General features: G+C 59.2%; 46 protein-coding genes (1 of these 46 cut by a window edge). 16 read left to right on the top strand and 30 right to left on the bottom strand.

Going from position 1 to position 57671, the window contains the following annotated elements:
* From HMPREF1022_RS01045 to HMPREF1022_RS16880, 7 genes are all read left to right on the top strand, one after another.
* Nucleotides 1–923, top strand: partial view of a glycosyltransferase family 2 protein gene (locus HMPREF1022_RS01045; RefSeq protein WP_009301515.1) — the 3' portion only. Its footprint begins 169 nt before the window's first position; the window shows 923 of its 1092 coding nt (coding positions 170–1092); the start codon falls outside the window, past its left edge; it ends in the stop codon at nt 921–923.
* Between the two features lie 334 nt (nt 924–1257).
* A complete protein-coding gene (locus tag HMPREF1022_RS01040; RefSeq protein WP_009301514.1) occupies nt 1258–3690 on the top strand; it encodes a glycosyltransferase in 2433 nt (810 codons plus the stop codon).
* Between the two features lie 25 nt (nt 3691–3715).
* On the top strand, nt 3716–7153 hold the full coding sequence (locus HMPREF1022_RS01035) for a methyltransferase domain-containing protein (RefSeq protein WP_035060186.1): 3438 nt from the start codon (nt 3716–3718) through the stop codon (nt 7151–7153).
* 12 nt (nt 7154–7165) lie between these two features.
* The gene (gene wecB / locus HMPREF1022_RS01030) at nt 7166–8284 is read left to right on the top strand and encodes a non-hydrolyzing UDP-N-acetylglucosamine 2-epimerase (RefSeq protein ID WP_009301512.1); all 1119 of its coding nucleotides are present in this window, start codon (nt 7166–7168) and stop codon (nt 8282–8284) included.
* Nucleotides 8285–8343: 59 nt separating this feature from the next.
* The gene (locus tag HMPREF1022_RS01025; protein WP_009301511.1) at nt 8344–9291 is read left to right on the top strand and encodes a LicD family protein; all 948 of its coding nucleotides are present in this window, start codon (nt 8344–8346) and stop codon (nt 9289–9291) included.
* 47 nt (nt 9292–9338) lie between these two features.
* The gene (locus tag HMPREF1022_RS01020) at nt 9339–9953 is read left to right on the top strand and encodes an HAD-IB family phosphatase (RefSeq protein ID WP_009301510.1); all 615 of its coding nucleotides are present in this window, start codon (nt 9339–9341) and stop codon (nt 9951–9953) included.
* Nucleotides 9911–10549 (top strand): phosphocholine cytidylyltransferase family protein, encoded by a 639-nt coding sequence (locus HMPREF1022_RS16880; protein WP_009301509.1) that lies wholly within the window; start codon nt 9911–9913, stop codon nt 10547–10549. The genes HMPREF1022_RS01020 and HMPREF1022_RS16880 overlap by 43 nt, the downstream gene beginning before the upstream one ends.
* A 2-nt stretch (nt 10550–10551) precedes the next feature.
* Here HMPREF1022_RS16880 and HMPREF1022_RS16875 read toward each other — a convergent pair whose 3' ends face one another.
* From HMPREF1022_RS16875 to HMPREF1022_RS16435, 4 genes are all read right to left on the bottom strand, one after another.
* A complete protein-coding gene (locus tag HMPREF1022_RS16875; RefSeq protein ID WP_009301508.1) occupies nt 10552–11187 on the bottom strand; it encodes a methyltransferase domain-containing protein in 636 nt (211 codons plus the stop codon).
* Nucleotides 11188–11286: 99 nt separating this feature from the next.
* A complete protein-coding gene (locus HMPREF1022_RS01010; RefSeq protein WP_232221518.1) occupies nt 11287–12282 on the bottom strand; it encodes a hypothetical protein in 996 nt (331 codons plus the stop codon).
* Nucleotides 12283–12315: 33 nt separating this feature from the next.
* Nucleotides 12316–14463, bottom strand: coding sequence for an HD domain-containing phosphohydrolase (locus HMPREF1022_RS01005; RefSeq protein ID WP_009301506.1), 2148 nt, complete (start codon nt 14461–14463; stop codon nt 12316–12318).
* 131 nt (nt 14464–14594) lie between these two features.
* Nucleotides 14595–15449, bottom strand: a complete 855-nt coding sequence (locus HMPREF1022_RS16435; RefSeq protein ID WP_232221517.1) for a transglutaminase-like cysteine peptidase — start codon at nt 15447–15449, stop codon at nt 14595–14597.
* Between the two features lie 354 nt (nt 15450–15803).
* Here HMPREF1022_RS16435 and HMPREF1022_RS00995 point away from each other — a divergent pair, with 354 nt between their 5' ends.
* The 3 genes from HMPREF1022_RS00995 to HMPREF1022_RS00985 all read left to right on the top strand — a co-directional run bounded on the left by HMPREF1022_RS00995 (nt 15804) and on the right by HMPREF1022_RS00985 (nt 16925).
* Nucleotides 15804–16160 (top strand): pyrimidine dimer DNA glycosylase/endonuclease V, encoded by a 357-nt coding sequence (locus HMPREF1022_RS00995; RefSeq protein WP_008683764.1) that lies wholly within the window; start codon nt 15804–15806, stop codon nt 16158–16160.
* A gap of 202 nt (nt 16161–16362) precedes the next feature.
* On the top strand, nt 16363–16725 hold the full coding sequence (locus tag HMPREF1022_RS00990) for a hypothetical protein (protein ID WP_009301504.1): 363 nt from the start codon (nt 16363–16365) through the stop codon (nt 16723–16725).
* Nucleotides 16719–16925: a hypothetical protein gene (locus tag HMPREF1022_RS00985; RefSeq protein ID WP_009301503.1), complete on the top strand. Its 207-nt coding sequence runs from the start codon at nt 16719–16721 to the stop codon at nt 16923–16925. Before HMPREF1022_RS00990 ends, HMPREF1022_RS00985 begins: the two co-directional genes overlap by 7 nt.
* Nucleotides 16926–17228: 303 nt before the next feature.
* Here the strand turns inward: HMPREF1022_RS00985 and bioA are convergent, their stop codons facing one another.
* The 6 genes from bioA to HMPREF1022_RS00955 form a co-directional block, all read right to left on the bottom strand.
* Nucleotides 17229–19337 (bottom strand): adenosylmethionine--8-amino-7-oxononanoate transaminase, encoded by a 2109-nt coding sequence (bioA, locus tag HMPREF1022_RS00980; protein ID WP_009301502.1) that lies wholly within the window; start codon nt 19335–19337, stop codon nt 17229–17231.
* On the bottom strand, nt 19330–20271 hold the full coding sequence (bioB, locus tag HMPREF1022_RS00975; RefSeq protein WP_008683755.1) for a biotin synthase BioB: 942 nt from the start codon (nt 20269–20271) through the stop codon (nt 19330–19332). Before bioB ends, bioA begins: the two co-directional genes overlap by 8 nt.
* Before the next feature lie 335 nt (nt 20272–20606).
* Nucleotides 20607–21005: a MucR family transcriptional regulator gene (locus HMPREF1022_RS00970; RefSeq protein WP_008683753.1), complete on the bottom strand. Its 399-nt coding sequence runs from the start codon at nt 21003–21005 to the stop codon at nt 20607–20609.
* Between the two features lie 197 nt (nt 21006–21202).
* Nucleotides 21203–21949, bottom strand: coding sequence for a DUF4851 domain-containing protein (locus HMPREF1022_RS00965; protein WP_009301501.1), 747 nt, complete (start codon nt 21947–21949; stop codon nt 21203–21205).
* A 387-nt stretch (nt 21950–22336) separates the two neighbouring features.
* Complete coding sequence (locus tag HMPREF1022_RS00960; RefSeq protein ID WP_009301500.1) at nt 22337–25732, bottom strand: tetratricopeptide repeat protein; 3396 nt, start codon at nt 25730–25732, stop codon at nt 22337–22339.
* 125 nt (nt 25733–25857) lie between these two features.
* Nucleotides 25858–26964 carry a sigma-54 interaction domain-containing protein gene (locus HMPREF1022_RS00955; protein WP_008683750.1) on the bottom strand — a complete coding sequence of 369 codons (1107 nt, stop codon included), beginning with the start codon at nt 26962–26964 and terminating at the stop codon, nt 25858–25860.
* 218 nt (nt 26965–27182) lie between these two features.
* On the opposite strand from HMPREF1022_RS00955, the gene hrpB reads away from it, so the two are divergent.
* A complete protein-coding gene (gene hrpB / locus HMPREF1022_RS00950; RefSeq protein ID WP_009301499.1) occupies nt 27183–29804 on the top strand; it encodes an ATP-dependent helicase HrpB in 2622 nt (873 codons plus the stop codon).
* Here hrpB and HMPREF1022_RS00945 read toward each other — a convergent pair.
* Together HMPREF1022_RS00945 and HMPREF1022_RS00940 are read right to left on the bottom strand one after the other, a co-directional pair.
* A complete protein-coding gene (locus tag HMPREF1022_RS00945; RefSeq protein WP_008683748.1) occupies nt 29801–30154 on the bottom strand; it encodes a cupin domain-containing protein in 354 nt (117 codons plus the stop codon). The genes hrpB and HMPREF1022_RS00945 overlap by 4 nt on opposite strands.
* 169 nt (nt 30155–30323) lie before the next feature.
* Nucleotides 30324–31289: a YheT family hydrolase gene (locus tag HMPREF1022_RS00940; RefSeq protein ID WP_009301498.1), complete on the bottom strand. Its 966-nt coding sequence runs from the start codon at nt 31287–31289 to the stop codon at nt 30324–30326.
* Nucleotides 31290–31428: 139 nt separating this feature from the next.
* On the opposite strand from HMPREF1022_RS00940, the gene HMPREF1022_RS00935 reads away from it, so the two are divergent.
* Nucleotides 31429–32661, top strand: a complete 1233-nt coding sequence (locus HMPREF1022_RS00935; protein WP_035060388.1) for an NAD(P)/FAD-dependent oxidoreductase — start codon at nt 31429–31431, stop codon at nt 32659–32661.
* A 73-nt stretch (nt 32662–32734) separates the two neighbouring features.
* Here HMPREF1022_RS00935 and HMPREF1022_RS00930 read toward each other — a convergent pair whose 3' ends face one another.
* The 16 genes from HMPREF1022_RS00930 to HMPREF1022_RS00855 form a co-directional block, all read right to left on the bottom strand.
* Nucleotides 32735–32938: a dual CXXC motif small (seleno)protein gene (locus HMPREF1022_RS00930; RefSeq protein ID WP_009301496.1), complete on the bottom strand. Its 204-nt coding sequence runs from the start codon at nt 32936–32938 to the stop codon at nt 32735–32737.
* A gap of 615 nt (nt 32939–33553) precedes the next feature.
* Entirely contained in the window at nt 33554–34873 is a 1320-nt protein-coding gene (gene ftsZ, locus HMPREF1022_RS00925) for a cell division protein FtsZ (protein ID WP_009301493.1), read from the bottom strand.
* Nucleotides 34874–34917: 44 nt separating this feature from the next.
* A complete protein-coding gene (gene ftsA, locus HMPREF1022_RS00920; protein ID WP_008684826.1) occupies nt 34918–36153 on the bottom strand; it encodes a cell division protein FtsA in 1236 nt (411 codons plus the stop codon).
* Between the two features lie 35 nt (nt 36154–36188).
* On the bottom strand, nt 36189–37079 hold the full coding sequence (locus HMPREF1022_RS00915) for a cell division protein FtsQ/DivIB (protein WP_008684827.1): 891 nt from the start codon (nt 37077–37079) through the stop codon (nt 36189–36191).
* Nucleotides 37064–37954, bottom strand: coding sequence for a UDP-N-acetylmuramate dehydrogenase (gene murB, locus HMPREF1022_RS00910; protein ID WP_008684829.1), 891 nt, complete (start codon nt 37952–37954; stop codon nt 37064–37066). Before murB ends, HMPREF1022_RS00915 begins: the two co-directional genes overlap by 16 nt.
* Nucleotides 37947–39320 carry a UDP-N-acetylmuramate--L-alanine ligase gene (murC, locus tag HMPREF1022_RS00905; RefSeq protein ID WP_009301492.1) on the bottom strand — a complete coding sequence of 458 codons (1374 nt, stop codon included), beginning with the start codon at nt 39318–39320 and terminating at the stop codon, nt 37947–37949. Before murC ends, murB begins: the two co-directional genes overlap by 8 nt.
* A 383-nt stretch (nt 39321–39703) precedes the next feature.
* Nucleotides 39704–40780 (bottom strand): undecaprenyldiphospho-muramoylpentapeptide beta-N-acetylglucosaminyltransferase, encoded by a 1077-nt coding sequence (murG, locus tag HMPREF1022_RS00900; protein WP_009301490.1) that lies wholly within the window; start codon nt 40778–40780, stop codon nt 39704–39706.
* On the bottom strand, nt 40762–41937 hold the full coding sequence (gene ftsW / locus HMPREF1022_RS00895) for a putative lipid II flippase FtsW (protein ID WP_008684835.1): 1176 nt from the start codon (nt 41935–41937) through the stop codon (nt 40762–40764). Before ftsW ends, murG begins: the two co-directional genes overlap by 19 nt.
* A complete protein-coding gene (murD, locus tag HMPREF1022_RS00890; RefSeq protein WP_009301488.1) occupies nt 41934–43244 on the bottom strand; it encodes a UDP-N-acetylmuramoyl-L-alanine--D-glutamate ligase in 1311 nt (436 codons plus the stop codon). The genes ftsW and murD overlap by 4 nt, the downstream gene beginning before the upstream one ends.
* An 18-nt stretch (nt 43245–43262) precedes the next feature.
* The gene (gene mraY / locus HMPREF1022_RS00885) at nt 43263–44339 is read right to left on the bottom strand and encodes a phospho-N-acetylmuramoyl-pentapeptide-transferase (protein WP_008684840.1); all 1077 of its coding nucleotides are present in this window, start codon (nt 44337–44339) and stop codon (nt 43263–43265) included.
* The gene (locus HMPREF1022_RS00880) at nt 44329–45726 is read right to left on the bottom strand and encodes a UDP-N-acetylmuramoyl-tripeptide--D-alanyl-D-alanine ligase (protein WP_009301485.1); all 1398 of its coding nucleotides are present in this window, start codon (nt 45724–45726) and stop codon (nt 44329–44331) included. Before HMPREF1022_RS00880 ends, mraY begins: the two co-directional genes overlap by 11 nt.
* 65 nt (nt 45727–45791) lie before the next feature.
* Nucleotides 45792–47258, bottom strand: coding sequence for a UDP-N-acetylmuramoyl-L-alanyl-D-glutamate--2,6-diaminopimelate ligase (locus tag HMPREF1022_RS00875; RefSeq protein WP_008684844.1), 1467 nt, complete (start codon nt 47256–47258; stop codon nt 45792–45794).
* Between the two features lie 34 nt (nt 47259–47292).
* On the bottom strand, nt 47293–49416 hold the full coding sequence (locus HMPREF1022_RS00870) for a penicillin-binding protein (RefSeq protein WP_008684846.1): 2124 nt from the start codon (nt 49414–49416) through the stop codon (nt 47293–47295).
* Between the two features lie 70 nt (nt 49417–49486).
* Nucleotides 49487–49795, bottom strand: a complete 309-nt coding sequence (locus tag HMPREF1022_RS00865; protein WP_009301482.1) for a hypothetical protein — start codon at nt 49793–49795, stop codon at nt 49487–49489.
* Nucleotides 49795–50781: a 16S rRNA (cytosine(1402)-N(4))-methyltransferase RsmH gene (gene rsmH, locus HMPREF1022_RS00860; RefSeq protein ID WP_008684849.1), complete on the bottom strand. Its 987-nt coding sequence runs from the start codon at nt 50779–50781 to the stop codon at nt 49795–49797. Before rsmH ends, HMPREF1022_RS00865 begins: the two co-directional genes overlap by 1 nt.
* Before the next feature lie 17 nt (nt 50782–50798).
* The gene (locus HMPREF1022_RS00855) at nt 50799–51197 is read right to left on the bottom strand and encodes a division/cell wall cluster transcriptional repressor MraZ (protein WP_332248507.1); all 399 of its coding nucleotides are present in this window, start codon (nt 51195–51197) and stop codon (nt 50799–50801) included.
* Between the two features lie 327 nt (nt 51198–51524).
* On the opposite strand from HMPREF1022_RS00855, the gene pyk reads away from it, so the two are divergent.
* From pyk to HMPREF1022_RS00835, 4 genes are all read left to right on the top strand, one after another.
* A complete protein-coding gene (pyk, locus tag HMPREF1022_RS00850; RefSeq protein ID WP_035060383.1) occupies nt 51525–52943 on the top strand; it encodes a pyruvate kinase in 1419 nt (472 codons plus the stop codon).
* Between the two features lie 2 nt (nt 52944–52945).
* Nucleotides 52946–53992, top strand: a complete 1047-nt coding sequence (locus tag HMPREF1022_RS00845; RefSeq protein WP_009301475.1) for an HD-GYP domain-containing protein — start codon at nt 52946–52948, stop codon at nt 53990–53992.
* A gap of 667 nt (nt 53993–54659) precedes the next feature.
* Entirely contained in the window at nt 54660–55535 is an 876-nt protein-coding gene (locus HMPREF1022_RS00840; RefSeq protein ID WP_009301473.1) for a class I SAM-dependent methyltransferase, read from the top strand.
* A 9-nt stretch (nt 55536–55544) separates the two neighbouring features.
* Nucleotides 55545–56222 carry a nucleotidyltransferase domain-containing protein gene (locus HMPREF1022_RS00835; protein WP_009301471.1) on the top strand — a complete coding sequence of 226 codons (678 nt, stop codon included), beginning with the start codon at nt 55545–55547 and terminating at the stop codon, nt 56220–56222.
* A 163-nt stretch (nt 56223–56385) separates the two neighbouring features.
* On the opposite strand, the gene HMPREF1022_RS00830 is transcribed toward HMPREF1022_RS00835, so the two are convergent.
* Nucleotides 56386–57165 (bottom strand): 4Fe-4S dicluster domain-containing protein, encoded by a 780-nt coding sequence (locus HMPREF1022_RS00830; RefSeq protein WP_009301470.1) that lies wholly within the window; start codon nt 57163–57165, stop codon nt 56386–56388.
* 190 nt (nt 57166–57355) lie between these two features.
* Nucleotides 57356–57671, bottom strand: a 316-nt coding sequence (gene tnpA / locus HMPREF1022_RS00825) for an IS200/IS605 family transposase (RefSeq protein WP_035060381.1), incomplete at its 5' end; no start/stop codon positions are given.

Here is a 57671-nt window from a genome sequence, read left to right as displayed (position 1 = left end):
GTCTGGGTTCGTCCATCCAGTATATCTATCAGGAAAATCAGGGGCTTTCAGCAGCGCGCAATGCAGGCATCCGGGCTGCCCATGGTGACTACCTTGTTTTTTTGGATGCCGACGATTTGCTGACCTCTGGAACACTGGCAAGCCATCTGGACAATTTTGCAGTCCATCCAGAATTGGACGTCAGTGTCTGCCTGAGCCTTCAGACCTTTTCATCTGACAGCGAAAGACGCAATTATCTGTGGCCGCTCAAATGCGCCCATCTGGATATGCACCTTTGCCACAGTAATATTTCTCCAGTGCATACCTTTATGCTACGCGCCGAAGCCGCACAGGAAATCGGCTTTTTTGACCCCGATCTCAAGGCCTGCGAGGATCAGGACTATTGGCTGCGTTGCGCCGCTCTGGGCAAGCGTTTTGGGGCCAATCCCGAGGGCTTGGTCATTTACCGGCAGCACGGCCAAAGCATGACCAGCCAGATGTCACGACAGTTGGCCCATGACGGTGCTATTCGTTTTAAAATCAGCAGATTGCTGGAAACCAGACCGGACTTTCCCCGGGCCGGAAAATTTTACGGCTGGCTGGCGCACGCTGCCGGAACCATAGGTAGTGCTTGCGGTTTGTACCAACGCGCTTCGGATTTTGCCCTGAGGCTGATGGACGAGTCGGCCCAAGGCATACTGAGAGCCGCAGCACTGGCAGATCAAGCGAAGCCGGAGGATATGTATCTGCCTCTGGCGGAACGCTACTTCGCCGGGGAATACCTCTTGCGGGCCAAAAATTTTGCCGCCTTCTCCAGCCGCAGCCAGGAAAAGGCAGTCAGCTTTCTTACAAAACACTATTCTCAGCTTGCCCTGGACAACGATGCATTGGATGCAAAACAAAAAAAATTTTCCCTCGGCTATGTTGTGGCAAAGAGAGAATGATGACGACAATCAAAGCACATTACACTCGCTGATCTAGATTAACTTGCTAGTTATTGCTATCTCAAAGTCAGCCTGTTCTAAATAATTTAAATTGGCCTATTCTAACGCTGTATCGCTACTGTCAATCCTTATTGGCGACAACATAGCTATGCGAAGATTGACAGCAGCTATAGCTGATTCCTTCGGATAAATGATCTTCTGAAACAGCAAAGCGTTTCAAAGATAATTTTTTATAGTATATATATTTATTTTGAATTACTGTTTTATTGAAATGTCTCTAAGGCTATCATAACGCATTATCAAAAATACACAAAGATCTTGTTGGAGACATGGCATGACAGTTTCGGAATTTATCAAGGGCGCCCCCATGCGTCCTCCCTCACATTTTATCGGCCCTATCGCTTGGTGGAGCGATTCATTAACCTGCGGAGGAATTGAGCGCCAAGTAGTAGCTAGCGCTAAGTATTTTCAAGAACGAGGTCGACAAATTACTTTACTCTGCTATAATATTACCTATGAGGGAAATAATTTTTTCCTCGAAGATGCCAGATCTTGCTCTAAAGTTCTAGAATTCTCACTTAAGATGATAGATCACGACTTATTTAAAATAGCGCGCCACATCATTACAACTTTTATTGATGACCTTTCTCCAGTTCTACGTGACAGCATTTCTGCCTATACCGCATGGTTGATATGTATACGGCCACGCATATTGCATATTTGGAATGCCGATAATCTCGCAACATTGTTGGCCGCTGTCATAGCTGGTGTACCTAGAATTATTATCGCCGGGCAAAGTCTTTCCCCTGCACAACGAGCGCCATATGGCTTTGAAAGTGTTAATGATCAGGCTGCGTTCTGTATTCTTGCCAATATCATGCAATTGCCCAACGTGTTTATGACCAATAACAGCCGGGCTGGATGCAGGACATATGAAGAATGGCTGGGCCTGCCTCTAGGAACAGTTTCCCTTACTCCAAATATCTTTGATTTGAAAAAATGGCCGCATCCTGATGTTGCACAAATGGGGAGGCTACGTCAGAACCTAAGTATTCCTAATCACGCACGTATACTCGGAGGTCTGTTCCGGTCTGTTTCAATCAAAGATCCAGAACTTTGGGTCAGCACTGCTATTCGGGCCTGTTCGACCATACCAGACCTTTACGCTGTTGTCGGCGGCCCCGGCAATCAGGACTTCATGCACTTCATCGCCCATACGCCCTTTGCCGGACGCATTCTTTTTCCCGGCCTCATCAAGGATGTACCTGCATTTTTATCCCAATGTTCAGTATTTCTGCATACGGCCCATGTGGAAGGCCTGCCTAATGCCATTCTTGAAGCTCAGAGCTATGGAATTCCTGTGGTCACTACCCGTTGCGGCGCAGTAGATGACGTGGTGGAGCACGGGAAAAGCGGTTTTGTAGTGGATGAAAGAAATGAGGTTGTTCTTGCAAAACATGTTGAATATTTACTTGCTGATGAAGAATTTTCCCGCCGCGCGGGTCAAGCGGGACGGGAGCGGGTGGCCAGGGAATTTTCCCCTGAGCGAGCCGGAGATATGCTATGGCGAATGTACGATATGGTTTTGGCAACGACATCAGACCCGGCGCCTGCCATAAACACGGAAGATACAGCTTGCGAAGCTGTGGAATTAGGCGATGCTGTATGTCCCTTGGTCAGTATTGTCCTGCCGACCTATAATCATCTTGCCTTTCTGCCCCAGGCAGTTGATTCTGTTCTTAAACAGGACTATCCAAACTTCGAACTGATTATCGTGGATGACGGTTCCACCGACGGAACGCATGACTATCTGGCAGGCCTTTCTTCACCCAAAATACGGACGCTGAGTGGTCCCAACACCCGCTTGCCCACAGCATTGAACCGGGGCTTCGCGTTGGCACGTGGCGAATATCTGACATGGACTTCAGCGGATAATATCTGCCTGCCGCATTTTTGCGGCAGGCTGGCCAGAGCATTGCAGACCTTCCCACAGGCAGGCTTTGCCACAGCACCTTTTGCCATTGTCGACAGGCAAGGTTTCATCACGGGGAAATTGGAAAGCAAAATTTCATTGGACCGGATGTTGGCGAATAATGCGGGAGTCGCGGCCTTTATGTATCGTCGGGATGTGGCTCAAAAAGTCGGGCAGTATGATCCCGCCCTGGAAGGTGCCGAAGACTGGGATATGTGGCTGCGTCTTTTAGAGGTCACCAAGGTAATCCATGTACCATACGTCTTGTATCACTACCGGAATCATGACAATTCCCTTACCGCCACGATATCGGACAAAGTTCGATTATCTTCAACCCGTACAGCCGCTCGGGCTTTGCGGCGCGTGGAAAAAAGCGGAGGCGTGAGAGCGCTTTTTCCCCAGATCGCGCATTGCAAGGATAAAGAGCTCGCTTTTTTTCACGCCCATTTGATACTGGGCAGCAGGTTTCTGGAACCATCTTCTTTTCTTAAGGGCTTTGCCGCCAAATACTTGGGGACGGCATATGCGCAACATCCCGACGATCTTGCGGCTATGGGCAATTACGCTGTGGCATTGGCATGGCATGGACGTTGGAAGGATGCCGAAGATCTGTTCCACAAAGGGGAAATCAGCGCCCCGGAACAATTTGTTCAACTCAGAGAGCACTGTGCAAAACAACGCCGTTATATCGGTACAGATTCTTTCTGCTGCCCGACGTTCGCGCTTCCCGAGCTGAAAGAAAGCGAATTACTGCAGCAAGTGGCAGCTTCACAGCTCAACTATACTGATTTCTAATCGCGCCATAAAGGCAGGATTTTGTATGCTTCAAAAAAAAGATGTAAAATCTGAGGTCGAATTTTACCTCGTTGATGCCTTTGAGATATATCATTATTTACCGATATATTATGAGCTTATAAAGCGTGGCGTTAACACAAAAATAATTTCTGAACCATGTTCTATAAATATTGGCGGCGGCTATTTTGATTACAATACAGCTATTAAAATTTTAGAAGAAAACAATATTGACTATTCCACAGAGTGCAATCCAGATGCATGTGTTTCTATTACAACACAAAGATCTAATATTTTAAAAAAATATAAAAATACTAAAATTCATTTATCTTATGGCGTTAGTCTGATAAAATCTATTTTTAGCCTCAGCAACGAATCCTGCTTCGGCTTTGATGCCAGAATTTTACATGGTCTTTTTTCCCAAAAAAATCTTATCCCCTATATGGATAGGGACGTACTCTATCCTATCGGCTACCCAAAGCATGACAGCTATTTTAAAAACAAACCAGAAAAAAATGTTCTCCTGCATCAACTTGACATAGCTACCAATAAACCTATTCTTGTCTATCTTCCAACATATGATGAAGATACGTCCATACAATTATTTGGAAATGAAATAGGAGTATTGCGGGATAAATTTTATATACTTACCAAGCCGCATCATTGTACAGCAAGACTACCAGAAAAATCATATGATCTTGAAAGACTTTATGCCATCTCTGACAAAGTTCTTGATGGAAATGCTTCTTTCACGGACATTTGTAGTTGTGCTGATTTTTATATTACCGATGCAAAAAGCGGAGCCAGCCTGGAATCCCTCTATATCAATTCCAAACCAGCAGTTTTTCTTACCCCGCGAAATGGGCCAGCCCTTAAACAATTTTACCCGGAACTTTTTAAAATTGCGCCTGTCATCAATGCCAAAAACCATCTTTCCACATATATAGAAAAATTTTTTGAAAATACATTTCCTATAACTACAGTAGATATCGAATATTTTTTAGGAAAAAGAGATGGCCATTCCAGTGAGCGCGCAGCAAATGTTATCATGAAATACTGTCAGGCTTCCCCAAAAAATAAAATATCAATTGCGAAAAAATGCAATACAGCTGATACTATGACTCCAATCCAGCACAGCGCCTGTAATGCCATAAGCTGGCTACATACGCACTCATCCAATGGAGGAGCCAATGTCAGCCATAAAAATACCGTCCCTTATCCTGAGGTTACCGGCTACCTGATCCCCACCCTGCTGAAATGGAATCAACCGCAACTGGCTATGTGTTATGCCCGCTGGCTGTTAACGATACAAAATGCCGATGGCTCTTTTTCCGGCCCAGGCATGACAACACCTTTTGCTTTTGATACAGGGCAGATTATCCGCGGGCTCGCAGCTATCGTTCCTTCTTTACCCGAAGCGGAAGTGGCTCTGGAAAAAGCCTGCGACTGGATTATGCGCACAGCCACACCCGAAGGCCGGCTGGCCCTGCCTGAAAATATGAACGGGTGGCGTCTGCCGGACGGCCGTGGATTCGTTAATGAAGCCATCCACCTCTATGTGTTGCCGGGGCTGGTCACGGCAGGAGATGTTCTCAACAAGCCCGAGTATGCCCACTTTGCCCGGTGCTCACTGGACTACTATATTACACACTGCAATTTGACCAATTTTCTCGCGCCCAACATGCTGCTGCATTTTTACTGCTATATTCAGGAAGCGCTTTTTGATCTTGGCGCTGACGATATTTGCCGCCTGGGTATGCGCGTATTGGAGGATATTCAGGGGGATAACGGCCTGATACCCGCGTATGCAAATGTCTCGTGGATCTGCACACCGGGCCTGATTCAGTCGGCTCTGGTCTGGCTCAAACTGAAAGATATGGAACACGCCCTGCCTGCCTTGCGTCTGGCAGGTTCGCTCCAGACGGCGTCGGGCGGATTTCCCGGCAGTGTCGGAAACGGCGCGATGTACTTTCCCGACGAAGAACTCTCCTGGGCAGCCAAATTCTGGCTGGATGCGCTGCAGCACTATGAACAGTACGATGTCCCCCTTGATCAATCCGATTCTGTAGCCGTATATGGAGAGGAAGTCCGTATCTTTTCGGAAAAGGAAATACCCATCATCAGTCTGGAACAGGCGGCCATAAAACATCTCGAGTCCGAAAAGCGCATGGCGGCGCAGTACGACTCTCCCGCTACGGCGGAAAGCGAGCTCGATTCTGTGCCCACCCTTCTGGATTGGGGGCGCAGGGCCGAGGCACTGGCGCTGGTAAAACATGCCCTATCAGCAATGGACGCAACTACGTGGGATGCGCCTGAAAAACTGTTCCTGCAGGGTGATCTGATCCGTGTCTTCCGGCAGCCTGAAGTGCGGATGATGCAAGGCGATGCCCCGTTGAAGGAACTTTGTCTGAACGTATTTCGCCGTCAACGGCAAACCGTGCATGAAGCTCCCGGTCTTTTTTACTGCTTCAACGAGCTGTTGCATGCCGGTATGACGTTAGGGGAAAAGAGCTGGGCGGATTGCGCCCGAAGTTGGGCCACGCGCCAGGGAGGCTTGCCGGACCAGCCGCCTTCGATACATCTGATTTTGGAATCTGTCGGCGTGGGGCAGTTGCTCACCCCCGCCAATGGCGTGGCCTTGCTGCGCAAAGTGGCGGCAGGCATCGGCCTTCCGCCCCAGGCCGGGCATATGCAAAAAACATATGCATCCCTTTCTCTGGCGCTTGCGTGGGGCGCATGGACGCTGGGTGATGACGAGCTGGGACAGTCCGCTTTCTGCCGGGCCGTCGCCGCCCTTGCGGACGGCAACAGCAAAGCGCTGCAATCCGATATTTTCGACGCACTGACGGCAAAGGCCTTTCTGGATGCCCTTTCCGCCATGCAGCGCTGCCGTTTTGCCTTGGAGTTTCCGCTGTTCCAGGATGACATCGCCTCTGACGACGGCCGTTTGCTTTTCGTACGCGATACTCTGCCGTGCTCTCCCGAGGCTCGCATTCTTGATATCGGCACTGCCAAAGGACGTTATTTGCGCAGATTACGCGCAATGGGCATCACCGCGCACATGACGGCGCAGGATGTGCATCCCAGCTTTTTCCGCTTCATGCCCAAAGGAGTAGCGACAGGCATCGGCACGGTGCTGCGCACCGGTTGGGATGACGCCGCCTTTGATGCCGTGACGCTTTGTGAAGTGCTTGAACATTGCATTGATCTGCCTGCGGCCGTCAGAGAGTTGAGCCGCATTCTGAGCGACGGCGGCAAACTGATTATCATTGACAAAAATATTGATCGGCTTGCCGCCTGGCCCGGCGGCATTCCGCCCTGGGAGCAGTGGTTTGACAGGGAAGCACTGGCGGACCTGCTCAACAATAATGGATTCACCGTTGAAAATATTGCGGCCGACTTGCCCTATGAAAACCGCCGGGACGGCCTTTTCTTCGGTCTGGCCGCTACCCGAAAAAAGGTATAACGGTCGCGCCCTATGAAAAAGGTACTTGTTATCGCCGGTACGCGGCCCGAAGCCGTCAAGCTGGCCCCAGTAGTACACGAACTGCGTCGCAGGCCGGATGATTTTGAGGTGCACCTCTGCTCCAGCGGCCAGCACCAGAGCATGCTTGAACAAACCCTGGCCGATTTTGGTCTCAAGCCGGATTCTTCTCTCGGTGTCATGACCGGCAATCAAAGCCTTGCCGGACTCAGCAGCCGCCTGTTTGCCGAAGTGGACAACATACTTGATACGCTTGCCCCTGATGTGGTTCTTGTGCAGGGCGATACGACGACTGTCCAGGTTTCAGCCCTGAGCGCCTTTTACAGGCGCATTCCTGTTGGCCATGTGGAGGCGGGCTTGCGCACCTGGAATCTGGACTCCCCCTTTCCTGAAGAGCTGAATCGACGCGTGGTTGGACTTACGGCGCGCTGGCATTACGCCCCCACCGAACGTGCCAGGCAAAACCTGCTGGCAGAGCGCATCAGGCCGGAAGCCGTTATCGTTACGGGCAATACCGTCATTGATGCGCTGTATATGACGCTTGACACCATCCGCCGCCATCCGCCGGTTCTGACGCCCCGCGTTGAGGCGGCTCTGGCGCAAAACCACCCTGTTATTCTGGTTACCGGACACCGCCGGGAAAGTTTCGGCGACGGCTTTCAACGCATTTGCGCGGCCTTGAAAAAAATAGCCCTGGCCCTGCCCCATGTCCGGATTATTTATCCCGTACACCTTAACCCGCATGTACAGGGCCCGGTTTTCGAAATGCTGGGGGAAGTGCCCAATATCTTACTGGAAGCTCCCCTGCCCTATACGGCATTTGTGCGCCTGATGGATGCCTGTACGCTTATTCTTACAGATTCCGGCGGAATCCAGGAGGAAGGCCCCTCACTGAACAAGCCCGTTCTCATCATGAGGGATGCCACGGAACGCCCCGAAGGGATAGAGGCGGGAGTCAATAAATTGGTGGGCACCGATACGCAACATATTTTTGATGAAGTCGTCGGGCTTGTAAGCAACCCTTCGGGCATCGCAAAAATGCTGGAATCCGCCAACCCCTATGGCGACGGCAAGGCGGCACAACGTATTGCCGATCATCTGAAAATACAATAGTATTTTCAGCGGTTTTATTGCCGCATTTAGTGCACATCACATCAGAACAGAGGTGTTCTATGGCCGCTTCTCCCACCGACATGATTCTGAAAAAACTCCAACAAAAAATGTATGAAGCGGAGCATTATAAACGCCTCTGGCAGAACTCTCAGGCGCAACTCGACTACCTGAAAGAGCATGCCGACATTACAACATTAAAACCCGCTACAGGAAAATTGCGGCAGGAACAACTGGAACTGGTTGATTTTGCCAAGAATTTTTTTGAAGAAATTAAGGAACTGGATATCAAGCCTTTTCTTATTGGCGGGAATTTGCTGGGTGCGGTACGCCATAAGGGATTTGTCCCCTGGGATGATGATCTAGATTTTGGCCTGATGCGGGAAGACTATGACAAGCTGGTCAGTTTTGCAAAAAAGCACTATATTGTAACAGACTATACAAAAAATTATAACAAGAGTGAATGGAATTATGTTACTGGATACAATGAATTACGCCCATACCTAAAAACGTATCCCAATCAATATATCTTGGATATCTGGCTTGATCAGATCCAAATTTTTTATGGAACATCCATAGCAGACAGAAAATTTATTGATTTTTTTGCATTTGATTTTTATGACGAAAAATATGAATTTTCAGAGCACAAAAAATATCTGCACTATATTACACAAAAAAAAGTCTCTATTGATAATATCAGGGGAATTATTGATTTTTTAGACCATGAGATAAAACACAATAAAAATATAGTTCAAGAAAGCAATAAAATTTACTTTGGCATAGATAATGTTATGTCTTTTACAAAATCATTCAATACACAATTCATGCCAGTTGATGTAATATTTCCACTAAAAAAAATGCCATTTGAAAATATTGAATGTTATGCCCCAAACAACGAAAAAGAATATTTACTTTTTGATTACCCAAACTTTATGCAGTTTCCCAATGATTTGGGCGTTAGCCACCATCATTTATATCGGGATAAAGTTATACAGGAATATGGTGCATAATTTCTATTCAGTTACAGAGTAAACCTTTTACCGCAGTACGTTATCATATGATAAAATTTATTTTTGATATGGATGGCACAGTAACCGCCCAGGAAACTCTTCCACTGATTGCTGACTTTTTTGGTGTGCAGGATGAAATAAAAGAATTAACCAGAGAAACTATTGCGGGTAATGTCCCCTTTGTCGAAAGTTTTATCAGGCGTGTTCATATTCTGGGGAAATTGCCTGTGCAAGAAATCGCCGAACTGCTGGGGAAAGTTAAACTGTACCAGAAGGTTGTGGACTTCATCCACGCCCACGCGGAAGACTGCATCATTGCCACAGGCAATCTGGATTGCTGGGTTGCCCGGCTGGCGGAACGGATTTCTTCCCGTTTTTACTGCTCCGGCGGCTTGATTGAAAATGACCGAATAGCCAAATTGACAAGTATATTGAAGAAAGAAAAAGTTGTCACGTACTATAAAAATTTAGGCGCAACTACCGTCTTTATCGGCGATGGCAACAACGATATCGAAGCAATGCGGCTGGCGGACATTTCCATTGCTACAGGGCTGACCCATTGGCCGGCTCCCGGTGTCCTGTCAATCGCGGATTATCTGGTCTTCAGCGAGGAAGCATTATGCAGACAGCTCAATCAATTGTTATCAGTTGCGCAGGCATAGGCTCTCGTCTTGGGCTGGGCACGACAAAAGCCCTGTTGGAAATTGAAGGCCGTTCTTTAATAGCCTGGCAGTTGGAACTCTTCAAGGAAGTGGAAGATGTGCGGGTTGTAGTAGGCTACCAAGCCAATGAAGTAGTTAAAGAAGTACTGAAATACCGCAGTGACGTAATCTTTATCTATAATCACAACTATTTTGATACCAAAACAGGCGCCAGCTTTTACCTCGGCTCGCGCCACGCCAACAAATACGTTATCGAGTACGACGGAGATTTGCTGGTCCACCCTGATGATGTACGGCTTTGCCTCGAAACCGAAGGCGAATACATAGCCTACAGCGAAAAGATGTCCGATGACGCCGTGTTTGTTGTTGTGGACAAGGATGGTCAAGTTATGAACTTTTCCACACAACAAGGCGATTTCGAATGGACAGGACCAGCCTGTATCGATCGCAATAAAGTCCGCTATACCTCAGGAAATGTCTATAACCAGCTTGAGAACTTTTTGCCCATGCCAGGACTCAAAATACGGGCTTGTGATATTGATACCTTCGAGGACTATCAACGCGCAATTCAGTTTGTGCGCGGCTGGAAATCATAAGCTCATTTCTCCGCGACAAGAGCGTAAAAGTGCGTATTGTCCCAACGGTTGCACTCTTTTGGATAGATATCAACTACTTCAATATTATTAAACCCAACTTCGCGTAGTAACCGTATTTCCTTATCTATATACCGATATTGAGAAAAATAATTTTCTTGTAATTCTTCAGAAAATCCGTCTACAGTAACATCTTCGTGCAGTCCAAATTGATTTTTAACAATCATTTTACCTTGTTCTGAAACATAATTAAAATATTTAGAATATATTGACTTCGCCTCAATTTCATTGACATAATGCATTACTCCAAAAAATGAAACTATATCAAATAGTTTATTTGTTGAGAATTTATCAATATCGGAATTTACTATAGTAATTTTTCTATCTTTTATAATATATCTTGTAAACTGTGAAAATGGTTCTACAGCAACAATACTTCCAACATATGGAAAAAGTTTATTGACTATCAAACCAGTTCCTGCTCCTAGATCAAGAACTGTAGAATTTGGCTTTGCATACTTTCGGATAAAAGCGGTATCCATATCTGAAAAGTCGTTACTTTTTACTAATCTTACGGAGTTGGGAGTAAGTTTGTCTGAATGCGCCATTTTTTCAAAAAAAGTAAAAGCCTTCTCATTCATAAGTATTTTCTCCTATATAATACCACGATGTTAAAAAAAACATGGCGTGAGTATATTAATAAATTATTGCCATATCAATATAAAGCCCGCTCTGTTTCGTCAGCCGCCCAAAAAATCCCGCCCGCACTGCCTGGCCAACCAATGCAGGTATTCAGTATACTGCCGTTGCAGCAATGCCAAGGCATTTGATTCGGCCAGCGCATAGCGGCGTGGGGTTTTATTGCCCGTGCCCACCCAGTGTTTCAGATATCGCGTAAGCTCGAAATGCCGGGCGCGCAGCCCGAGAGCGTGCATGTCCCTGAACCAGGCCACGCCCGTATCAAGGTTTTCCGTACCGCAACGACGAAATGCTCCCGGCGTGAGGGCCGGACCCCATGGCGTGCAGAACGGACGGATCTTTTCCAGATCCAGCAGGCAGGCCCATTCGCTGACCCGGCATTCCGGCAGGGGCCAGGGCTGGCTGTCAAACATGCCCGCGAATCCCTCATCATAAGGCCGCACAAAAATACCGCGCTGCCGCGCCAGGGCATAGAGACGGCACAAGGCCTCATACTCCGGCCTGAATTCCGTATACCGCAACGGGCCGCATGCGCTGCGGCCCATAACCTCGCGCGTGAGTTCCTCACACCGTGCCGGACAGTTCCAACATTGCCCCACGGCTCCCACAGCGAAAGCGTCGCCCATTTCCCGCAGCATGTCTCCAAGAATATCGCGCAGCACCAGCACGTCGTTGTGCATCAGAAAAAGCTTGCGGCTCCGGCTCTGCTCAATGGCATATTGATAACGGATGCCCAGCCGGTAGTCCGGATCGTCAAGCCGGGCGGGATCGACAGCTTCGCGTGCCAGCCAGAAATTCGGCTGGAATACCTGACAGCGCTCGTCCAACTCCTCTCGCAGATACCGGGCAATATAATACGGGCTGATGGCATCGTATCGCGAACCATACGGCTCAAACTGCAGCCAGATCACCCCCACATGCTCCCCACTGTGCTTGAGCAGCGACAGCAGCGAGAGTGCGGTCTGAAACGGTTTGGCGAAAATATTGACCGCCACGTCCACCGTTTCAGCGCCCTCGGAAAGGGGTACGGGAGGCATTTGCCTGTCATCCATAACGGCTTATGCTCCCCTCTAATGCCGTGCGGGATCGATTTGCGACTCGCTCCTTTCATCCACCGGCCCGCCGCTTTCCTGCCCATCATCCGCCACAGGCGTTTCAATGGCCCGTTGCACGGCATCCGTCGGCAATTGTGCCAGCGCCGCCACCACAGCGGGATCAAAGCCGGGATCCTGGGAAAGCAGGCGCACCGCCTCATCCGGGCTCATGCCCGCCCGGTAGGAACGCGCGCTGACCATGGCGCAGAAAGCGTTGACCACCGCCAGAATACGGGCATTGGCCACGATTTCCTCACCCTTGAGGTGCCGGGGCTGGCCCGTGCCGTCCACGCGTTCACCCATCTGATAAACGGCTTCGGGCACCGGCAGGCCGAATTGCAGATCGTGCAGTGCTTTGTAGGCATATTCCGGCGCGCGCAGGACTTCCTGCTGTTCCTCGGGTGTGAGCTTGCCTTTCTTGGTCAGAAGATGATGCGGCACAAAGATCTTGCCCACCTGAGAGAGCCGCGCGGCCAAGCGCAGGGTTTCCCTGTCCTTGTCCGGCAACCCCATGCTGGCGGACAATAATCCCGAAACCCGCTCCATTTTTTGCGAATGGCCGATCAGATTCACGTCCACGCTTTCAATGGCCCGTACCAGGGCGGCAATGCTGTTGGCCTGACGTTCGCGCGCGGCCTCGGCCCGACGGCGGAATTCCGTGATATCCTGGAAAATTCCCACGCAGCCGCCCTTGACCTTTGCCCCGTCTTCCTGATTGTCCTCAAAGGGAAAAAGCGTCACGCGGTAGAGGCGCGCGCCGTCAGGCCGGTCCAGAGAAATTTCAATGCTGTCCATCCGGCCGCTGCCGCTCACGCGCTCCATACCTTGGAGTAAATCAGATGCGGCCTTTTGCGGCAGCACGTCTGCCAGGGCCGCGTTAGCCATGTCCTCTTCGTTTCGGGCCGCGATCTGGCAAAATGCCGGATTGCAGACCTGCACACGGCCCTGGCCGTCCACCAGCAAGAGCCCGGCCTGCAGCGAGGCATTGATGCTGTCCAGCATCAGCTTCTGCTGGCGAATCACCGTATACAGATGCTGGAAATGGCGGGCCGTGGCCCGGTGCGACCGGCTGATCATGCTGGCCCAGACAAAAGCCAGCAACAGGGCGACACCCAGACTGCCCAGCACGCCCAGGCCGTAAATCTGGGTGGCCTGTCCTTCCAGTTGGGAATCCACCAGAGAGGCGGGCACCTCCACGACCAAGCACCAGTCCAGGTCCGTGAGTTTGGCGCCCAGGGAGTAGACTTCTCCACCGCCTGCCAGGGCGTTGCGACGCATAAAAGGCAGATTCAGGTCATTTCCCGGCTGAAAGGCGGCCGGTACAAGGACGGCTTTGCCGTCACGCAACAGCACTACCTCCAGGCCTTCGGGGCCCCGATCCCAAATGCGCGGCTGGAAATCCTCATGCTGCTCCGGGCTCTGGGTCAGAAAACCGATCATGGCTTTTTCCACGGGCACGGTGAGCAGCAGAAAGGCCACAGGTTTGGGGTCACCCTCGCCCAGCACCTCATACAGCGGATCAACCATGTCCATGACCAGACCGTCGCCCAGATTGCGCACAGGGCCGAAAGTCAGAGCCCTGGCCGTATCAGCGCGGCGCACCAGCGCGATCTGCGCCGGGCTGAGAGATGCGGCCTGTGCCGGGGCCACCAGTGAAGTCCCGTCCGGAGCCACCACGCGGGCGGCCGTCCAGCCCCTGCGGCGCACGAAATCCTGCAGGATATCCTGCATATAGGAGAGCTGCTCGGCCATGGAGCGCAGGGCCTCATTCTCGCTCCGGGCCGCGTCGGAAGCGGAGAGCCGGGCCAGCCCCTCGGGCCCCAGACCGCGCACATCCGCAGCGAACAGGCGGAACATTTCCGCCGAACTGATGAAACGCGCCTGCTCCACAAGTTTGTTGCGCCAGGCGCGGACGGATTCCAGCGACTTGTCCACCCAGGCCTGCTGGATGTCACGCTGCTTGCTCAGAATCTCCTGGGTGGTATACTTGAGCTGGAAATTGCAGAGCACAAAGGCCACGGCGGCCACCAGCACAAAGAGCAACAGGCCCACGCTCACCACGACGGTCTTTTTCATGCGGTACTGCCTGGCTACGGCCTGCGCGTTCATTTCCTGCATTTCCATATCAGTTCACCTTATTTCAGCTTGCGGCCTTTGAGATGCGCCCAGCGCCCGAATTCATTGACCGAATATTGCGGGCTGTAGTGGCTGAAGCGCGTATGGGACAAAACGGCGTTGCTCAGGCTGTCGAGCACCTAGGCGTCGTTGTTCATATACACCACCAACACGGCATGGGCCATATTGCGGATCGTATCGCGCACCACCACTATACGCATTGTTTCGGGCGGAATGCCCAATTCCTTAAGCGTAAAATATTTGATGATCGAATAATCTTCGCAGTCGCCGGATTTCTTCAGAAATTCCGCAGGGATCTCCCAATAATCTTCCTGGCCCCAATTGTCTGTGTCCTCACGGTACGGCCAGGTGTTCCAGAAAGAATTGACGTAGCGCAGAAGATCCATGGCATTTTTACCCTTGGCTTTCTCCTTGAACTGCGCCCAAGTCATCTTCTTGTTGAAATGTTTTTCCGGCAGAAAAATGGGATCAACCTGATTGCGCTTGAGCAGGTCCAGCCAGGCGGGCAGCGATGAAAGCGGCCGCTTGAATTCTACCGTGCCGAACAGTTTGATTTTCGACGCGGCAGATGCGGAAGACGCGACCGGAGGTTCCGCAGCTGCCGCAGAAGGCAGATCGTCCTTTTCGGGCAGAACAGCGGGCGGCGCCCCCACTGTATCAGCGGAAACGGGGCGTCGGGCTTGTGCGGGAGAATATCCGTCACTATCGGGGGAGGTGGAATCTGGAGGGCTCTGAACGACCTGGGCAGCGGCGTCGGGAGACGGCGTCTCTGACGGCGCGACGTCCGGCATTCCGTCGGGCAAGGAGGCAGATTCATCTTTGGGGAGCGACGGCGGCACGACGCTGAAGGCGGACTCGTCCACCTGATCCAGAACCTTGGGACGCTCTGAAACAGCGCTGTCGCCGCCCGGAACAACTCCAGGCGCGATATCCGCGGCAAAGCCGTAAACGCCCGCTGCCAGCAGAAAGCACACAACGGCCACGGCCTGGGCAAAAGCCCCGCCGCGCCGTTTCAACGGCTTGTCAGACTGGAAAAATATGGGCATGCGCGCCGCCTGCTCCTGCTGGAACACGTGAGCCTGAAACAGACGGCCGCCAAGCCGCCTCGGCCCTGGGAACTACAAGGAAAAACCGCAATATTTTTCCCATATGAAACCGAAGATTATCGTTCTTTTATATATACGTTGCCCGCTGCGCCTTGTCCAGACGGGGAAAACCTCAGGCCTTTCAGCCGGTCAATACGAATGACTTGGCAAGCGGCCTTAAATGCTTACAAACAATAATAACAGCCCCGTAACGGCTCAATAACGTGAACAAGGAGACCGACGATGCGGATGTGGCTGGTGCCGCCGTCACATATGTGCCGGAAGCACCTTTTGGGAGAACATGTGGAACTGCACATGCTTCTCGGCACCCTGAAGAAAGGGAAATCCATCACCGGCTTTCTGTCTGGCGGCCTGATCGACCCGTGCCGGATGTACAAACGGCATGGCGAACTGGTCCGGGAAATGGAGCGACGAGGCTATGCGCACAACTCGCCGCTGACGGAAGAAGAATGTACCGAGGCGCTCCGGGATTATGACTGCTCCACGGCGCACATCGACATAAATGCCAATGCGCTGGAGTTGCGGCGGCGCTGCCGGGAGTGTGCCCGCCTGATCCCGCCTGAGGCGGTTCAATCGTGAGAGGCCCCGTGAAAAACAGTAGAGGAATCGGGCCGTTCCTCCAATGCCCTGCCGCTCGCCCTGTGGGTCCTCTTTTGGGGAACATTTCATCTGTGTCAGATCACCGGGCAATAATTTCGGCGCATTATCGGACAAGTTTCTCCGGCTTGCCATAACAACCATTCTGCCCCATCCTGCCAGAAGATCGCCTGAAGGAGCGGATATGCGTTTTTGTCTGCGGCGGGGACGGCTGAAACTGGAATTGCGCGTCCGGCATCTGGGACGCGATCTCCAGATAATTCTGAGCGGCGGCGCGGCGCACTTGGGAGCAGTTGCTCTGGCCGCGCCGGACAAGGCCTCTGAAACAGCTTTATTTGTTCTGCCCGGCCATAGGGAGGACCAACTGGCCCGACGCATGGCCCGGCGTATGGCCGACGCTTTAAAGTGCGTTGTCTGCGTGAGCGCGGGCATCCATTACGACGACATCAGCAGGGAAGAAATCGCCGCGGTGGAAGACATGGCCGACGCTCTGACCGAGCGCTGCCTGGCCGACTTGGCGGCGAAACAAAAGGATGCAACATGTTGACAGTCAACGATCTGGAAGAATTGGAAACCTACATGCGTTCCGGCGAACTGGAAGCGGATTTCAAAGACGGTTGCGAGAACAACCGTTTTTATCTGCTGGAACTGCTGGAAAAACTCATGGACGTGGCTGAACTGGCCGACGCCACAGCCACGCGGCTCATCTTCCGGGGCCTGCCGGTGCCGCCGCCTCCCGCCGAATAACAGTCGTCTGGAACAGTTAACACTTGAAATGCTCGTTTACGGCGAGAAAAGGCCGCCTACTCGCATTTCGCGACAAGGATTTGTCTGCGCCCTGCGCCGCAACGGTCGGCGCGGGAGCTTTAGCCGCAGGCGAATTTGTGAGCTGTACGGATAAAGACAGCAACGCAGCTACGGACGGCGACAGCAATTAGTTACGTGGACAGACAGCCAGGAAACTACTGTCTCTGTCCGTTAGCAGGCTCTGCCTGCTAACGGCTACCGCGCGGAGCAGTCGGCGCGTTTCATGCGTGAACGGCCCTAACTTCATGCGCAATGCACGCCCCGGCGCAGAGCCGTCTCCACAGCCTCGCAGAGCCGGGCGACATCCTCAATCGGGCTCACATAGGGCGGCATGAGGTAAATAAGGCGGTTGAACGGTCTGATCCAGACGCCCTGCTCCACAAAGCAATTCTGGAGGGCCGCCGTATTCACGGGCTGCTTCGTTTCCACCACGCCGATGCCGCCCAGCACCCGCACATCCTCCACGCCGGACACGCGGCGGCAGGGCTCCAATCCACGGCGCATGGCCGTTTCCAGCCCGGCCACCTGCGCCTGCCAACGGTTTTCATCCAAAATGTCCAAGGCGGCCCCGGCCACGGCGCAGGCCAGGGCATTGGCCATAAAGGTGGGCCCGTGCATAAAGACCCGGCCTTCCCGGCAGATGCCTTGCGCGACTTCCCCGGTGCAGGCCGTGGCCGCCAGGGTGAGCATGCCGCCGGTCAGGGCCTTGCCGCAGCAAAGAATATCCGGCGTGATTCCGGCCCATTCAGCGGCGAAAAATCTGCCGGTGCGGCCGAAGCCCGTGGCGATCTCGTCAAAAATCAGCAGCGTGCCGGCCTTACGGCAGAGGTCCGCCAAAGCTCGCAGATAGTCCGGGTGGTAAAACCACATGCCGCCCGCGCCCTGCACCACGGGCTCCAGAATCACGGCCGCAATTTCTTCGCCGTGCCGTTCCAGCTGACAGCGGGCGTCGTCCAGACAGGCCGGATCAAAAGGCGTGTCAAAACGGCAGGACGGCCGTTCCATGAAGATCTGTTGCGGCAACAGGCCCGCAAACAGGCTGTGCATGCCCGTAACCGGGTCACAGACCGACATGGCCCCCAGAGTGTCGCCGTGATAACCGCCGCGCGGTGTCAGGAAACGCGTACGCCGAGTCTCTCCCCTGCTCTGCTGATATTGAAGGGCCATCTTCAGGGCCACTTCCACTGCCACGGAACCGGAATCGGCAAAAAAAACACGCTCCAGACCTTGGGGCATGCGGCGCAGCAGGCGTTCGGCCAGATCCACCGCCGGAACATGCGTCAACCCGCCGAACATCACGTGCGGCATGCGTCCGGCCTGGGCCCGCAGCGCCGCCAGCAGCCGGGGATGATTGTAGCCATGCGCCGCCGCCCACCAGGAGGACATGCCGTCGATCAATTCCCGTCCGTCGGCCAGGACAATACGATTGCCGTGGCTGCGCCGAACCGCGCAAAGGGGCGGCAAATGCACGGCCGAGGCATAGGGATGCCAGACAGCGCTATGGTCGCGTACCACCAAATCCGGAACCTGAGGACCGCGCCCTTGCTCCGCCAGGCGGCGCAGTTCTTCAACCAGCGGAGCCAGGCCAGAGGCCAGGATTTGCCAACCCGCACCGTCCAATCGTTCCAGGCGGGGCAGTTCCAGCACGGGCGCGCCGCAACCGGCCTGAGCCAGCCTCGTGCGCAGAATTTGGGGATTGTCAGCCAGAATACAGGCTTCGTCGTCATCCGGCGCATCCGCGGCAGTGGGACGCGTGGGAATCAGGGCCAGGGCACACAGCGACAGCCCCTTGTCGCGCAGAGAGGCCAGGGAAAGCAAGCTATGATTCAGCGCTCCCAGTCCGTTGCCGCCCACCAGCAGCACAGGCAGATCCAGATCGGACATCAGATCCAGCATGTCCTCGCTCTCATTGAGCGGCACGCACAGGCCGCCCGCGCCTTCCAGCAGCAGGATATCCGCCGCTCCGTCCAGGCTTTCCCAATGATTCAGGATGGTCCGGGCCAGACCCGCCACATCCAGGCGCGCGCCCTCACGCGCGGCAGCCAGATGGGGCGAGGCAGGCAGGGAAAAACAACGCAGCACCGCCGCCGGAGCCAGCCCCGGCAGGGGCGGCAGATCGGCCACAGCCGCCGCGTACACCGGCGCGTCGGCTTGAGACGCGGCGTATTCCTCCCCGGCGCGCACGCCGGTCTGCACAGGCTTTACAGCCTGAGCCGCCACGCCCGCCAGGCGCAGAGCCCGCAACAGGGCCGCCGTGACAACGGTTTTGCCCACATCCGTCCCGGTGCCGCTGACAAAAACGGCGCACAAAGGGCGACGGACCGCATCCCGTCCGGATTCCGCATCACGCATCACCGCCCGCCTCCAGGCCCTGAGCCGCGATCATGGCCAAATCCTCTTCAATGCCCTGCCCGTGGGTGGTGAGATAATCGCCGGTCATCAGGGCATTGGCTCCGGCGGCGAAAATTTCATGCTGCCGTGCCCCCAGCGTCGTGGGCCGCCCTCCGCAGATCCGCAGCGTGGCTTCAGGCAGAATATGGCGGAACAAGGCAATGATCCGCAGGGCCTCGTCAGCGGAGAGCGGCTGCTGACCGGCCAAAGGCGTTTCCGGATGGGGATGCAGAAAATTCATGGGCACATTGCGTACGCCCAGGGCCTTGAGACTGAAAGCAAAGGCAATGCGCTCTTCCCAGCTCTCACCCAGGCCGAACAGGCCGCCGGTACAGGCTGTCAGACCGGCGCGCATGGCGTGGGCCACAGTGTCTCGACGCTGTTCCCAGGTCTGAGTGGTGCAGACGCGCGGGTAATGGCCTTGTGCCGTTTCCAGATTGTGGTGATAGCGCGTGAGTCCGGCCTGGGCCAATTGTTCGAGCTGGGCCGAGTTCAGCCGTCCCAGCGAGGCGCAGACGCGGGGCCGCACATTGTCAGGCAAGGCGGCCAGCACGGCGCGCAGTCGCGCCAGCTCCGCTTCGCTGAGCGCGGCACCGCTGGTGACGATGCCGATATGGTTTACGGGCAGAGCGGCCAATTCCAGAATGCGTTCCCGAAGCGTTTCGTCCGGTAAAAGATCGAAAACAGCTATGGGCGTGTGATTGTGCCGACTCTGGGAACAGAAGCGGCAGTCCATGGCGCAGTTGCCGCTGCGGGCGTTGATGATGGCGCAAAGATCCACCTTGCGCCCGAAGACCGCCTCGCGCAAACGCCCGGCCTGTTCGAAAAGCCGGGCAGCGGGCAAAGACAAAAGAGCCTGAGCCTGGGCGGGCGTTGCCGCCGGAAACATATTCATCGTACCAACCTTCGGAATTCATGAAAGTGCTCTCTCCGGCATGCGCCGGAGAGAGCATAAGGACCTTGAAATTCTTGCCGCGAAATGCGCGGCGGCGGGCTTTGCTCGCCAGAAACGAGCATTTTACGTAGTAAATACGCTAAAAAGAAAGCCGCGCCGCTGTTTGTTCACACGCGGCACAGACATCAACGGCCGACGCCGTACAGAACAAATTACGCTTTAACCGCGATCAGCCACGGGTCAGACAACAATAAAAGGCACTTCGGCATACGCGACCGCATCCGGCGCAACAGCGGATATGGAAAAGCCCGCCATACAGCGGGCTTTTTTCCGTTTTATTTAACTTTACGCCGCTTTTCCCACAGCTTCATATCTTTCATCTTTTTGCGACGCTCGCGTTGCAGGGCTTTGCAAACAAGAGGCGCATCTTTCTTGAAGCCCCACTTTTCCCTGTACTCGGCGGTATCCATGCCGTGGCTGGCCAGATGCCGCTTGGTCAGGATTTTAAAGCTCTTTCCACATTCAAGGCAGGTAACGGATTTTTCTTTTACCGACTTGCGGGCTTCCTGAGCCATTTCCGCGCTGTCCAGCTCCACAGGAGCTTCGCCTTCGGCCACGGCACGGATGCCCATCGCCACCTTCTGAATAAAGGCCGCGATTTCCTCTTCGGTCATGATCCGTACACCGGCCTGCGCACGGGTTATTTCCAGCGCTTCTTTTAAATAATCGTCCATTACCTAACCCCTTCTTGGTATGTCTTCTGTTTTCAGCGCGACGCACGGTGCCTTAACATGCAGAGCCGTGCCCCAGGACAGCTTTAGCCCCCACATACTATATGGTTTTTTACCCATACACGCAGTTTTTCAACACGTCAATTGTATTGTGCTCTGTTGGGGTTGCTACAGCCATTTTTCATCCATTCAGAAGCGGATCAATTGGCGTTAAAAAAATCATACTTTGACACGGTGCCCAGGAAATTTTCATCCATGTACTGCCATTGCACGCCTTGGGCATAGCCCTGGCGCAGCTGGGAAAGGTCGGAGGGCACGGGCCCCACGCTGAACGTTTCCCGAGCCCGTTGCTCAAAGGCTCTGAGCGTATCGGCGGCACCCAGAGGCAAGGCCGAAAGAGATTCAATACCGGCGGGAAGCGGTTCGCGATATTCCATAATGATTTTGTCGTCATTGAAATTATAGCGGGCCGCAAAGCCCCGCGCCAGCCAGCGCACGGGCTGTCCTGTCGTCGTCTTGTCGGCCACCAGAGCCCCGAAGGGGTCATGGCCGTTATCCACAATATAGGTGCAGGCCTGATATCCCACGCCGTCGAAAACCTCCACGCCTTCATCCACGCTGAACGGGCGGCGCATGATGCCGTCCCAGTACCAGCCCTGCGGCACTTCGGCCTGGGCCACCACAGCCATGGGGCTGATGTCGCCGGTTCCGTAAACGGCAAGCCATACTCGAATGGGCAGACCGCCCATCATGCCGCTCCAGGTCAGATTGACCGAGCCCTGCCCTGCCGTGAGCAGCGGCATATTTTTAGCCTCCAAGGAAATAGCCGGGCGGGTTGTGGAAACATACGCTGAACCCAGCATGCCGCGTTGTTGCGCGGCATTACAGCCGGTCATCAGCAACACCAGAGCCGCCACACAGAAAAGACGCATGTGTTTTATCGCCATTGCGCAATGCTCCTCAAGATCGGCGTTCCACCGTTAATCCGGCCAGACGCCGGGTAACTGTTTCTTATCCACTACAAACATATGCCAAGGCCCGGCGACTGGCAATCACTATTATGAGAACAGTGGAACGAATGGCCGGATACGGCCGAAAGAACGCCATTACGGCGGCAGAAAAGAAAGGAAGCGCGGGAATCGGAGAATTTCAGAGTAAATTGCCCCGGGGGCCGCGAAGACAGCCGCCCGACGCGAGCGCCAGCCGTTGGCGGCTATGCCGCCTTATGGATGGCGACAGCAGAGATAGGTGCAAGCGTAATGTACATGCGCCGGCCTGCCGGAGGGCTCAGTTTCAACCTTTTGAGATTGTACAATCTCAAAAGGTAACCTGCTCTATTGTTGTGCCGGCTGTTGCGCTTGGGAGGGCTGTTGTTGCGGCGCGGGGGCGCCCCCCGGCATGTAGTTCTGCAGGTCGCGCGAAACCTCAAAGGTACGCAGTTCGGCGGCCGCAGCCTTGGCGAAGGGCGAGTCGGGGAAACGTCGGGCAAGGTCCTCCAGCAGGGCCTGAGCGCGGCTGGAATTGCCCAGTTTGCGGTAAAGGCGCGCCTCCCGGAAGCGCAGACCCGGATATTCCGGCGAATTTTCCGGCACAAAATCATTGTAACGGTTCACCCATTGCAGGGCCTCGGGGATGCGGTTGCCCACCTCGCAAATATCCATCAGCGCGGCCACCGCGTCCTTAATACGCTGCGGATCGGCCTTGTCGGAGCGCTCATCCTGCAGCTGGGTGAACAGGTCAATAACCTTGCGGTTGAGCTCGTAGGAGCTTTTGATATCCTTGCGGTTTTCCGCGTCACGGGCCAGAAAATAGGTGGCATAGGCCCGCTGGTAGAGCGGAATATCGGGACGTGCCGCCAATTGTTGCCACATGGCCAACGCCGGTCCGGTCAGATTCAGATTCTGAGCGGAGAGAGCCAGTGCGTAATCCAGTTGCTTGCGCAACTGGGGCTTCATATCCCAGGTGGAAACCAGCTTGCCCAAGTCCAGAACCTTGTCCCAGGCCCCGGCCTTGAGATAACGGTTGAAAAATTCCGTAAAGGCCGCTTCGCCGTACTGCAGGTCCATGGGAGACTTCAAAAACTCTCCCAGCAGCTCAAAGGCCTTCTGCTCATTGCCGCGCTCCAGCCAGCCCTGGGCCAGGGCGTAGCGCAAACGCGGGTCCGGCGCGCCGTAGCGCTCACGCACCAGGGGAAAGCCGTTCCACAGGATCAGAATACGGCCGTAATTCTGTTCAGCCAGGGAATTGGCCAGTTCCTTCTGAAAAGCCCGCCAGATGATTTCACGGGCCTGGGGCACGTCGGGGTGTTCGGGGTAGCCGTCGATGAAATCCGCCGCTTTGCCCATGGCCTCGGTATACTGTTTGTCCCAGTACAGCCACATGGCCTGCTTGAGCCGGGCCAGCACGGCGTCCGGGGCCGTTTTGGAGGATTCGGCCAGCGCCGCGTAGGTCTGCCACAGCGGCGGCTCCCCACCCTTGGCGAAGACCTTGCTCATTTCCTCATAAGTGATGGGCGATTCGTAAATGCCCTTTTCCGCAAGACGCAGCCGGGCCGTGGAGGCTGCGGGCGAGGCTGCGAAGCGGCGCTCCAGCTCGTGATAAATAAAGTCAGCGGCGGTGGCATTGCCCTGGCGCAGATAGGTGTCGCCCATCTTAAGCAGAATCGAGTCGTTGCCTTGGCGGCCGGGCTCCAGGTTGATGTAGAGCCAATAGAGATCCAGCGCCGTGTCGATCCTTTGCAGGGTCTCATCATTACCGGCCTGCAACAGCAGGAAGGAGGGCTCGCCAATATAGTAGCGCGGCCAGCGCTTGCTGATGAAATCCAGAATGATCTGGGCCTGGTCGTGTTTTTTCTGATTGAAAAACGCCTGTGCCAAGCCCACGGAGGCGGCCTGCAATTGGGAGGATTCGGGATATTTGTCCAGCACTATGGAAAAGGACTGCTCCGCTTCGGCATTGAGCTTCCGCTTGAGCTGCGCCTGCCCCAGGGCCGTGAAGCCCTGCGCCACACCGGGATAATCAGGATAACGCCGGAGCAGGGCCACAATATAGCCGCCCGCGTCCACCAGATTGCCCACATTGACGTTGGCAAGACCCAGACGCAGCAGGGCATCGGGTACGCGGGGCGAACGCAGGTCGGCGTTCATGGCTTCGCTGGTGGAAGAAACAATAGCCTCATAACCCGCCAGAGGGTTATCGGCATAGCGCGCCCAGAGGCAGTCGCTGATATAATAGAGCACCTTTTCCCGCATTTCAGGCGTGATGTCGGTCAGCGCGCGGATTTTCTCCAGCTGCGGCAGGGCTTCGTCAAATTTGTTCTCGCTGATCAGGCGTTCGGCCTCGGCCAGCATTTTATCCGGCTCCGGCGGCTTGGGCACGGGATTGCCCTGCTCATCCACGTAGATGACTTCCCGGGGCTTTTCCGCAGCCGCGTCTTTTTTCTCGTCCTTGTTTTCGCCCACAGGCAGGCCCACGGCCCTCTTGTTCACCGCGCCGGAAGCCTCCGGCCCTTTATCCTGTACCAAAGGCGCGTCCGGGGCTTTTTCCCGGCTCTCCCGCAAAACAGTGTTCTGCGGAACCGGCGCATCCTGTTCGTCCTGACCGATTTGGGCGGCCTGGGGGGTCTGCGCTTCGGGGGTGGCAGCCACGGCATCGTCCGCAGCCTTCCGCTCCACAACGGGGGCGGAGGACGTTTCAGAGGCAACGGGTGGCGCGGTCTCACCGCTTTCTTGCGCGGGAGCCCCAGGCGCGGCAGTGGGTTGCGCCGCCTCAACGTTCTGCGTCGGAGCCGCGTTACCGTCGGCCCCGCCGGGACGGACCTCTGTCCTGTTTTCATTATTTCCGGCGGATGCGGAGGCGCTCTTACCGGATTCCGGCAATGTAGCCGTGGAAAGGCCGCCGGCTTCGGGCCAGTCTTCCGGGCCGCCGGTATTGACCTTGCCGAGCAGATCCTGGCGGGAGAGCATCATCCCCCTGTCGCCCAACTCTTTGGGGCCGTTGTTTTCCGGAACCTCAGCGGCATAGGCCGGTGCGGACCAGAAGCCTCCGCTTTCGGCCCCGGACAGGGAAAAATCCGGTATGGATCGCTGCTCAACCGCAACAGGCGCGGCCAAAGGCGTCGGCACAGCCAGATCCGCCAGCCGGGAATACGGCAAAGCGCGTAATCCGCTTAACTGGCGGCGCAAAAGATCAGAAGGAATCTGCCCGACCGGAAGAATTACCGTGTTCCCGGCGTTTGCCAAGCCCGTAGAAAGCCGCGCCCGCGTGTCGACCGGGGCCGCGACCGAAGCGGCGGCCTGGGCAGGCGTATTCGTCGGATCCCCCGCAGCCGGGGCGGCAAAGAATTCCATAGTCACCCTGTCAGGCGCGGGGCGGGTCAGCACGTAATTGACGACGCGCGGGGAAAGGCGGATGCGCAGCCGCCCGTTGTCGAGCGCCAGAGCTTGCAGCAACGCGCCGGGCTCAGGGGCAACCCCGGCTTGGCGCAAAGAATGGGCCGGGCTGTTCAGCAGCAGCTCCAGATCCGCAGCGCCGGTGCGCGTCACGCTGCGGGCCTGGCCGGGGCTGTCCAGCACCAGGATCAGCCGTCCGGCATCCGCGCCGGGCAGCCATTGCCAGAGCATGGCCCACGCCTGCTCCGGCCGGAGCAGGCACACGCCCAACAGCAGGCAGAGCCACGGCAAAAAGCGGCGGAACGCACCCTGCACAACGGCGCTATGAGACCGGGACATTCCGGCGCTCGGGATTCTATTCACTGGCTATGGCAGTAAAATATGACGGATCAGACATCCGCCCCGTTTTATGCAAAAGATATGCCTGCGCATGGCGGAAAAGAAGCTCTTTCGCGCCATCGGCATCAGGGATTGCGCTTTTTGAGCTTTTCAATGAGGGTGGTGCGCTTGATGCCCAGATATTCCGCAGCCTGGTTCTTCACGCCCTCGGCCCGTCTCAGCGCCTCGTCGATCAGGCGGCTTTCCACGGCGTCCAGAAAATCCTTGAGATTCAGCCCATGGGTTTCCAACACGCCCAGATCCGGCCAGACAAAGTCCCCGGATCGGGCCGGTACGTGCCCGGGCTCCGCAGGGAGCGGCGCGCCCGGCAGCGATTGCGTGGACGGAGCAAGTTGCGGTGATGAGGCGGCATCCTCGGGCGCGCCCTGCTCTTCCACTTCCGGCAGAGCCGACACATCGCCCACCTGGTCCAGGATCTTGCGCGGCAGGTCCGAGGGCTGCACCACCGCGCCGTCCACCAGGATGCTCAGGCGCTCCATAAAATTTTCCAGCTCGCGCACATTGCCGGGCCAGGCATAAGCCGCCAGAACGCGGCGGGTATCCGGCGCGAGGGCCAGAGTCGGGCGGCATTTCTTACGGCAGAAATGATCCAGGAAATGCCGCGCCAGCAGCAACACGTCGCCGCCGCGCTCGCGCAGGGGAGGCAGATGCAGGGGAATCACGTTCAGACGGTAATAAAGGTCCTCACGGAAGTGACCGGCCTCCACTTCGGCTTCCAGGTCACGGTTGGTGGCCGCCACAATGCGCACATCCACCTTTTTGCAACCGCTGCCGCCCACGCGTTCAATTTCCTTTTCCTGGAGCACGCGCAGAATCTTGACCTGAAGACTCAGCTCCATCTCGCCGATTTCATCCAGAAAAATGGTGCCCCCGTCAGCCAGTTCAAAGCGGCCCGGCCTGGAGCGGATGGCATGGGTGAAGGCGCCCTTTTCATGCCCAAAAAGTTCGCTTTCCAACAATTCCTTGGGGATGGCCCCGCAATTGATGGGCACAAAGGGCTTGTCGGCGCGGCGGCTGTTGGCGTGCAGGGCGCGCACCAGCAATTCCTTGCCTGTTCCGGATTCGCCGGTTACAAGCACAGTACTGTCCGTGGGGGCCACTTTGCCGAGAATTTTGAAGACTTCGGCCAGCGTGGTGCTTTGGCCGATAATGCCGCTTGTATTTAGCTCCATGGTCTCTTCCCCGCGTTACAGAGCTTTTCAGGTGTCAATACACTGACGCGCGCTGAATTGCCAGTGAAAAAAACAGGATGCCGGTTTGTTTTGCCGCACCGGCGCAACTTTTTTACACATCGCCCATGAGCCAGATACCTTCCGCACCCACCCCGCCCGCTTCGCAAGAGCCATCCCGCCGTTCTTGTCCGCCCTGCCCTCCCTGGCCCCCCTGTCCCGTGGACGAACTGCGCCCCGAGCTGCTGCGCCTCCTGGAGAGCGGCGGCAGCCTGGTGCTCAGTGCCCCGCCCGGCGCGGGCAAGAGCAGCCGCGTGCCCCTCTGGCTGCTGGGCGCGCCCTGGCTGGCAGGCCGCAAGATTTTGCTGCTGGAACCGCGCCGCGTGGCTGCACGGGCTCTGGGCCGCTACATGGCCCGCCTGCTCGGCGAGGAACCGGGGCACACCGTGGGCTGGCGCATGCGCGAGGAAAGTGTCATTGGCCCGGACACCCGCATTGAAGTCATTACCGAGGGCGTACTGACCCGCCTGTTGCAGGCCGACCCGGAACTGCCCGAGGCAGCCTGCGTGATTTTCGACGAATTCCACGAGCGCTCGCTTCAGGCCGATCTGGGCCTGGCCCTTTGCCTGGAAAGCCGGGCCGCCCTGCGGCCCGACCTGCGCCTGCTGGTCATGTCCGCCACGCTGGACGTGCAGGCCGTGGCTCGGCTGCTGGGGAATTGTCCCGGCCTGAGCTGTGCAGGGCGCAGCTTTCCGGTGGAAACGCGGCGGCTGCCCTTGCGCGGCATGGGCACGCCCTTTGGCCCCGAACTCTGGCGTCATACAGCGGCGGTAATCCTGCAACTGCTGCGTGAGGAACCCGGCAGCCTGCTGGCCTTTCTGCCCGGTGCGGGCGAAATCCGGCAGGTGGCAGCCCTGCTGGAAAGCCGTTTGCCGCCGGACGCGCGTCTCTGCCCGCTGTACGGCAATCTCTCCGCCCGCGAACAGGACGCGGCCATTGCTCCGGCCCGGCACGGCACGCGCAAGGTGGTGCTGGCCACAGCCATTGCCGAAACATCCCTGACCATTGAAGGCGTGCGCCTGGTGGTGGACGCGGGCTTGGCGCGCAGCGCGCATTTTGATCCCTCCTGCGGCCTCAGCCGCCTAGTCACCGACCGTGTCTCCCTGGCCGGAGCGGCCCAGCGCGCGGGGCGGGCCGGGCGTACGGAACCGGGCATCTGCTGCCGCCTCTGGGCCAAAGAAGAGGAAAACGGCATGCGCCCGCAGATCCGGCCCGAAATTCTGGATGCCGATCTGAGCGGCCTGCTGCTGCAGCTGGCGGTCTGGGGAACAGGAGGACCGGACGGAGTGTCCTCCCTGGCCTGGCTGGATCAGCCGCCCGCCGCCGGGCTGGCCGTGGCCCGGCAGACCCTGTGTGATCTGGGCGCGCTGGACGACCAGGGCCGCGCCACCGCCCTGGGCCGGAACATGGCCGCGCTGCCCGCAAGCCCGCGCCTGGCCCGGTTGCTGCTCCACGGCAAAGAACGCGGGCACGGGGCCCTGGCCTGCTGTCTGGCCGCCCTCCTGGAAGAGCGCGGCCCGCTGCCGCGCGCGGGCCGGGAAGGCAACGGCGAAACAAGCAGCGATCTGGCCTGCCGCCTGGACTGGCTTTGCCGGGGCCGCGATGTGCCGGAAAAGACGCGCCCGCGCCGCTGGGCCCGGCGTTTGGCCGGTCTGCTGAACGTCCGGCAAAAAATTTTCGAGACCGCCCTGGCGGATCAGGACGCCTTGGGGCCGCTGCTGGCCCTGGCCTGGCCCGAATGGCTGGCCCAGCGTCTTCCCGCCCCCCAGCCCGGACAAGCCGGGGGACAAGCCATGGCTTCATTTCTGCTGCGTTCCGGCCGGGCCGCGCAATTGCCCGTGAGCGACGCCCTGGCCCGTTGCGAATTTCTGGCCGTGGCCGCCGTATCCGGCGACGGTTCGCGCGGGCGCATCCGTCTGGCCGCTCAGCTCAACCGCCAGCAACTGGAAGAACTCTTCGGCTCGCAGATCAGCACCGAGGACAGCGTCAGCGTTTCGGACGACGGCGCGGTACTGGCCCGCCGCCGTCAAACTCTGGGCAGTCTGCTGCTGCGGGACGAACCGCTGCCCCGCCCCGACGCCGGGACATGCGCCGAGGCCCTGTGTGAGTTCATACACCAAGGCGGCCCGCAGATATTGGCCCGTCTGCCCTGGAACGACGAAATCCGCCAATGGCGGGCGCGGGTAAGTCTGCTGCGCGAGTTGAACGGCGACCCCTGGCCGGATCTGAGCGATGCCGCCCTGCTGGGGCACCCTGAAACCTGGCTGGCTCCTTACCTTATAGACTGCACCGCGCTGCGCCGGTTAACGTCCGGCCGCCTGCTGGAGGCCCTGCGGGCGCAATTGCCCTATGCTCTGGCCCGGCGGCTGGAGCAGGAAGCTCCCGACAGCTGGCAGGTGCCCTCAGGCGCAATGCGGCCCATTGTTTACGGAGAGGAAGGCGGCCCCTGGCTGGCCGCCAAACTGCAAGAGCTTTTCGGCTGTGAGGAAAGCCCGCGCATCGCGCGCGGCCGGATCGCACTGACCTTGCGGCTGAACTCCCCGGCGGGGCGTCCCCTGCAGGTTACGCGTGATCTGGCCCATTTCTGGCGTAACGGCTACCAGGCCGTGCGCGCGGAAATGCGGGGCCGCTACCCCAAACATCCCTGGCCGGAAGATCCGCTCACGGCCCCGGCCACGGCCCTGACCAAGAAAAAACTGGCTGCCGAAAACAAAGCCTCAAGGCAAGGGACAGCCCTCACAGGAGGAGCCGCCCATGGCCCCCAGGCCGGAAATGACGCTTAATCCGTGGCGCTTTCCGGTGGAAAGACCACAACCAGCAGCATTTTGAACGCCTCGGGGGCGCGCACGGCGTGCGGATGCCCGGCGGGCATGACAATGCAGTCCCCGGCATGCAGCATATGCTTCGTGTCATCAATAGTGATTTCGCCCGTGCCGTCCAGGGCAATGACCAGCGCGTCGCCCGTGGAGCGGTGGGCGCTGATTTCCTCGCCCTTGTCGATGGCGAAAAGCGTCAGGCCAAAGGCGCTGTTCTGTGCCAGGGTCTTGCTGATGACCTGCCCCGGCAGATAGTCCACCTGCTGCGCCAGGGGCAGCGCTGCCGCGTAATCCAGATTTTTGAGATATTTTTCCATGCTAGGGCCTCCTGCATATATTCTTGAAGCATACAGTGGAAACAGCATTTGTCTCCTTGCCTTCAGGCGCGGGCGTCAGCTCATGCCGCCAAAGCATCCCGCCTCTTCGAAATGCACATGCTCTGCCATTCTAGATAGGCCCGTCCGAACCGAAAGCAAGCCCCGCGGCTCAATTCCAGATCTCTTCCATGAACTCCAGAACCCGCTGCTCGCTGTAGTAGGGCTTTCCCCACGGCACAAAGCCCACGTGGCCGCCGTGCGGGGCCACTTCCAGACGCAGGGAGCTGTTTTCCCGCGCCGCGTCCCAAGGATAACAGGAGGGGGAACAAAAAGGGTCGTCGGCGGCCATCAACAGATAGAGAGGAATACGAACCGCAGGCAGATCGGCCAGCACGCTGTTTTTCTCCCAGTAGTCGCGCGCCGAGGCAAAGCCATAAACCGGCGCGGTAAAGCGCTCGTCGAATTCCGCGAAGGTGCGGATGCGCTCCAGGCCTTCCACGGAAGGATAGTGCGGGAAGCGAGCCGCCTTTTCCCGTACTTTGCGGCGCATGGTGCGCAGAAAGTAGGTCATGTACAGGCGGCAGGACGGCCCGTCCATGACCGGGGCAGCGCCCGCCAGATCACAGGGCACGGACACGGCCACCGCCGCGCGTACCAGCGGCGACACCGGCCCCCGCCCCAGATAGCGGCAGATCTGATTGCCGCCCATGCTGAAACCAGCCAGCAGAATGGGCAAGTCAAAGGACTCCGCATAGCGGACCACCGTGCCCAGGTCGCCGGTTTCGCCCATGTGATAGAGGCGGTCGGTGCGGTTGGGTTCGCCGGAGCAAGAACGCATATTCCAGGCCAACACCTGAAAACCGCGTGCCGTCAGCAGCCGCGCCAGCCCCAGAATATACTTGCGGCGGCTGTTGCCTTCCAGGCCGTGGGAAAGGACGGCCAGCCCACGCGGCGCGCCCGAAGCGCAGGGGTGCAGATCCAGATCCAGAAAATCGCCGTCCGGCGTGTCGATGCGGATGCGCCGCAAATCGGCTGGCAAGCGGGGCCGGGGGCGGAAAAGCACCGGCCAGATGGTGTTCAGGTGAGCGTTGGCAAGGCCCGGCGGGGCCGTATAGCGGGAAGGAAGTATTGGCATGGGCAAAGGCCTCGTGTACGCTTGCGCCATGTGCGCAAAATATGATTCTAGCCTTCGCCGTGAAAAACTGTCAAATGCCGCTCCCCGGCGCGGCGAAGTCAGGCCCGCACGCCGGACGGATGCGTGCGAACAGGCGGATGTGCTCATTTTGGGGGCGGGGGCGGCCGGATTGTTCTGCGCGCGGGAGGCGGCCGGACGCGGCCTGCGCGTCGTGCTGCTGGAGCGGGCCGCCGTGCCGGGCCGCAAGCTGGCGGTCAGCGGCGGCGGCAAGGCCAATTTCACCAATCGCGGAATCACGCCGCGGGACTACCACTCGCACCGCGACGGCACCTTCTGCGTCCCGGTTCTGGCCGCCTTCAGGCCTGAGGACATGCTGTCCCTGGTGCGCGCCTGGAATCTGCCCGTGGAAGAACGCACCCACGGCCAATTATTTCTGACCGTTCCGGCTCAGCGCCTGGTTCAGGCCCTGGTCCGCGACTGCCGGGATCGCGGGTGCCGTCTGGTCTGCGGCGCGACCGTAACCAGCGTCAGCCACGACGGCGAGGGCTTCAGCGTGGAGGCCGGGGGCGCGCTTTGGCGCGGCAAAACCCTGGTACTGGCGCTGGGCAGCCCGGCCTGGCCGCAGGCGGGCGGCAGCGGCTCCGGCTACAGGCTGGCCCAGAGCCTGGGACATACGGTCATTCCGCCGCGCCCGGCTCTGGTTCCGTTGCGCCTGCCCGCCGATGATCCCGACAGCGCGGCCCTGTTGGAGCTTTCCGGCATCAGCCTGCCGGTGCGGATCAGTTTGCCGGAGGCAGGCAATCAGGAGCGGACCGTTTCGAACGTGGGATTGGAGCGCGCATGGCCCGAGCATACATGGGAAGACGACCTGCTTTTCACCCATGACGGCCTGAGCGGCCCGGCGGCGCTGAAAGCCTCGCTGTTCTGGCGGCCGGGCGCGCCCATGCGGCTGGATTTCCTGCCCGGTCGGGATGTGGCGGCGCTGCTGGATGCGCCCGAAGCCGGACGCCAGACCCCGCGCGCCCTGCTGGCCCGCCATCTGCCGCAACGACTGGCGGACGCCCTGCTGCCCTCTCCTCTGGCCCGCCGCAAAATCGCCGAGCTGTCCCGCGCCGCGCGCAGCCGGATTGCGGAGGCCGTGCAGGCCCGCATGATAACGCCCGACGGCACGGCGGGCCTGAAAAAGGCCGAAGTTTGCGCCGGAGGCGTGGACACCCGCGAGGTGGACCCACGGAGCATGACCAGTTTGCTGTGCCCGAACCTGTACATCGTGGGGGAATTGCTGGATGTGACCGGCCTGCTGGGCGGTTATAACCTGCACTGGGCCTGGGCCAGCGGCATGGCTGCCGGACGGAATATAAGGAAGCAGTGATTAGTGGGCTTTTTGCCCTCTGCCCGCGTCAGGCTCACTTCGTGAGAAGTGACACAAGCCTTTTTGAAACGGCTCAAATCCGGTCGCAATAGACGTTTTCGAGAAAGCGTTCCATGACTTCATCCGCCTGGTTGATATAGTCGTTGAGCGGGAATTGCGCCTTGCAGGCCGGACAACGCATGTAGGCTTCGTGGCAGGTGCGGGCGATGTGCAGGCGCGCTCCGCAGCGGGGGCAAGCGAGCGTGGTTTCAGCGTCACGGGCGGCGAAAAATGCCATGCGGCAACTCCTTTTCAGACCAGTAAGATGTCACTCCGCCCGCGGCGGCGCGCAAGCCTTTACGGCTTTGCGACATGTGTCGTTTGACGCGGCTCCAGCGTGCGGAGGCTTCAAACCATGGGGCGGATGCCCAAGGTTGCCTCCAAAAGGGGGTGCAAGTCAACGAAGTGTCGCAAAGTAAAAGTCCGCTTTGCCAACGGCATCGCGGACTTTAGAGCAAATTAACTTTGAGATTTTACAATCTCAAAATATTGAGGACGCCCGCTCCGGCATGTAACAGCGCAAATAAATTGCGCTTATGCCTTCGCGGCGGACGGCCGCTTTCGCAGCCGCCAGAGTAATTTCATTCTGAAACTGCTCTGATCTGACAAATTTTACGCCCCGCACTGGGAGCCCCCCAATGGGGCTCCCGGCGGGCATTTCAGGGCCGAAGAGGCAAGCCCTGAAAATTGTGAAACAGAAAAACTATGCCGCCCCAGGAGCTGTTTCCAGAGCGTTTTGATATTGAAAATATCTCAACGCCCTGTGCGGATTTTCCGTGAAAAACCGCACCGCGAAATTATCGCAAGGCGAATTTACTTCGCCGGTAAGCGATAATTTCAAACGCAAACGGCTCTAATCGGCCTGGGTCCGGATAAAGGTCGGAATTTCAAAATCGTCCTCGTCATAGGTGAAGTCGTCCTGACCGGGGTTGTGCGGCCGACGGCGGCTCTGGCCCATGGCTTCGCGCTTGAGCAGATAGGGAGGACGATTGCTCTTTTCGTCGTACCAGCGCTCCACTTCCGAACGGCGGGTGGCGCGGGGCAGGCGCATTTCCGGCTCTTCCTGCGACTCCTGCACCAGGTTGCCCTGCTGCGAGCGCCCGAGCTGGCGGCGGCGGGGTTCGGCCATGACGGCGTCCGGGCCGGGCTGGCGGAAATTGGTCACCGTGGCGGCGGGAGCCTGCACGGGCTGCATGGCCTGGGGCGACTCAATGCCGGTGGCAATGACCGTCAGACGAATTTCGTCGCCGATGTTGTCGTCAAAGACCACACCGAAGATGATGTTGGCGTCCTCGGGCGTGGCATCGGCGATAATGTCGCCGATTTCGGCGATTTCCTCGGCCGTGATGTCCATGGGTGCGGTGATGTTGTAGAGCACTGCCTTGGCGCTCTCCAGGGAGACGTCTTCCAGCAGCGGACTCATGATGGCACGTTGGGCCGCCTCGCGGGCGCGGTTCTCGCCCGAGGCCATGCCCGTGCCCATGAGGGCCAGACCCGCTTCTGCCATAGTGGTGCGTACATCGGCAAAGTCAAGGTTGATCAGGCCGTCGCCCACAATCACGTCGGAAATACCCTTGACGGCGTAGTACAGCACGTCGTTGGCCTTTTGCAGCATTTCGGAGAACGGCGCTTTTTTGGGCGCAAAAGCCAGCAGGCGGTCGTTGGGGATGGTGATCAGGCAGTCCACATGCTGCTTGAATTCCTCCAGACCGGCCTCGGCCGCGCGTTTGCGTTTGACGCCTTCAAAGCTGAAGGGCTTGGTGACCACGCCCACGGTCAGCGCGCCCATTTCCTTGGCGGCCTGCGCCACCACCGGGGCCGCGCCCGTGCCCGTGCCGCCGCCCATACCGGCGGTGACGAAAACCATGTCCGCATCGCCGATGGCCTCGCGGATGGCGTTCACGCTTTCCACGGCGGCCTCACGCCCGATGGACGGATTGGCGCCAGCGCCCAGGCCTTTGGTCAATTTTTCGCCCAACTGCACCTTGAGCGGGGCGGTATTTTTTTTCAAAGCCTGCACGTCGGTGTTGGCGCAGACGAACTGCACACCGCGCAAGCCGGAATCAATCATGTTTTTCACGGCATTACCACCGCCGCCGCCTACGCCGATAACCTTGATTTTGGCGCTTCCGGCCAAGGAGGTGTCAATATCGTCAACGATTGACTGAGCCATGTTTCCTCTCCTGTTTTTGCTGTCCCCAAATGCCCGCTTGAGATTTATGAGATATCCGCGAACCATTTCTTCATGCGTGCGAGTACGCCGTCAAAGACGCCGGACTCGCTGCGCGTGGTGAACTTTTTCTGACCGGACATTTCCTTTTCCGCTCCGTAGCGCAACAGACCCACAGCCGTTGAAAACTTGGGGCTGTTGACCACATCTTTGAGACCGCCCACATTGCGCGGATAACCAATGCGCGTGGGCAGATTGAAAATTTGTTCGCCCAGTTCCTGGCAACCTTCCATCAGGGCCGTGCCGCCGGTCAGCACCACGCCCGCGCCGATCATGTCCTTGTAGCCGGAGCGCACCAGCGTCTGGTCCACCAGATAAAGGATCTCCTCCATGCGCGGCTCGCAGATTTCGGCCAGCACCTGGCGCGAAAGGCGGCGCGGCTCGCGTCCGCCCACGCTGGGCACTTCAATAAATTCGTCGTGGCGCACCAGATCGGCAAGAGCGCAGCCGTACTTGATCTTGATCTTTTCCGCCGAGGCAATGGGCGTGCGCAGGCCGAAGGCGATGTCGTTGGAAAGGTTCTGCCCGCCCAGAGCCAGCACCGCCGTGTGCTTGATAGCGTCGTTGGCAAAGACCGCGATATCCGTGGTGCCGCCGCCCAGATCCACCAGGGCCACGCCGATCTCACGTTCCTCCTCGGTGAGCACGGCCTTGGCCGAAGCCAGGGATTCCAGGGCGATATCCGACACTTCTAACTGGCTGCGATGGCAGGAGCGCACGATATTCTGCGCCGAAGACACGGCCCCGGTGACGATATGCACCTTGACCTCCAGGCGCACCCCGGCCATGCCCAAGGGGTCGGCAATGCCGCGCTGGTTGTCCACAATGTATTCCTGCGGCAGGATGTGGATCACCTCGCGGTCCGCCGGAATGGCCACGGCCCGCGCCGCGTCCAGAGCGCGCTCGACGTCGCGCTGGGCAACTTCGCCGCCCTTGACGGCAATGACGCCGTGGCTGTTGATGCCCATGATATGGCTGCCGGCAATGCCCACGTAGACCGAGTGGATCTCGCAGCCGGCCATGAGTTCCGCGTCTTCCACTGCCTTGCGGATGGACTGCACGGTCTGCTCGATGTTGACCACCACGCCCTTGCGCAGACCGGTGGAAACGCTTGTGCCGATGCCCACCACATCCACCAGACCCGACTCCGAAAGTTCGCCCACCACGGCGCAGATCTTTGTGGTGCCGATGTCAAGGCCTACGATGAGCTCGGACTTATTCATTATGTTCTCCTCACAACCGCCCGTCACGCGCCGGCTCAGTTTTGCGCGGACTGATTAAGAATGACCCAGACATTGCCGTTGACGGCGCGCACTTCGCGCACGTTTTTCAGCTCGTGCCGCCGCGCCAAGTCGCCGAGCGTCACGCTCATCCGGGCCAGATTGCCGCTCCAGTCGTCAGTGGCGATGGAAAGGCGCATTTCCCGGTCTTCCAGATAAATCTCCAAGCCCCTGCCCGGGCTCACGGTCAGCGAGGCAATGGCCCCGGCCTCTATGGGCAGCGCGCCGCTCTGCATGTCTTTCATCAGGCGCGAGAGGTAGGGCGCGGCGTCCTCGGCTCCCGGTTCGATGCGCAGGGTGGGCAGGGAGAGAAAATTTTTGCTCTCCACCGGCGCGATAATCCCGCCGCGCTCATTGGCGTAGTACAAGACGCCGTCCTTGTGCACCCAGAAGGAGGGCATGCGCTCCTTCAATTTGATCACGAACCTGTCGGGCAGCAGGCGCTTGACCGAAACTTCCTCCACCCAAGGTGTCTGGCGCAGATTCCGCTCCACTTTGGCGATGCTCACGGCCAGACTGTTGTCGCCCTCTTTGATGCCGCCGTATTGCAGCACCATCTCGCGGGAAAGCCGCACATTGCCGGTCACATCCACATGCCTGGTGATGAAAAAGTCGCTGGTGACCGCTTTGTTATAGAGCCAGAGGGAGGCCGTGCCCACTCCTGCCAGTACCAGCATCGCCGCCAGCAGCAGGCCCGTCAGAACCGCGAGGCTTTTCAGGCCGCCCAAGCGCTTGAGCCAGCCGAACATCCCGGCAAGGAATTTCGGGAGGTGGACCGAAGGAAACAGGCTTCCTTTCGCCTTTGAGGGCTTTTCCTTCGTATAGGCATTGCGGGCCTTGCGGCCGTTTTTCTTCAAGGCAAGCGGCACGGCACTATCCTGACCTCCGGCTCAAGCGCATAGCCGAAACGTTGCCGCACAGCCTCTTTGGCTTCATGCAGCAGGGTCAAAGCCGCTTCCGCGCTGCCCCTGCCTTCATTGATCAAAAAATTGGCGTGCAAGGTTGAAAAGGCCATGCCGCCCAGCTTCTTTCCCTTGTAGCCGGTCAGTTCCAAAAGCTTTCCGGCGGGCATATCCTGTGCGGGATTTTTAAATACGCAACCCGCGCTCCAGGCCGTCACAGGTTGTTTAGACTTTTTCTCAAAAAAGTTGTGACGCATGCGTTTAGAGATGCCATCCCTTGCGTCTTCGGTCAAGCCAAAAGTGGCTTCAACTACCATGAATCCCTCTTTTTCTTCTGAAATGGAGAGCCTACGATAGCCGTATTGCAGTGCATCAACAGTGACCCGTCGCACTGCTTCATTGCTAACTATCTGAATGGATTCGATATTTTTACATGTTTCCGTACCAAAGGAACCGGCGTTCATGGCCACGGCCCCGCCCACGCTGCCGGGTATGCCCACCAGCCCTTCCAGGCCGCTCAGGCCTTGTCCGGCGCAAAAACGCAACAGGCGCGGCAAGGGCACGCCCGCGCCGACCCGCACCAGAATTTTACCATCCTTCTCACCCGCGATTTCCGGCCCGCGCATAAAGCGCGGACGCAGCAACACCAGAGGCAGGTCACCGTCCCGGGCCAGAATGTTGCTGCCCGCGCCCAGGATCAACGGACTGCCGCCCAGGGCGCGCAGCCGTTCGGGCAGAGCCGCCAGATCCGCCGCATCTTCCAGGACCAGCTCGGCAATGGCCGTGCCGCCCAGACGCAGGGTGGTCCGCTCCGCCAAGCTGGGGCGCATGACTTCACGCATGGCCGCGCCCCTCCAGCCAGGCCGGGCCGAGACGGGTGATGGAACCCGCGCCCAGGGTCAGCAGCACGTCGCCGGGCCGCAGCACTTCCGGCAGGGCCTGGGCCAGGGCGTCCAGCGTCTGGAAATACCGTACCGGCGTGGTGGAAACCTGCTGCACGCCCTGCGCCAGACTCTGGCCGGAAACGCCGGGAATGGGTTTTTCCGAAGCCGCGTAAATTTCGGTCAGCAGGACTTCATCCACCTGATCAAAGACCTTGCAGAACTCGCCGAAATGGGCCTGCGTACGGCTGAAGCGGTGCGGCTGGAAGGCCGCCACAATGCGCCTGCCGGGAAAAACCTGGCGGGCCGTGGCCAGGGTGGCCGCGATTTCCGCCGGATGGTGGCCATAATCGTCCACCACGGTCACGCCGTCCTTTTCGCCCTTGAACTCAAAACGCCGTCCCACGCCCCCGAAACCGCCCAGGCCCCGGGCGCAGCGTTCAAAAGCGATGTCCGCCTCCATGGCCGCGCCGATGGCGGCCAGGGCGTTCAGGATGTTGTGGCGGCCCGGCTGGGGCAGGCTCACCTCGCCCAGTTTTTCGTCTTCGCGCCAGACCTCGAAGCGGCTGCGCAGCCCGCTTTCCAGGAGCACGGCGCGCAGATGGTTGTCCGCTGCGAAGCCGTAGGTCAGCACCGGACGCTTGACGCGCGGCAACAGGGCGCGCACGCCCGGATCGTCGCCGCAGACCACATTGATGCCGTAGAAAGGCACATTGTTCATGAACTGCACAAAGGCCGCGTCAATGGCCTCGCGGCTTTTGTAATGATCCAGATGATCCTCGTCCACATTGGTGACCACATTGATGATGGGCAGCAGACAGAGAAAGGAGCCGTCGGATTCGTCGGCCTCGGCGATAAGGTAGTCTCCGTGGCCCAGATGGGCATTGGTGCCGTAGACATTGAGGCGGCCGCCGATGATCACCGTGGGGTCCAGCCCGGCGGTGTCAAAGATGGAGGCGGTCAGCGAGGTGGTGGTGGTCTTGCCGTGGGTCCCCGCAATGGCTATGCCCTGCCGCAGGCGCATGAGTTCGGCCAGCATTTCGGCGCGCGGGATGATGGCGATGTTCCTGCGGCGGCCTTCCACCAGTTCGGGATTGTCGTCGCCGATGGCTGTGGATTTGACCAGCACCTGCACGTCGCCCACGTTTTCGGCGGCGTGGCCCACGGCCACGCGCGCGCCCAGCTCGCGCAGATGCCTGACCACCGCCGAATCGCTCAGATCCGAGCCGGAAATCTCGTAGCCCTGATTGAGCAGCACCTCGGCAATGCCGCTCATGCCCGCGCCGCCGATGCCCACCATGTGAATGTGCCGGATTTTGCTGTTCATATCTTAAGCCTTTAGAAAAAATCTAGATATTTTGCGGAGATACCTCCGCCTTCAAAAATATTTCAGGCAAACTGCAACGATCAAAATACTCCAGAAGCTATTTCTAAATTGTCCTTTCGCCTTCTGCCTGCGTCGGACTCGCCCCGTAATAAGGTCGAATATGCTTGAATATACTCCCTCCACCCAGGACTCACCTTCCTTGGCAGAGAATGAAAATCCTTATTTAAAAACAGCCCCGGGGCCTATTGACGCTACTGGGATTTTGTTCGCTGGCAAGGAGAACGAGCCTTTTATGAAAGGAGTGTACTCTTCTGGTACTCGACTGGAATAAAAGGCGAAGTTCGACAAAGCCAGCGGGCAAAAGAACGTAATGTCAACAGGCCCTAAGCTCGCCCGGCGGCCACCTCGGCCAACACATCGGCCACCCGCGCGGCGGCGTCGGGCCGGGCCGCGTCCAGCGCCGCGCAGGACATGCGCGCGCGGCCTTCGCTGTCGGCCAGCATTTGCGGCAGCACGCGCTCCAGATCCTTGTCCCGCAACTCCCCTTCCGGCACCAGCAGGGCCGCGCCCGCCTTTTCCAGCACCTGGGCGTTGCGGGTCTGATGGTCGTGGACGGCATGGGGAAAAGGCACCAGTACAGCGGGCAGACCGGCGGCGCAGAGTTCGGCCACAGTGCTGGCTCCGGAACGGCACAACGCCAGATCCGCCCAGGCATAGGCCTCGGCCATGTCGTCAATAAAAGCCGTCACGCAGGCCGGATCATACCCGGCCTGGGCATAGGCCGCACGCGTGGCGTCCTCATCCTTGAGGCCGCTCTGGTGGCGGATTTCCACTCCGGCCTCCCGCAGTGCGGGGAGAATTTCCGGCAAAAAGGCATTCAGGGCGCGCGCGCCCTGGGAGCCGCCCATGACCAGCAGCCGCCGCGTCCGCCGTTCTCGGGGCCGACGCCCCACCTCGCTCACGGCCCGGCGTACCGGATTGCCGGTGAGCACGCTTTTCTCCGGCGCAAAGCCCCGGGTGCCGGGCAGGGACAGGCAGATCACCCTTGCCAGGCGGGCCAGCGTGCGGTTGCTGGTTCCGGCCACGGCATTCTGTTCGTGCAGGATGCCGGGAACGCCCTGAAGACGGGCCGCCAGCATGGGCGCAAAGGCCGCGTAGCCGCCGAAACCGGCCACGGCCTGCGGCCTGAAACGACGCACAATGCCAAGAGCCTTCCAGACCGCCAGGGTCATACGCGCGCCCGCGCCCACGGCCCGCAGTCCACGGCCCAGAAAGCCGCGCACCGGCAGCCCGGCAAAGGGAATCCCGGCCTGGGCGGCCAGACGCTGCTCGGGCCCATAGAGCGAACCCACGAACAGCAGGTCCGCGCGCGGATTCCGCCGCCGGATTTCCTCGGCCACGGCCAGGGCAGGAAAGATATGGCCGCCGGTGCCCCCGGTGGTCAGGAGGATTTTGTCCACGAGTCGGCCGTCCTTGAAAAGTTCATGAGCAGGCCCACGCAGAGCATGGTAGCCAGCAGGTTACTGCCGCCGTAACTCATCAGCGGCATGGGCACGCCCTTGGGCGGGGCCACGCCCATGACCACGGCCAGATTCATCACCGCGCCCATGACCAGAATGGTGGTGATGCCGAAGGCCGTGAAGCGGTCGCGCAGATTGTGTTGTCCCATGATGATCTTGTAGCAGCGCCAGAACAGCAGGGCAAAAAGGATCATGACCACGGTCACGCCCACAAAGCCCATTTCCTCGGCCAGCACGGCCATGATGAAGTCGTTGTGCGCTTCGGGCAGATAGAACATCTTCTGTTTGCTGGCCCCCACGCCCACGCCGAAAAAGCTGCCCGAGCCGATGGCCAGCAGGGACTGCACCAACTGGTAGCCCGTATTGTGGGCGTCCTGGAAGGGATCCAGAAAAGCCAGCAGGCGGCGCAGCCGGTAGGGAGAGGCAATGGCCAGGGCCATGGCTCCGGCGCAGGCCAGGGCCAGGGAGAAAAAGAGATAGATGAAGCGGGTGCCCCCGGCCACGCACATGAAAAAGAGAATCCCGGCCAGGACAACGGCGCTGCCGAAATCCGGCTGCAGGAGAAGCAGAAAACAGAACAGACCGGTCACCGCGAAAGGCGGAATGACGCCCCGGCTGAACGTTTTGATCAGCTCCTGCTTGGAGCTCATGAAATAGGCCAGATAGAGCGCCAGGGCGATTTTCACGAACTCCATGGGCTGCACGGAAACGGGACCCAGCGGAATCCAGCGCTTGGCGCCGTTGATGGCCGGGGCAAAGGGCGACAGGGTGATCAGCAAAAGCAGCAGCGAGAAAAACAGGGCCGGATACTGCAATTTGTACAACCACTCGCGCGGCAGCAGGGCCGCGCCCCAGAGGGCCACGCCGCCGCCCGCGGCAAAGAGCAACTGACGCTTGAAAAAGTAGTATTTGTCGCCGTTGACCTGCTCGGCCACAATGCCGCTGGCAGAGAGCACCATGACCAGACCGATGGCCAGGATGGTCAGCATGATGGTGAACAGCCACCAGTCAAAGGGGGTGCCGGGACCCTTTTCCGTAGCCCTGGCAAAGGCGCTGCGGGTTTTGCTCTTCTTGGTTTCGGTAAAACTGTTTTTCATGCCAGTTTGCTCACAATGCGTTTGAAATCGTCGCCACGAGCCATGTAATTGTCGTAAAGGTCAAAACTGGAGGTGGCCGGAGCCAGCAGAACCACGTCGCCCTCTTGGGCGGACGCGGACAGGGCGCGCACGGCCTCTTCCAGAACCGGATGCCAGCTTATGGGCGCAAGGCCCTGCCAGGCTGTTTCAAAGTGTTCGCGGCTCGCGCCGAACAGGGCCACTTCCCTGACCCGCTCCCTGATCAGGCCGCCCAGGGCCGCCAGATCGCCGCCCTTGAACTTGCCGCCGCAGAGCAGCCGCAACGGCCGGTCAAAAGCCTGCAACGCCACTTTGAGGGACGAAACCGTGGTGCACTTGGAATCATTGACATAGAGCACGCCGCAACGCTCGCGCACCAGCTCCAGACGGTGCGGCAAAGGCTTGAAGCGGGCCACCGCGCGGGCGGCGTTGGCTTCGCTGACGCCGAAAAAGCGGCAGGCCTGCCAGGCCGCCTCCTCATTAAATTTGTTGTGCGCGCCCGGCAAGCCGCTTTGCGGAAAACGCTCGCTCTCGCGCACCCAGACCCGGCGGGCCCTGAGATTGAACCCCTGCGCCGGGTCATGCAGATCCGCGCCCAGTACGGCCAGGTCGCCCTCATCCTGGCAACGGAACAGACGGAATTTGGCTTCCGTGTATTCGGCCATGTCCTTGTGATAATCCAGGTGATTGGGCGTAATGTTCAGGAGTACGCCCGCGCGCGGGCAGAAGGTGGAGCAGGCCTGGAGCTGGAAGCTGGAAATCTCCAGCACCAGCACGTCGGCCTTGCGGCCGGAGAGCACGTATTCCGAAAGGGGCGTGCCGATATTGCCGCCCAGAAAAACCGTATAGCCCTGCGCCTGGAGCATGGCGGCGGCCAAGGAAGCCGTGGTGGTCTTGCCGCTGGTGCCGGTGACGGCCAGCACGGGCTCGTCGTCCAGATAGCGCCAGGCCAGTTCCATTTCCGCCAGCACTTCCGGGGCTCCCGGCCGCGTGACATCGCCCAGATACCGGACCAGCTTCGCCACGGGCATGCCGGGGCTGGGCACCACAAAGGCCGCGTGTTCGAACTGTTCCGGGCTGTGCTCGCCCAACCGCACGTCCACGCCCAGCTTGCGCAGGGCGGCGGTCTGTTCCGTCGAAAGCGCGTCGGCGTTGCGGTCCAGCAGGCGCACGCGCGCGCCCTCCCGGCTCAAAAGCCGCGCTGCGGCCAGGCCGGAACGTCCGGCCCCCACAACCACCGCCAATTCGCCGATCTGAATGCGTCTGCCGCGCGTCTTTTCCAGAGCCATGACTTTTTCCTCGCCGTACTACCGCAGTTTCAAAACCGACAATGCCACCAGGCCCAGCAAAATGGACGTAATCCAGAATCGGATGATGATCTTGGATTCCGGCACGCCCTTGAGTTCAAAATGATGGTGCAGAGGGGCCATGCGGAAAATGCGTTTGCCGCCCGTCCAGCGGAAGTAGCCCACCTGCAGAATCACGGAAAGGGTTTCAGCCACGAACATGCCGCCCACCACGGCCAGGACCAGTTCCTGCTTGCAGAGCAAGGCCAGGTAGCCCAACACGCCGCCGATGGAAAGCGAACCCACGTCGCCCATGAAGACCTGGGCCGGATAGGCGTTGAACCACAGAAAGCCCAGACCCGCGCCCACCAGGGCCGCGCAGAAGACCGTCACCTCGCCTACGCCAGGCATGTAGGGCACCAGCAGATAGCCGGAAAAACGCGCGTTGCCCGTGATGTAGATGAAAATGGAAAAAACCAGGCAGGCCACAATGGAGGGGCCGATGGCCAGGCCGTCCAGACCGTCGGTGAGGTTCACGGCATTGGAGGCCGCCACCATCACGAAGATGCCGAAAGGCACATAAAACCAGCCCAGATCCGGCGTCCATTCCTTGAAAAAGGGAATGATCAGCTTACTGCTGTAGGAAGGATTGTCGGCCAGCAGCCACATAGCCACAAAAGCCACCAGAATCTGGCCGCCGAATTTGGCCTTGGCGGAAATGCCCTTGTTCTTGTGGTGGCGCAGCTTGGAAAGATCGTCCCAGAGGCCCACGAGCCCGAAACCCGCGAAAACGAAAAAGGTCTGCCAGATATAGGGATTGGTCAGGTCGGCCCAGAGCAGCAGGCTGACGCCCAACGTGAAAAGCATGAGCAGGCCGCCCATGGTCGGCGTACCGGCCTTGGCCGCATGCGCCGCCACGTCCTCATGGATGTACTGACCGCATTTCAGACGCCGCAGCCAGGCGATGAAACGCGGCCCGATGAGAATGGAAAGCAGCAGAGCCGTAATCAGGGCCGCCATGGAGCGGAAGGTGATGTAGCGGAAGACGTTGAACAACGTCCATTCCGAAGCGAGAGGGGCCAGAAAATTATAAAACATGTCCGCTCTCCCCTGTCTTGCGTCCCCGCGCTTCCGTTGCCGCCATGGTTGTCATCCCTTCCCGAAATGCCGTCAGCAAAGTTTCCAGCCGGTTAAAATGCGATCCCTTGAAAAACAGCAGGCCGCCGCGCTTTCCGTCCAGCTTGCGCTCCGCAAGCTCCCGCCAGGCCGCCATAAAACTCTCGGGGCCGTCCACCGGCAACCAGGGGCCGTCATAGCCCCCGCGCGCGAGCCCGGCGCGCACCTCGTCCGCGTGCCCGCCCTTCCAGAACACGGCCGACGGTCCGAGATCGGCCAGCAGCCTCCCCAGTTCCTCGTGCAGGGCTTCGGCCACCGCGCCCAGCTCGCCCATTTCGCCTAGCACGGGCACAAAGGCCCGGCCGCAGGCCTGCCCGGCCGCAGTCTCCAACATGCGCCGCATGGACAGGGGATTGGCGTTGTAGGTATCGTCAATGATCTCCCACGCGCCCACACGCTCACGGTTGAAGCGCTGTGGCGGCAACTGTGCCCTGCCGAGCCCCTCGGCTATTTCCGCCGGGCTCAGACCCAGCAGATGCGCGGCCGCCGCCACGGCAATGCTGTTTTCCGCGCCGTAGGCCCCCTGAAAAGGAGTGACCGCGTCGCAGCGCACGCCGTCCAGCCAGAGCCGGTACAGGCCGCGGGTCGCGTCCTCCCCGCCCGCTTCGGTCGCGGGGCCAACATAGTCCGCGCGGTATTCGACCTCATGCGCTCCGGCGCTGAAAAAACGCAGTTTCGCGCCCGTGGCCCCGGCCTCGCGCACCAGGTCCGGATAGTCGGCGCTGACCAGGCCCAGGCCGCCCTGAGCCAGATGGGCCAGCAGCCGCGCCTTGTGCCAGGCCACGCCCCTGTCGCCCAGGCCTTCGGTGTGACCGGGGCCCACATTGAGGATCAGGCCCAGATCCGGGCGAATCACCGGGGCCAGCTCGTCCATGTCGCCCGCATGGCTGATGCCCGCCTCAATGACCCAGAAATCTTCATCCCCGTCCGTGTTCAGCACGGTGCAGGGCATGCCGATCTGATTGTTGTGGTTCAGGGCGTTGCGCGCGGTTTTGCCGCGCACGGCCAGCACCTGGGCCAGGGCTTCCTTGAGCGAGGTTTTGCCCGCTGTGCCCGTGACGCCCACCACCTTGGCCCTGGTTTTGCCGCGCCAGAGCGCCGCCAGGCTGCCCAGAGCCCTGACTGTATCTTCCACCAGCAGCACGGGCGCAGCCATATCCGGCAAAGGCCGCGAGGCCAGCACCGCCGCCGCGCCCTGTTCCACGGCCCTGGCCGCGAAATCATGCCCGTCCGCCCGTTCGCCCGGCACGCAGACAAAGAGCGCGCCGGGACGGGCCTCACGGCTGTCCGTAACCACGCACGTCACCATTGTCTCTCCGTTCCGATCTCCGGGGGGAGACATCAGGCCCAAATGTGCCGCCATTTCCGTAGTGCTCAGGCGCAATGCAGCAACTCCCGCACCACTTCCTGATCACTGTAGTGATGCTTGACACCCTGGATGATCTGATAATCCTCATGGCCCTTGCCGGCGATCAGCAGGGCATCGTCCTTGCCCAGCATGTCCAGGGCCCTGGCCGTGGCCGCGTGACGGTCCACCTCCACCAGCACTTCACGCGCCTCCTTGAGGCCCGGCAGCACGTCCCGCAGAATGGCCTCCGGCTCCTCGAAGCGCGGATTGTCCGAGGTCAGCACGGCCACGTCCGCATAGCGCGCCACAGCCTCGCCCATGAGCGGGCGCTTGGTTCTGTCGCGGTTGCCGCCGCAGCCGAAGACCGTGATAATCCGCTTGAAGCCCGCGCCGCGCAGAGCCTTGAGCACATTGACCAGGGCGTCCGGAGTGTGGGCGTAATCCACAAAAACGTTCAGGCCTTGGGAATTTTCCACCCGCTCCAGCCTGCCGCAGACGCCGGTAAAGCTCTCCAGGGCCTTGAACTGCCCGGGGTCCAGACCCGTTTCCAGAGCCAGGGCCTGCACAGTCAGCAGATTGGAGGCGTTGAACGCGCCCACCAGGGGCGAGCGCAGTTCCCAGGTCCGGCCTTCCAGATGCATGCGCAGACGGCAGCCTTCGGTCCCGGCGGACAACAGTTCGCCCCAGAGGTGCCGCCGCCTGGGCGGGCCCTGTTGCAGGCCGAAGGACAGGGCGCGCGGGCAAAGCTCCAGCAGGCGGCGGCCCCAAGGGTCGTCGGCGTTGACGGCCATGACCTTTTCCGCCCTGGGTAACTCCAGAAACAGCCTGGCCTTGGTCTTGAAATAGCTTTCCATGTCCTTGTGGAAATCAAGATGATCCTGGGTCAGGTTGGTAAAGGCCGCGCCCGCGAAGGGCACGCCGCAGACCCGCTGCTGGTCGATGGCGTGGGAGGAGACTTCCATCACGGCCACGTCCACGCCCGCCGCCTCCATTTGGGCCAGCATGGAATGCACGCGCAGGGGATCCGGCGTGGTCAGGGGCGCGGCTTCACTGTGGCCCGGCCAACGGTAGCTCACCGTGCCCAACACGCCCACCTTGTGCCCGGCGTCCGTGAACAGGCGTTCCAGCAGATAGGTGCTGGTGGTCTTGCCGTTGGTGCCGGTGACGCCCAGAATCTTGACGCGCGACGCACCCGTGCGCCAGCGGGCCTCGGCCAGACGCCAGAGGGCCTCGCGCGGATCTTCATGATAGACCACGCGGCAGCCTTCGGCCCGGACGGACGCCTGAAGCGCGGCATCCTCCGGCCCGCCGGGGCGGCAGACCACTACGGCGGCCCCGGCCTCCACGGCGGCGGGAATGAAACGCGCTCCGTCCTCATTGACGCCGGGCACGGCCACAAATATGTCGCCCTGCCCCACGACGCGTGAATCCGAACGCACTTCCACGCCGCCGCGACGGCATGCCTCCAGAAGAGCCGCAAAATCCCGCTGCATGCTTACCTCGTTATCCTTGCCGAAGACGACAGCTTCATCTTTCCGACAGCCAAAGAATATAGTCCACGTTCTGTCCGTCCTCGGGCCAGGCCGTTCCGGCGGCCGGGCTCTGGCGCACTACCCGGCTGCCCGACCCCTTGAGTTCGGGCACCACGCCCGCACGGGCGAACAGCTCCACCGCGTTGCGCACGGATTTGCCCATGACGTCCGGCACCCGGCTGGCGGCCTTGGCCAGATGGCCGGGCAGCTGCATGACCGTGGCGCGCTGCGGCGCATCGGCGGTCCTGGCCAGATAGGGCACCTCCAGACCGGCCAGCTTCAGCCCGCGCTGACGGCGGACCGGACCGGCGTCCTTTGTGCCGGAGGCTTCCGCCAGCCTGGTTTCGGAAAGAATGCCGGTATAGGTCAGAGCCCGGCCCGCGATTTCCTTGAACACGGGCGCGGCCACCACGCCGCCGAACTGGTTTCGCGCGGGCTCGTCCACCATGACCAGGATCAGGTAGCGGGGCTTGTCGGCGGGCAGAAAGCCCACAAAGGAGGCCAGACGCTTGCTGCCGTAAGTGCCCGTGCGGTGGTCGGCCTTCTGGGCCGTGCCGGTCTTGCCCGCCACTTCCACGCCCTCAATGCGCGCGCGTTTGCCCGTGCCGTCTTTCTCTTCCACCACGTCGCGCATCATATCCATGACTTCGCGCACGGTCTTTTCGCTGAACACGCGTTCATGCGCTTCTTCCACGTTGCCGTCTTCCCTGATCAGCTGCAGGGGCTTGTAGACGCCTCCGTTCAGCAGGGTCAGATAGCCCTGGGCCATTTGCAGGCCCGTGACGGAAATACTCTGGCCGAAGGCCGTGGACATCAAGTCCACTTCACTCCAGTCGCGGGGGATGCGCAGAATGCCCCGGCTTTCGGACACCGGCACGCTGGTGCGCTCGCCGAAGCCCAGGGCGTGCAGATACTTATGAAACATGGGCGCGCCCAGGCTGAGGCCGATCTTGGCCATGCCGATGTTGGAAGAATAGCGCAGCACCTTGCTGGCCGGCAGCATGCCCTGATTGGACGTATCCCGGATGGTGAAGTTTTTGCTGACCCACTTGCCGCGTTCGCAGTCGATGAGCGTATTGGGCGTGACCTTGCGTTCCTGCAGGGCCGCGGCCATCACAAAAGGCTTGAAGGTGGAGCCGGGCTCCAGGGCGTCGGCGGCCAGACGGTTGCGGTAGACCAGCGGCGAGGATTCCCGGTAGGTGTTGGGATTGAAGAAGGGATACTGGGCCCAGGCCAGAATGTCGCCCGTGGGCACGTCCACCACCAGCGCTCCGCTCCAGCGGGCGTCATAGTCGCGGGCCGCGCGGGCCACGGCTTCCTCGGCGATGAACTGCATCTGCACGTCAAGGGTCAGGGTCAGGTCCTGACCGCGCGGCTCGGTCTGACCTTCCTCATGCAGATAAAAACGGCGGCCCATGGCGTCGCGCTGCACGATCTGACGGGTGGGAATGCAGCCCAGACGGGCCTCCAGGGAACGCTCGATGCCTTCCAGGCCCTTGTCGTCCAGACCCACAAAGCCCAGCAACTGCCCGGCCATATGCTTGAAGGGATAGACCCGGTCGTATTCCTTGGACAGGCCGATGCCCGAGAGATTAGCCTTGCGCACGGCCTCGGCGGTATAGTCGTCCACCTTGCGCTTGAGCCAGACGAAACGGCGCTTGGTCTTGGAAAGTTCGTCATAGAGCTTCTGGGGCTCCATGCCCAGAATGGGCCCCAACGTATTCGCCATGACCAGGAAGTCCTCGACTTCCTGCGGCTTGGCATACACCGAGCGGGCTTCGACGCTGCGGGCCAGCACCTGGCCGTTGCGGTCGTAGATCATGCCCCGGCGGCCGGTGACCAGTTCGGAAGCCATGTGCTGGCGGCGGGCCCTGTCGGCCAGACGCGGCCCTTCGACCATCTGCAGATACCAGGCCCGTCCCCAGAGGCCAAACCAGAGCAGACAGAAAATGCAGACCACCGCGTTGATCCGCAGACGCCCCCAGTCCACCTTTTCCATCCAGGCGGCACGGGTGCGCTGGCCTTTTCCGGCACCGGCGTTGCGGTTGACGCGCGGCGCCTTGTCGCGCCGGGGCGTAAAACTGGATCGGTTGCGTTTGCGTGACGAGAACTTGAACATGGTTTCCTCAAAGAAGACACAAGGCCTGAGACGGGGCAGTAAACGGCCAGAGCACTACCACTTGAATGCTCTAATGAATTTCCATACGCCTTACCTGCCCCGGCCTGGGCTCGCGCATGCCGAATTCCTCGGCCCGGCGGCGCAGTTCATAGGGGGAAAGCAGGCGTTCGCGTTCCACTTCCAGCTTGGCGCGCAGGGCACGGCGCTCACGCAGCTCGTTCTGCGCGATATTGATGAAATACGTGGTGTCCATGCGTTCGATATTGCTCCAGACCAGCACAAGGCCCATGACCATGCAGGCCAGAAGGCCCAGGGCCAGAGCCAGTAGCCAGCCCCGGCCACCCCGTTGCTGATTGAGTGGGGCGTTTTTCTTCAGCATCAAACTGCCGCCTCGGCGATTTTTTCCACGGCGCGCAGCTTGGCGCTGCCTGCGCGCGGGTTGACCGCGAGTTCTTCCGACCCGGCCTGCAGCGGTTTTTTATGCAGAATGCGCACTTCCGGCTGATGACGGCAGACGCAGACCGGTACGTGCCGGGGGCAACGGCAGCCCTCGGCCCAGTGGCGCATGGCCTGTTTGACCATGCGGTCCTCCAGGGAATGAAAGGTGATGACCGCCAGGCGACCGCCCACGGGCAGCCAGGCCAGAATCTGATCCAGAAAGCGCCGCAGTTCGCCCAGTTCATCATTGACGGCCATGCGCAAAGCCTGAAAAGTGCGGGTGGCCGGATGCCGCCGGGCCTTGGCCCGCCAGGCGGGCGGATAGGCTTTTTCCACCAGGGCGGCCAGCTCCGCCGTGCTGTCGATGGGCGCTTTCTGCCGGGCCTCCACAATGACCCTGGCGATGCGCCCGGCCTGCGGCTCCTCGCCCAGGGTGGCTATGCACTCCTTGAGCCGGGCGAAACTTTCACGGTTGACCCAGTGCCAGGCCGAGAGCTCGCCGGAATGCTGGTCCATGCGCATGTCCAGCGGGCCGTCGCCGTAAAAACTGAAACCGCGTTCGTTTTCATCCAATTGCAGGGAGGACACGCCGATATCCAGCAGCGCGCCGTCCACCTTGTCCCACTGCAATTCCTTCAGGGCTTCGGCGAACCGGCTGTAGCGGCAGTGGAAAAAATGCGCCCGCCCGCCGAACGGGGCCAGACGCGCACGGGCCAGATCCAGAGCCTGCTCGTCGCGGTCCAGGCCGCAGAGTTCGCTCCCGGGCGCGGCGGACAGCACGGCGGCGGCATGGCCGCCCATGCCCAGGGTGCCGTCCAGATAGCGACCGCCCGCGCGCGGGGCCAGAGCCTCCAGTGTTTCGGCGGGAAGCACCGGCACATGACGCGTCGACGCGCGCTCTTCCGTATCCTGCATGACCTGCGCCATAATTCCGCCCTCGCGGCTTACAAAGAAATATCCACGCCGCTGGCCGCCAGCTCTTCGGACACGTCCTCAAGCTGCAGAGCGTCAAAGCGGTTCTGATCCCAGATTTCAAACTTGCTGAGCATGCCCACCAGCATGACGTCCTTCTGCAGACCGGCTTCACGCATCAGAGACTGCGGAATGCGTACCCTGCCCTGCGGGTCCGGGGCCAGCTCCTGCGCCAGGCCCATGACCTTGGTTTTAAAGTGCGACAGCTTGGGCGAGGGGAAGCGGATACGGCTCAACTGCTCGGTGACGGCCTCCCAGTCGGCGGGCAGATAGGCCACCAGCCGACCGTAAAAAGAGGTCAGCCAGAAAGTGCCCTGTTCACCATCCGCCGCACCCGCGCAGAGCGCCTCGCGGTATTCCGGAGGCAGCATCAGCCGGCCTTTGGGGTCCAGGCTGCGGGAGAGGCTTTTGGTGAAGAGTTTTTGCACAATTTACCACTTTCTTACTTGTTTTTCCCACTTTTTCCCACTTATGCCCCAAGGCTCCGGGGGTGTCAAGCAAGCCCGCTTCAAACGTTCGGTACATACCGCGCCACATTGAAAAAATGTACAAAATCCATACAGGATGCAGAGATGGCCATTCCGCCGCGCGCCCTTGACAATACCCTGGAAAACCCGGATGATTTACTGCAAAAATGTGCCTTGGGCCTTTTGCGTCCATTTCAAAAGCCATTGCCGGGACGCCCGGGAAGGAACGCCATGAGAACAAAAATCGTCGCCACCATCGGTCCGGCTTCCAACAGTAAAGAAAAACTCAAAGCGCTGGCCGAGGCGGGCGTCAGCGTGTTCCGGCTTAATTTTTCCCACGGCGGCGCTTCGGACTTCGTCAACATCATCAAATACATCCGCGAGGTCGAAAAAGAGCTGAGGCGTCCCATCACCATCATGCAGGATCTTTCCGGCCCAAAGATCCGCTTGGGCGTGGTGCCGGAAAACACCATCCAGGTCAGCAAGGGCATGCGGCTGCTGCTGGGCCCCAGCGCCCGGCGCGTGGACGAACTGCCCTACCTGCCCTTTGACCACGACGTTATTCTGGAAAGCCTGGAGCCCGGCGACCGTATGGTGCTGGCCGACGGCGGCCTGCAGTTCATCGTGCGGGAGCGCCGCTCCGACGGACTGGTGCTGCTGGAGGCCGACAACGCCGGTCTGGTGACCTCGCGCAAGGGCCTGGCCCTGCCCGGCAAGGCCACCAAGGTGCGCGCCCTCACCGGCAAGGACAAAAAAGACCTGGCTGACGGCCTGCAACTGGGTGTGGACGCTGTGGCCATCTCCTACGTGCAGACCGCCGACGACGTGCGCGAAGCCAAATCGCTCATCGCGGCCGCCGGACGCCATGTGCCCGTGGTGGTCAAGCTGGAACGCCAGAGCGCGGTGGACAACCTGGACGAAATCCTTCAGGAGACGGATATTGTTATGGTGGCGCGCGGCGATCTGGGCGTGGAATGTCCCCTGCCCCAGCTCCCCGCCCTGCAGAAGCGGATCATCAGCGCCTGCAACAAGGCCTCTAAGCCGGTCATCGTGGCCACGCAGATGCTGCTTTCCATGGTCAACAGCCCCGCGCCCACCCGCGCCGAAACCACGGACGTCGCCAATGCCGTACTGGACGGCGCCGATTGCGTGATGCTTTCCGAAGAAACGGCCATGGGCAACTTCCCGGTGGAAACCGTGCGCTATATGCGCAAGATCACCAATGAGGCCGAAAAGCTGTTGCTGGACAACCGCAAACTGGAAGAACCGGACGCCGACAAGGGCATCCCCGAATTTCTGGCCTTTTCAGCCTGCCTGCTGGCCGACAAGGCTCATGCCCAGGCCATTGTCTCGCACAGTCTTTCCGGCGGTTCGGCCCGCCAGGTTTCCGCGCGCAGGCCGCCGCAGCGCATTTACGCCCTGACGCCCGACCCGGTGACCATCAAGGCCCTCAATTTCGTCTGGGGCATCACTCCCGTGTTCGTGGACAATCCGGAAGTGGAGCCCAGCCACCTGATCCGGGCCGAGGAATTCATTCATAATTGCCCGGACTTCAAGGCCGACGACTGCGCGGTGATCACCGCCGGTCAGCTCAAGGGGTCCTCGTCCACGCCGCGCGGCACCAATCTCGTCAAAATCTACTGGAAATAACCATGGCTGAGCAAAGCCGGCAGGCCCGCGAGATTCCTCAGAACATCAATGAGGAATACTATCAGATCAGCACCGAGATTCTGGCGAGTTTCCCAAAATACCGCCCGCCGGTGGATCTGTTCAGTTTTCGTGAGGATATCAAGGTCCTGGCCCCCTATTCCAAGAAGGGCGTACGCTTGAGCAACGAGCAGGTGGAGGAAGTGGCCCGGCTCTGCGCCGCGGGCGATCTTTTCGTGTCGCGCTCCGACCACCCCATCTATTCCCGCCACATCGTCAAACAACTTGACCTTGTGCTCCAGGACAACAACCTCAAGGAATCCGAAATCGCGGATATCTGTATCCGCGCGCTGGCCATACGCTATACGGATTTCAGCGACCAGCCGGTCAAGACGGTGTTTGAGCCGCTGTACCGCGACATTATGGTGGTCACCGAATATCTCTGGCAGGACAGGCACCACGTCAACGCCTTTGTGCGCCGCCTCTTCCGCCGCCACCAGCCCGCCCGCCACGCCATCAATACCATGTCCGTGGGGCTCTGGCTCTGGCTGCAGATTGTTTCGGATTTCCGCCGCAAGGATCTGGACCGCATGGCCCTGGCCCTTCTGCTGCACGACGTGGGCATGAGCAAGGTGCCGGCTTTTCTGCTCAATAAACAGGGTCCCCTGAAACCCGAAGAGCGGGAAAAAGTGATTCTGCACCCCCTGGTGGGCGTAAAGCTGATGCAGAAAATGGACCTGACCTTTGAAGAACTGTTGCGGGCCTGCTTTGAGCACCACGAGCGCCTGGACGGCTCCGGCTATCCGCAAAAGCTCAAAGGCCCCCAGATCAGCAGGGTGGGCCGGATCACGGCCATTGCCGACTCCTTCTCGGCCATGATCTGCGAAAAGCCGTATGGCCAGGCCAAAGAACCGCTGGAAGCCGCGAAGGAGCTGGCGGCGGCCCAGCAGCACTATGACCCGGAACTGACCAATTCGCTCATGTCGGCCTTTGCCACCGAGGGGTTCGGCCAATTCGTGGATATGGACAAGAACGCGGACGAGCCCTTATAGGGCATTTCAAAGTTGAAATGCTCTAACGAGGCCGCGAGAACAGCCTCGCGCTACGATGCCGTAAGCGCAATTTATTTGCGCTGTTGCCTTCTCCCGTTAGCGAATCTTCGAGCTTTACGGACGAGGACAGCATAGCTGAGCGGCGGAGTAAGCGTATCTTTAATTGGGGAATGTGCGGCATTTCAAAGCTAATCTGCTCTGGAACCGTCACACAGTATATTGCCGCGGCCCGTTCGCCGCAAACGAGCCTGCGGGGCCGACGGACAAAGCAGTGCCGGGCGAGAGATCCTGCCACACGCTGTCGACAGGCGGCAAACTCAAAAACAGAATGCTCCGGGATGCCTGCCTGACGGTGGGCATCCTTGTTTTCGGGTTCGCGCATCCCGCGTGTCCGCCCGGCCTTCCGATCCTCAAATCCCCATGGGTCTGTCGACACTATAAAATTTTTGTTCGCTCGCAAGGAAGATAAGCCCGCTTTGCGGGAGTGTACTCTTTTGGTGCTCGCTTCAACCGTTGCGACGCAGGAGCTTTAGCCATACAGCTCACAAGTTCGCCTACGGCTAAGGCAAGGCCTTCGGACAACGGCTGCCGCGCGCAGCGAGCGGGCAAAAAGGCATAGTATCAACAGGCTCATGACAATCATCGGCAACATCTTTCAGGAGCACTGATGGACCTCATGGAACTGACCCTGTGGAACGCCTCCCGCGCCAATGTCGACGCCAGCGGTGCGGGAGCCAAGATCCCCTGGGATGAACCGGACTTCAGCCTCAGAATGCTCGAACAGCATCTGAACCAGGAACACGATTGGGCCAGCAGACGCGGCCCGATTATTGCCGCGCATGCGGCCTGGATTGCGGAACAATTGTCCGTTCCTTCCCGGATACTGGATATGGGTTGCGGTCCGGGCCTGTATACCCAGGCCCTGGCCGAACGGGGACATCAGTGCGTCGGCGTGGACTTTTCGCCCGCCTCCATAGAATACGCCCGGCAACGGAGCGCGGACTGTGATCCAAAGCCGGAATATATTCTCGGGGATATCCGCAACTACAGAAGCAATCAAAAATTTGACTGCATCATCATGACCTTTGGCGAGTTCAACGCCTTTATCAGAAAGGATGCCGCACTCCTGCTTGAGCATTGCGCTGAAATGCTGACTGAAAACGGCCTGTTCATACTGGAAGCCCACACCTATGACGCGGTTCGCGCCATGGGTGAAGCCCCGGCCACATGGCAGCGTCACGCAACGGGCCTGTTTTCCGCCGGACCACATCTCTGTCTGCTGGAAAACAGCTGGAACGCTGCTGAAGCAAGTGCGCTTTCGCGCTATTTCATTATTGTGACGCAGCCGACACAGCAGTACGGCAATACGTTTCTTTCATGCAGGCCTACCGACTTGAAAGCTATACGAAAATGCTCTCGTCGGCGGCCCTGCCCTTACAGCGGATTCTCAGCGAAAAGGTCTGGAGTTCCGGACAGGATTTCTATAATAAGCTGCAAACATTCATCTGCCGGAAAATCTGAACCCGCGTATCCGCAACAATGAGAGTCGCTGATGATCGAACCACAAACCTGGGTGGCCGACGCACTGGCCCGCATGAAAAAAGCCTTCGGCCCGCGCCTTGCGTATCTGGGGCTGCAGGGCAGCTACCGCCGGGGAGAGGCCACCGAAACAAGCGACATTGATCTTGTCGTGCTGCTGGACACAGTGGAACCGGTCGATCTTGATATCTACCGGAGCATCGTGCACGCCTTGCCCGAGGGGCATAAGGCCTGCGGTTTTTGCAGCGGAACCGAGGAATTTTTCCACTGGCCGCGACATGAGCTTTTGCCTTTCAGCATGGACACGGACGATTATTACGGCAGGCTGAAGGATTTCCTTCCGCCCTTGTCACAGGAGGACGCGCGGGCAGGGGCCAAAATCGGCGCATCCGCTCTCCTACACCTACTCACGCACAGCTATCTCTACGCGGAGCCGGAAGCCAGAACCGCTATTCTGAAAGACGCCTACAAGGCCGCCTTTTTCGTCATGCAGGTCGTGTACTACCTTGCCTCGGGACAATACTGCCGCAGTAAAAAAGAGCTGCTCGCCTGTCTGGACGGCGCGGAAAAGGAAATTCTCCAGGCCGGGTTGGATGTCCCGGCCTGGCTGGCCGCCCATACGGAAACACAGGCTTTTGCCCTGCTTCGCGGCTGGTGCGGCGGAGTTCTGACCGGAAATGAAAGCGTGTGAAATGCCCACGCTACCACAAACGGACACGGAGCAGGGGACATACGTGGTATATATATCCCCGGCCCGTGACCGTCTGTTGACCCGGCCCAAATGGAGCACCAACCCGATGGCCTATCCGGGCGTTATGGGCGTGTCAGTCTGTCGGGTGCTTGTCAAACAGCCTCTAGAGAAATAACTCCGGCTCCCGGCGGGCGGTACACCTGCTTTCCAGCATGGCCCGGATCTTCGCCACATTGGGATCATCAAAATATTTGGCCTCCACCGGGCAGAGTTTGACACAGGCGCAACAGCGGATGCAGCCCGCCGCCACCTGATGGGGATCATCCTCGCTGATGACGCCCATGGGGCAGCCCTGAACGCAGATCATGCATTGGGTACAGGCATCCGTGGTTTTGGGTCGGATATCCGTTGCCGGACCGCGCTCCTTGTAAGGCCGGTTGCCCTTGACGGACACGGGCGCGGGATTGCCAGCCGCGATTTTGGCGGAGGCGCGCCGGGCGAAATCCGCCAGCACGCGCTTGTCTTCGGCGTCGGGACGACCCGCGCCCACGCCGGGGGCCAGGGAATGCTCGGCGATAAAGGCTCCGGCCGCCGCCACCATACAGCCCCGCCGCGTGAGCAGATCCACGGCTTCCAGCAGGGCATCGTCATAATCCCGGTTGCCGTACACGGCCGCCACGACCGCCGCCGCACCGTTACCGCGCACACGGGCCAGGGGCGCTTCCAGAAGTTGCGGCACGCGCCCCGCATAGACCGGAAAAGCGAAGACCAGCACATCGCCGGGCGCGCAGCCCAGGCTTTCTTCCCGCTCGGGCGGGAAGGTCAGGTCCCGGATTTTCTGCTCCCCTCCCAATGAGACGGCCAGGCCGTCCGCCAGGGTCCGGGCGATCTCCCGGCTGCTGTGGGTGGGGCTGAAAAAAAGCGTGTGAATAGTCCTGTTCATGCTGCCTCCTGCGGCTGAAGCGGGGATGGGAGGAAGAATGGCCGAAACGCCGCCCCGCTCCCGCCCGTAAAAATCAAAACCACCCGCATAGCGGGTGGTTTGCTCCAGCCCTATAAGGGCTTGTTACCGGCCAGCGTCTAAAGGCGCTGGCTTTCACTTTGTTCAAGCCCAGTGCCCTTGCCGCTTTGGCTTACCCCTGGAAGGGGTTTTGGTATTCTCGGGTACTTACTCGATCTTGCAGAATATCATGCTTCTCTTGCTGCTGAATGTATTTTTTGACCGTTACCTCATTGAGTCCTACCGTACTGACGAAATATCCTTCCGCCAAGAATTTCCTATTGCCAAATTTGTACTTCAGGTTTGCATGCTTATCGAAAATCATCAATGAGCTTTTTCCTTTCAGGTACCCCATGAAACTTGATACACTGATTTTTGGAGGAATACTCACCAGCATGTGCACATGATCCGGCATGAGATGGCCCTCGATAATTTCAACACCTTTATAT

The sequence above is a fragment of the Desulfovibrio sp. 6_1_46AFAA genome (assembly GCF_000224635.1).
In the GTDB taxonomy this organism is placed as follows: domain Bacteria; phylum Desulfobacterota; class Desulfovibrionia; order Desulfovibrionales; family Desulfovibrionaceae; genus Desulfovibrio; species Desulfovibrio fairfieldensis.
The sequence above is the reverse complement of the archived record's forward strand: the minus strand, read 5'-3'. Positions and strand labels throughout refer to the sequence as shown.

Excerpts from the sequence above, each read along its gene's own strand:
- HMPREF1022_RS01040 (WP_009301514.1), top strand. The coding sequence starts at position 1,258 with ATGACAGTTTCGGAATTTATCAAGGGCGCCCCCATGCGTCCTCCCTCA.
- HMPREF1022_RS01035 (WP_035060186.1), top strand. The coding sequence starts at position 3,716 with ATGCTTCAAAAAAAAGATGTAAAATCTGAGGTCGAATTTTACCTCGTT.
- wecB (WP_009301512.1), top strand. The coding sequence starts at position 7,166 with ATGAAAAAGGTACTTGTTATCGCCGGTACGCGGCCCGAAGCCGTCAAG.
- HMPREF1022_RS01025 (WP_009301511.1), top strand. The coding sequence starts at position 8,344 with ATGGCCGCTTCTCCCACCGACATGATTCTGAAAAAACTCCAACAAAAA.
- HMPREF1022_RS01020 (WP_009301510.1), top strand. The coding sequence starts at position 9,339 with ATGATAAAATTTATTTTTGATATGGATGGCACAGTAACCGCCCAGGAA.
- HMPREF1022_RS16880 (WP_009301509.1), top strand. The coding sequence starts at position 9,911 with ATGCAGACAGCTCAATCAATTGTTATCAGTTGCGCAGGCATAGGCTCT.
- HMPREF1022_RS16875 (WP_009301508.1), bottom strand. The coding sequence starts at position 11,187 with ATGAATGAGAAGGCTTTTACTTTTTTTGAAAAAATGGCGCATTCAGAC.
- HMPREF1022_RS01010 (WP_232221518.1), bottom strand. The coding sequence starts at position 12,282 with ATGCCTCCCGTACCCCTTTCCGAGGGCGCTGAAACGGTGGACGTGGCG.
- HMPREF1022_RS01005 (WP_009301506.1), bottom strand. The coding sequence starts at position 14,463 with ATGGAAATGCAGGAAATGAACGCGCAGGCCGTAGCCAGGCAGTACCGC.
- HMPREF1022_RS00995 (WP_008683764.1), top strand. The coding sequence starts at position 15,804 with ATGCGGATGTGGCTGGTGCCGCCGTCACATATGTGCCGGAAGCACCTT.
- HMPREF1022_RS00990 (WP_009301504.1), top strand. The coding sequence starts at position 16,363 with ATGCGTTTTTGTCTGCGGCGGGGACGGCTGAAACTGGAATTGCGCGTC.
- HMPREF1022_RS00985 (WP_009301503.1), top strand. The coding sequence starts at position 16,719 with ATGTTGACAGTCAACGATCTGGAAGAATTGGAAACCTACATGCGTTCC.
- bioA (WP_009301502.1), bottom strand. The coding sequence starts at position 19,337 with ATGCGTGATGCGGAATCCGGACGGGATGCGGTCCGTCGCCCTTTGTGC.
- bioB (WP_008683755.1), bottom strand. The coding sequence starts at position 20,271 with ATGAATATGTTTCCGGCGGCAACGCCCGCCCAGGCTCAGGCTCTTTTG.
- HMPREF1022_RS00970 (WP_008683753.1), bottom strand. The coding sequence starts at position 21,005 with ATGGACGATTATTTAAAAGAAGCGCTGGAAATAACCCGTGCGCAGGCC.
- HMPREF1022_RS00965 (WP_009301501.1), bottom strand. The coding sequence starts at position 21,949 with ATGGCGATAAAACACATGCGTCTTTTCTGTGTGGCGGCTCTGGTGTTG.
- HMPREF1022_RS00960 (WP_009301500.1), bottom strand. The coding sequence starts at position 25,732 with ATGTCCCGGTCTCATAGCGCCGTTGTGCAGGGTGCGTTCCGCCGCTTT.
- HMPREF1022_RS00955 (WP_008683750.1), bottom strand. The coding sequence starts at position 26,964 with ATGGAGCTAAATACAAGCGGCATTATCGGCCAAAGCACCACGCTGGCC.
- HMPREF1022_RS00945 (WP_008683748.1), bottom strand. The coding sequence starts at position 30,154 with ATGGAAAAATATCTCAAAAATCTGGATTACGCGGCAGCGCTGCCCCTG.
- HMPREF1022_RS00940 (WP_009301498.1), bottom strand. The coding sequence starts at position 31,289 with ATGCCAATACTTCCTTCCCGCTATACGGCCCCGCCGGGCCTTGCCAAC.
- HMPREF1022_RS00930 (WP_009301496.1), bottom strand. The coding sequence starts at position 32,938 with ATGGCATTTTTCGCCGCCCGTGACGCTGAAACCACGCTCGCTTGCCCC.
- ftsZ (WP_009301493.1), bottom strand. The coding sequence starts at position 34,873 with ATGGCTCAGTCAATCGTTGACGATATTGACACCTCCTTGGCCGGAAGC.
- ftsA (WP_008684826.1), bottom strand. The coding sequence starts at position 36,153 with ATGAATAAGTCCGAGCTCATCGTAGGCCTTGACATCGGCACCACAAAG.
- murB (WP_008684829.1), bottom strand. The coding sequence starts at position 37,954 with ATGCGTGAAGTCATGCGCCCCAGCTTGGCGGAGCGGACCACCCTGCGT.
- murC (WP_009301492.1), bottom strand. The coding sequence starts at position 39,320 with ATGAACAGCAAAATCCGGCACATTCACATGGTGGGCATCGGCGGCGCG.
- ftsW (WP_008684835.1), bottom strand. The coding sequence starts at position 41,937 with ATGAAAAACAGTTTTACCGAAACCAAGAAGAGCAAAACCCGCAGCGCC.
- murD (WP_009301488.1), bottom strand. The coding sequence starts at position 43,244 with ATGGCTCTGGAAAAGACGCGCGGCAGACGCATTCAGATCGGCGAATTG.
- mraY (WP_008684840.1), bottom strand. The coding sequence starts at position 44,339 with ATGTTTTATAATTTTCTGGCCCCTCTCGCTTCGGAATGGACGTTGTTC.
- HMPREF1022_RS00880 (WP_009301485.1), bottom strand. The coding sequence starts at position 45,726 with ATGGTGACGTGCGTGGTTACGGACAGCCGTGAGGCCCGTCCCGGCGCG.
- HMPREF1022_RS00875 (WP_008684844.1), bottom strand. The coding sequence starts at position 47,258 with ATGCAGCGGGATTTTGCGGCTCTTCTGGAGGCATGCCGTCGCGGCGGC.
- HMPREF1022_RS00870 (WP_008684846.1), bottom strand. The coding sequence starts at position 49,416 with ATGTTCAAGTTCTCGTCACGCAAACGCAACCGATCCAGTTTTACGCCC.
- HMPREF1022_RS00865 (WP_009301482.1), bottom strand. The coding sequence starts at position 49,795 with ATGCTGAAGAAAAACGCCCCACTCAATCAGCAACGGGGTGGCCGGGGC.
- rsmH (WP_008684849.1), bottom strand. The coding sequence starts at position 50,781 with ATGGCGCAGGTCATGCAGGATACGGAAGAGCGCGCGTCGACGCGTCAT.
- HMPREF1022_RS00855 (WP_332248507.1), bottom strand. The coding sequence starts at position 51,197 with ATGCTGCCTCCGGAATACCGCGAGGCGCTCTGCGCGGGTGCGGCGGAT.
- pyk (WP_035060383.1), top strand. The coding sequence starts at position 51,525 with ATGAGAACAAAAATCGTCGCCACCATCGGTCCGGCTTCCAACAGTAAA.
- HMPREF1022_RS00845 (WP_009301475.1), top strand. The coding sequence starts at position 52,946 with ATGGCTGAGCAAAGCCGGCAGGCCCGCGAGATTCCTCAGAACATCAAT.
- HMPREF1022_RS00840 (WP_009301473.1), top strand. The coding sequence starts at position 54,660 with ATGGACCTCATGGAACTGACCCTGTGGAACGCCTCCCGCGCCAATGTC.
- HMPREF1022_RS00835 (WP_009301471.1), top strand. The coding sequence starts at position 55,545 with ATGATCGAACCACAAACCTGGGTGGCCGACGCACTGGCCCGCATGAAA.
- HMPREF1022_RS00830 (WP_009301470.1), bottom strand. The coding sequence starts at position 57,165 with ATGAACAGGACTATTCACACGCTTTTTTTCAGCCCCACCCACAGCAGC.